We start from the raw sequence: 57,671 nt of genomic DNA on the forward strand, positions 1-57,671 counted from the left end.
TATCTCATCTCTTTTTGTTTGTCAAGTACTTTTTTCAAGTTTTTCAAACATTTTTGAGTTAAGATTTTGTTGTCGTTTTGTTGACGACTTGGATACTTTATCATATCTTCTGTCTTTTGTCAACTGTGAATTTCATTTTTCTGAAATTCTTTTTAATTGTTTGTTTTTCTAAAACAATTATTTGTGACAGCTCAATTATAATACCACTGGGAGTTATGCTTGTCAACCATAAAATTCAAATTTTTTTGGATTTTTTGGAAGTTTATCTTAAAGATGCAATTTTTCTTCTTCCATTCGCTGGTGGCGCTACGGCGGTCGCATTTTCAATGCGGTAAGTGCGAGGGAAGGCGATCTCAAAGTTCCGAAGCCCGAACGCCCTCCCTCGCGCTCCCACCCCGTTGGGCACGGAAAGGAGTGTTACATCTTTGATGTGTAACACGGTTGACTTTTGTCTGTATGCTGCGGTATTCAGAGTGGGACGCTGTGCCGATCTGGGTTCCTGGGTTCTTCGGCACTTATAGTGGAATGGTATACTGAGCTGGTTTCCGAATTCTTCAATATTTACAGTGGAACATTATACTAACCTGATTTCCGAATTCTTCAATATTTACAATGGAACGTTATACTGAGCTGGTTTCCAAATTCTTCAATATTTACAGTGGAACGTTATACTGAGCTGGTTTCCGAATTCTTCAATATTTACAGTGGAACGTTATACTAATCTGGTTTCCAAACTCTTCAATATTTATAATGAGTCGTTATTCCAATCCTTCTTCTGGTCTCTTCGGTATCTGCGCTGAGACGCTACGCCGATACAGCTGCCCTTTCACAATCCCAGGACAGGACGCCCCGCGTCCGCTTCCGTCCCCTCTCGGGTTTTATCTTTTTTCCTACCGGCTGGAAGTGTCAGCCAGAGGGAGAGGATATCGGTTCGGGCTGTTGCGGAGGAGGGGTGATACAACTTAGGTTGCGGGAGAGGGCGTTATTGCGGCAGGGTCAGCTGTTTGAGCCAGCGGCGAGTTCTGGCCCTGCCGCAATGCTTTTAGCCATCTCACGGAATCTTAGTTGTATCCCCCGACGGAGTCCTTGCCCGGGCCGATATCCTCTTCCTCTGGCGTCCGCCTTTCCATCCACCTCACGGAGCCATAGCTGTATCCCCCGACGGAGTCCCTGCCCAAGCCGATATCCTCTCCCTCCTGGCGTCCGCCTTTCCATCCACCTCACAAAGTCCCAGTACTCCTCCGACAAACCCCAAGCAAAAAAGCTCCAGGCCATGTCCCAAACAGCCTGAAGCTTCCATCAATCCCAATTTACTTTTTCTTAGCACTCGCCTTCCCAGTACCCGAATCCTTCGCAGAATCCTTCCCCGACTCCGCCGCTATCTTATCCACACTAGAAGAAGCATCCCCCTGCATAATCTTATTCAACTCCTGGATCATCTCCTCATCCTTCAAACGGAACTTCACCTCCACGCGCCTGGAAGCATCTTTGTCTACTTTTCCATCCGCATCCAGAACCGGATCCGACATGGAATGCCCATTAACCGTCAGACAATCCTGCAATTCCTGAACCTGTACATCCTTCAAAAACTCGCTTTTGATATCCAGAAGATATTGAGCTACTGCCAGAGACCTTTTCTGAGACAGTTCCAGATTATAACTGTAATCTCCGTCAGTATCCGTATATCCATCAATAATAATCTCACCCAGATACTTTTTATAAGAATCATTCAGCAGCACTTTACAGTATGTAGGAAGCACCATAGACAACGTCCGTTTACCGGAATCTGTCAGTTCCGCCTGATCATAATCAAACATAACACTGGCATTCAATGTCAGTGCACCTGTCTGAGAATCAATATCCACATTCAGATTCTTTTTTGCAAATTCCTTCTGTAAAGCCTCCACGACCTCAGCCTTCACACCAATAATTTTATCGATCTTTTCCTGCTGCGTATTCAGGAGTTCTGTTTTTTCATCCAACGCAGACTGCTGTTCTTCCAGAGTATCCTGCTGTTTTGCAAGTTTTTTCTTCTGGGAATCCAGCTTTTTCTCCTGTTCTGTAAGCTTCTTTTGCTGCTCCTCAAGTGTTTTCTGCTGCTCCTCAAGTTTCTCTGCCAGAGAAGTCAGCTCCTTATCCTGAGACTTGATCTGTTCATCTTTGGACTTGATCTGCTCATCCTGGCTCTTTAACGTCCCCGCCTGCTTATCCAGCGCACTCTGTTTTTCAAGAAGCTCCTCCGTATACTTTTCCTGAAGAGCAATTTTTTCATCCCGTTCCTTCAGACTGTCATTATAACTCTTCTGTGCCTGAAAAAGAGTCACACACATGATCAGTACAAAAAGCAGTAAAACCCCCGCCATCATGTCTGAATAAGAGCGCCAGATATTAAACCCGTGATCCTCCGGCCTTCTTTTTTTGTGCATCAACAATTCCTCTCTTCTTATTTAAACAAGCCAAAACGCCCTTTCTGGGCTACTTTCGTCATTTCACGGATACTTCTCTCGATCTCATCAAGAAGAGCCTCCTGTCTCGCTCCCTGGCCATCCAGAAGATCTTCAAGACTGGTAAGTTTATCTTTCAGTTCCTGCACGCCTGCACTGCCACCATATCCCCATGGCTGTCCCGCAACAAGATGAATATCCCGGTTGTTCTTTGCAGTCTTGATCTCAGAAAGAAGCCTGCGAACTTCATCCAGAGTACTGTTTACCATTTTCTGGCTCTCTGTAAACTCGTTCAGTTTCGTCTCAAAGCTCTCGATCAGCTTTTTATCTTCCCGCAAAAGTTCTGCACTGATCTTATTGGAATCTGCGGCAGTCTTCATTCCCTCTGCGGCACTGTCCACATACTGGCGCATGGACTCATTACAGGATTTCCATAAATCTGCAGAAGCTTTTTCATTCTCATGCATATGCTCTGCCAGTTTCTCATAATCCCTTTTCTGGAGCTGCTGAATCATCTGGTTATCACGGATGATCCGATCTGCAGTCTTCATATATTTACTCTGCATCTCGTCAATTTCCGCAATCGCGTCACGCATGGCACGTTCCTGTTTCGAAAAAGTCTCACTTAACTGGCTGCTCATCGTCTTATACAGCTCTGACGTGTATTCTGTATTATCTTTCTGAGCCTTCTTAAGTTCAACCAGCGCATCATTGAAATCCTCAAACTGAAGCTGAAACGATCCATGCATCTCACTCAAAAATGAATCCAGGATTTCCCTGATCGCATCCTGCTGACCCTTCGTAACAGACGCGGTAAGTACATCCAGAGAATCATTCATCTTCTGGAATGTAGGTGTGATAACTTTTTCGAAGCTGTCCGCCATCTGTACAGAAAACTGTTCTGCCATCTGTTTCATAGCTTCTGTCTGAGTCTTCTGGCTGGAAACCAGAAGATTCCAGGATTCATTCTCCGCAGTCGGCAATACCAGAGCATGAAAACGGTCCAGAAAATCCTGCATTGCCTGAGACATAGACGAATAACCACTCTTCATACCAAATGTATACACAACCGAAAGTGCGACACCATAGATAGAAGTAAGAAAGGCAACTTTTATACCATCTACAAGAGCAGATACAGAATTTGTCATTACCTCATAATCTGTAGGCTGAAAATTTTTCAGTCCCCAGACAAGACCAATGAATGTTCCAAGGATACCAAGACTTGTAAAAATATCAGGTGCCATTTCCAGAAGCCTTTTGTGAATATGAACATCCACATCATCAATATTTACAAAGTCCTCAACCTCAGCGATTCCTTCTTCTGTCCGGCTGATGCTGTCCACAAAATCATCCATTTTTTTATCCAGATACCGGTCACCGAAGATTCCTCGTAACTGCCCGATTTCTTCCTTCTTCGCCCTTCCCGGAAGCTGGAATACATCGGTAATCTCACTGGCTCCATGTTTCAGCGCAGTCGTCAGGTTATCCATTCTGTACAGTCCGGCAAAAAGACCGACAGCATAAATGATCACCATAATTCCCAGAAATGCAAAATTATAAAACAGTACATTTCCGGAACCCTTTCCCACATAAGCGGTCAGAGTCGCTGCTGCCACTGCAACAAGCAGAAACAGCACTGTATTCATAAACTTTTTTCCCATAATCTGCCTCCCCGTATTTATTTTTGAAAAAAAGTTTTCTTTTTTATCATACTATCATAACCGCATTCCCAAAACAACCAAAAAGGACAATTCCCGCAAAAAGAATTGTCCTTTCAACATTTTTCTTATTTATACTTTTATACGACAGGCTGCATCATCACTGATCAGAATCCGATGTCCCTGAACGCCTACGATTACTCCACCGAGAATCCTGCTTATAATCTGCACGGTCTTTCCTTCACTGACATCATACCGCCTGATCTGTTCCATAGTTTCCGGCATTCCGGTCATCCACTTGATCGTGTAGCTTTCCCCTGCTTTTGTTTCATTTAATGACTGCATATACTCACCCCATTCCATATGTCACATCACTGTCAGCACTTATTCTCTCTCCGTCAAGTGGATCAAAGCATTCGCTGCTTGCTCATAACCGAATAACTGCTTCGCAGTTTAACTTCCTTGATTCGGCCAAATAATTTCAACGCAATTCTGCATTTTTATACAATTAGGAGAGTTTAACTTTTATTTTTCTGAATCATTTATTTCTTTTGTATATTTTATCTCAATTTATTACGATTAGTCAATTGTAACCTGTATATTTTTACCAAAAAACGCAGAACAACCATTACAGTTATTCTGCGTTTTTCATTATTTTTTATGCATAAACTTTATCTTCTTCCAGAAGCGTTGTTTTTCCATTCTTCACTTCCACAAGATTGACACAGCAGTTTGGCGGGACACAACCGCGCCAGAAATTTTTCGGATCCGGATCCACATTCTGAAGAAGCGCCCGGACTGCACATCCATGGGAAGCAACCAGAATCGTTTTGTCCGCAAGCGCCGGATCTGATGTTTTTTCATCCCAGAAATCTTTTGTCCTGGCAATCACATCAAAAATATCCTCGCCGTTTTCCGGCCGTTTAAAATTTACCGGATCACGGAAAAAAGTCTCAATCTGCGGATCAATATAATTGCCAGCAGCATCTCTTACCTGGTCGCCTTCCAGCACGCCAAAGTTAATCTCCTGAATCCGCTTATCCGGTATGATCGGGACATCACGTTTTCCCAGAACACATTCTGCTGTCTGCCTTGCCCTTGAGAGCGGACTTGTAAAACAGATGTCAAATTTCACCCCCCGGAGAGCTTCTCCCGTTTTTTCAGCAAGGAGAATGCCTTCCTCTGCAAGAGGCACATCGGCAATACCCTGAAGTTTTTTTAATTTATTCCACTCTGTCAGGCCATGTCTTACAATGTAAATCAGCATCAGCTTCTCAGCTCGATTCCAAGTCCGTTGAGGCCATTCATGATCTTCTTCATTACTGCGGAGATCTCATTCTCACCAAGGGTCTTATCATGAGCACGGAATACCAGAGAATAAGCCATGGATTTGAAGCCTTTTTCGATCTGTGCACCCTCATAGATATCGAACAGCTGATAACTCTCCAGAATATTTCCGCCTCTCTGGTCAAAGATCTCCTCGATCTGACCGGCAAGAACTGCGTGAGGAACTACAAGGCTTAAGTCACGTGTTACAGCCGGATATTTTGCGATTCCGGTGTATTTGTGGTTGAAGCCTGCAAATTCCAGAATATCCAGGATATCGATCACTGCGATATATGCTTTCTCTCCGATGGAGTAATTGTCTGCAACAGATGGGTGAACCTCACCTAAGTATCCGACAACTTTACCCTCGTAGATCATGTTTGCCTGTCTTCCAGGATGAAGGAATGGCTTCTCGCTGTTCGGATCGTAGGTAACTTTTTTCTTCATTCCGATCTTCTCGAAGAACTCCTCGCATACACCCTTCATATCGAAGAAATCGCCGTTTCCATACATTCCAAGTGTAAACATAGTACGCTCATCCGGAAGCTCTGTGATCGGAAGGGACTTCGGAAGATAAATATTTCCAAGTTCGTAGAGACGAACATCTTTGTTACGTCTGTTGTAGTTTGTGGAAAGGGATGCCAGCATACCGTTCAGTGTGCTTGTACGCATGATGCTGTAGTCCTCTCCAAGAGGATTACTGATGGTGATGACTTTTCGAAGATCACTGTCCTCAGGAATGCAGAGCTTGTCAAATACCTTCGGACTTTCGAAAGAATAAGACATTCCCTCTGAGAATCCGCAGTACTCTGCAATATCTCTTGCGACTTCCTGGATACGAAGCTTGAATGGAAGCTTACCTGTGGTAGCCTCTCCGGTAGGAAGTGTCATCGGGATCTTATCATAGCCGTAGAATCTTGCAACCTCCTCTGCAACATCTGCATTGCAGTGGATATCCTGACGGAATGTCGGTGCAACGATCTCGTCTGTTTTCTCATCATAAGCCAGCTCTACACGTCCAAGATAACCGAGCATCTCTTCTTTTGTAAGGTTGGTTCCAAGAAGTTTGTTGATCTTCTCAGGCTCAAATTTTACTCTGGATGGCTCTCTTGTCTCGTTGCAGACATCAACCATACCACCTACAACCTCGCCGGCACCAAGCTCTTCCATCAGCTGGCATGCACGGTCGATGGCAGCCTGTGCGTTGTTCGGGTCAAGGCCTTTCTCAAATTTACCGGATGCATCTGTACGAAGGCCGATTCTCTTGGAAGAAAGACGGATGCTGGTTCCATCAAAGCATGCAGCCTCAAAAAGAACGGTTTTTACATCGTCTGTGATCATGGAGTTCTCGCCGCCCATGATACCAGCGATGCCGACCGCTTTTTCGCCGTCACAGATCATCAGAACGTTCTCATCCATGGTACGCTCCTGGCCATCCAGTGTGACGAACTTCTCATCTTTTCCTGCACGGCGCACAACGATCTCTCTGTTTGCGATGGTATCCAGATCATACGCATGCATTGGCTGACCAAACTCTTCCATTACATAGTTTGTGATATCAACCAGGTTGTTGATCGGACGGATTCCATTGGAAGCCAGACATCTCTGCATCCACTTCGGAGACGGACCGATCTTAACATTTTTTACAACTCTCGCACAGTAACGCGGGCAGAGTTCCGGATCCTGTACAGTAACTTTTACGTAATCGGAAGCTTTCTCATCATTTCCCTTAACTTCTACAACAGGCGGGCAGAATTTTTTCTGGAAGGTTGCTGCTGCCTCTCTTGCGATTCCAAGAACGCCGTAGCAGTCTACACGGTTGGAAGTGATCTCGTACTCAAATACCACATCGTCAAGACCAAGTGCCTTAATCGCGCTCTCACCAACTACTGCATCCTCCGGGAAAATATAGATGCCGTACTCCGGTGCCTCCGGGTACATCTCTCTTGTACTTCCAAGCTCCTCAATAGAGCACATCATACCACAGGACTCAACTCCACGGAGTTTACCTTTTTTGATCTTGATTCCACCAGGAGTCATTTTTCCATCATGACCGCCTGCAACACGTCCACCGTCAAGAACAACAGGAACTTTGTCTCCCTCTTTTACATTGGGAGCACCTGTTACGATCTGTACGCTCTCCGTTCCGATGTTTACCTGGCAGATGATCAGCTTATCTGCATCCGGATGTTTCTCGATCTTGTCGATCTGGCCGATCACGATCTTGTCAAGATCTGCATCCAGCTCTGTAAAGCCTTCTACCTTTGTGCCTGTTAAAGTCATGGCATCTGTATATTCCTGTGCCGTTACATTCAGATCCGGCACATATGTTTTAATCCAAGATAATGAAGTATTCATTTTGGTTGTCCCTTCTTTTTTTCTATATTTACTGTCAGGCGGACACTCATCATCCGCATTCGCTGTTTTAGAACTGTTTCAGGAATCTGCTGTCATTCTCATAGAGAAGGCGCATATCATCAATCTCATATTTCAGAAGCGCGATACGCTCCAGACCCACACCAAAAGCAAATCCTGTATATTCATCCGGATCGATTCCGCACATACGGAGAACATTCGGATGAACCATACCACAGCCAAGGATTTCAATCCAGCCGGAGCCTTTGCAGAAACGGCAGCCTTTTCCTCCACATTTGAAGCAGGAAACATCAACCTCAGCGCTTGGCTCTGTGAACGGGAAATGATGCGGACGGAATTTGGTTTTTGTCTCCGGTCCGAACAGCTCTTTTGCAAACTCCTGAAGCGTTCCCTTAAGGTCTGCAAAGGTAACGTTCTTATCAATAACGAGACCTTCAATCTGATGGAAGGAAGGAGAATGTGTTGCATCTACCTCATCAGAACGGAATACACGACCAGGTGCGATCATACGGATCGGGAGTTTGCCCTTTTCCATCTCACGTGCCTGAACCGGTGATGTCTGGGAACGAAGCAGAATGGAATCGTTGATAAAGAAAGTATCCTGCTCGTCTCTTGCCGGATGGTTCTCCGGAATGTTCAGTTTTGTAAAGTTGTAATCCGCATACTCAACTTCCGGACCTTCTACAACCTCATATCCCATTCCGATGAAAATACGCTCAACTTCTTCCAGAGCGATGGTGTTCGGATGACGATGACCAATTTTTGCTTTCTTTGCAGGAAGTGTTACATCGATCACTTCGGCCTTCATTTTTTCCTCGCAGACTTTCTCCTCGAAATCTTTCTTGGAAGCTTCCAGAAGTTCCTCGATCTTGGCTCTTGTCTCATTGACAAGCTGACCAACTTTCGGACGCTCTTCCGGAGCAACATCTTTCATACCTTTTAAGATTGCTGTAAGCTCACCTTTTTTTCCAAGATATGCAACACGCACATCATTCAGCTTGTCCAGGCCCTCGGATTCCTCGATCCGTTTTCTGGCATTCTCAGCCAGTTCCTGAAGTCTTTCTTTCATATCCATGGTCTATTTCTCCTTTAATTAAAATAATCAAATGATACGCCGCCTGCCCCGAAAATTCAGATACAGGCAATAAAAAAACCGTCCCTTATAAAAGGGACGGAATATCCGCGGTACCACCCAGTTTCCCATGAAAAGATCACGGGCACCTCTTATCTGCTTAACGCGCAGCGCACGTCATCTCCTACTGTTACTTCAGAGAGGAAGCTCCGGTGGGAAATTCAAGAATCATCTGAACCCGGGGAAGCTTACAGCCGGCGACCTCCCTTCTCTGTGAGAAAATGATCCTCTATAAACACCTTCACAGCTTTTCTGTCTTTTAATACTATGCCACAAGGTCTGCTTTCTGTCAAGCGCAAAGTCAGGATTCTTTGGAGCTGTTTTTTTCATTTTCTTTCTTGGTAAGGAGAGTTTTTACGGATTTCTGGGCTTTTCGGAACTCATTTTCGAAGTATGCATTAATCTCTGCCCCGTAAAGAATCAGGTTCATACACACATACAGCCACAGCATTACCATGATCAGTGCAGTCAGGCTTCCATACATATTTCCGAAATTCGGAAAAAATTCAAAATACAGAGAAAATCCATAGGAAAAGATCAGCCATGCCGTAGCAATGATAAACGCTCCGGGAAGCTGGCTTTTAAAGGTTGCCTTCCGGTTGGGCAGCACTTTATACAACACCAGAAATACCACAAACAGTACCGCAAACACCAGCAATGTCCTGGCTCCCATGATCCTGGCCATCAGTCTTCCCAGAATTGGAATCGTTTTTTGTACAGCCATCTGGATCCGGTTACCAAGGACCAGAACCAGAAGGGTAACAATGATCGCCAGAACAAACAGCAGCATATAAAAAACCGAATAGATCCGGTTCATCAGCCAGTTTCGTGTTTCCTTCACATGATAAATGGTATTCAGACCGTTAATAATAGCCTGCATTCCCTTTCCGGATGCCCAAAGCGCCATCAGCGCAGACAACGGGACGATCGCTGTGCTTCTTTTGTACACTTCCACTACAATGCTCAGCACAAAAGTCTGCAGATTTCCGGGCACAAAACCGACAATGGCGTCCCGGACTACATTATAGCTTAACGGTGTGTAACGGATCAGTGTTGTGAGAAAAAGGATAAACGGAATAAATGACATGATCAGAAAGTATGCTGCCTGCGCCGCATATGCACTGACATGATCTCCGTTTGCCCTTCGCACAAACCCCAGCATGAGCTGGATTATATTTTTCTTTTCCTCGTCCATGCTGACCCCCTCAAGTTTTTTTACCAGGAAAACCGTTCAAAGCCAATCTTATCCTGGATTTTCGGAAAAGCTTTTACTTCCGGCTGTACACTTTTATGTTCGCCAATCATCTTTTCCATCCATATCATATTATACCAGCGGTTAAACTTATATCCGCATCTGTGGAACTCTCCCACGCGTTTATATCCAAAATGTTTATGAAAGTCCACACTGGCATTAGTCAGATATTCATCTTCTTTCGGTGCCACCGCAATACACGCATTCAGGTTCAGCACTCCCATCTCCGCAAGAAGACTTTCCAGGGCACGGTAGAGTCTTCCGCCTGCACCGCTGCCTCTTCGATCATGTTTCACATAGATGGACATTTCGGCGCACCACCCATAAGCAGCTCTTGGATGAAAGGCAGAGCCATAGGCATAACCCAGGATTTCTCCGTTCTCTTCTGCCACAATATATGGATATTTTTCTTTTATGTTATGAATTCTTTCCGCAAATTCCTCTGTGGACGGTGTTTCATATTCAAATGTGATCGCCGTTTTTTCTACATAGTAGGAATAAATCTCTACCAGTGCTGCCGCATCTTTTTCTTCTGCCACACGTATCTGCATTGCTTTATTACACCTCTTTTATTTTTTGTTTCTTCCCTATTTCACCCAGAAACGGTAAACCGTCTCTGAACTGTATTCTTCACCGGGACGCAGGATCGGAGAGTGGAAATCGTCCACATTTACCGCATTTGGCTCCACCTGTGTTTCCAGGCAGAATCCATACCGTTCATGATAAACATGGTCGTTCTTACCCTTCTCATCCTTGACAAAATTACCTGCATAGAACTGTACACACGGGCAGTCAGAAGAAACTTCCATTCCAATCCCGGATTCCTTACAGTACGCACTGGCAATGGAACGGACATTACCCTTGGCATAATTGTCAGTTACATAGTTATGATCATAACCACCCGTAAACTTCAGCTGCTCAAAATCAGCCTCAATATCTCTGCCGATTGGTTTCGCAACATTAAAATCCATCGGCGTTCCTGCTACCGGCGCATATTCACCGGTAGGAATGGACTGACTGTCTTTCACAGGAGTAAAATATTTCGCATGAATGCATACTTCCTGGTCAAGTACATCTCCACTGCCCTCCCCTTTCAGATTAAAATAGGAATGGTTGGTCATATTGGCAACCGTTGCCGCATCGGAGCGTCCTCTGTAAAAGATCTTCAGTTCATTTTCCTCGGTGAATTCATATTTCACAACAATCGAAAATTCTCCCGGAAAACCATTTTCACCATCCGGACTGATGCGGAAGAAATCCACGCTGTTCTTATCCTGGGAAATTTCTTTTACCGCCCAGAGTTTTTTCTCGAAGCCATCAGGACCACTGTGCAGATTATTATGATTTTCATTCTCTGTAAGAATCACTTCTTTATCATCAATAAAAAATCTGGAATTTTCGATACGGTTTCCACTTCTTCCAATGATCGCACCAAAGAAGCAGCCATTCACTTCATAACTTTCCATATCGTCATATCCCAGAACCACATCCTTAAGTTCTCCATTCTTATCCGGCACGCATACTTTCACCAGGATAGCGCCATACTGAAGTACCTCGACATAGGCACCCTTTTTATTCTCAAGATGATAGATCTTTACTTCTTCCCCTGTAGGAAGTGTTCCAAATTTTCTCTCAGAAACACTCATGCTGTAATTCCTCCCATATATGAAAAAAGAGCCATCAACCGGCTCTATGTCTTTAACCGATTAATCCCGGGATGCCGTTCCCTTATTTTTGACGCCTAGCAGATGCTAGGTGGGTATCCTCAACAGTGTCTTCTGCCTACCACGACGTGAGGTCTGACATCCAACCTGCGATTTTGGATTCCCAAAATGTCAATGTAGGTTCAAAAAGAAAAGGGGGATCGAACATTCCAGGATTCGGTTTTCGTTGTTTTTATTATAAACCAGTATTTGTGCTTTTTCAACAGAAAATACACATTCTTACTGATTTTTATTATTTAATGTTAAGAATCTCTTTTACTGCTGCTGGCATATCCACTGCATCTACCACTTTATCATGAAGAACCGGTGCAGTACGGATCTCCTCAACAGCACGCGGAACCGGCACTTTTGAAAGCGCGGATAATGCATCTACCAGGCCAAAATCATCCAGATCTTTATGATCTTCCCCAAGCGCATCCATAACACTTCTTGTAAATTTATATGGACTGGCTGTAGAAGCAATAACAGTTGGAAGATGATCATCTGTCTCACTTACATATTTCTTATATACGCCTGCGGCAACTGCAGTATGTGTATCAATTACATAATTGCTGTCTTTATAGATTTCGCTGATGGTATTTGCAGTCTCTTCCTCACTGCAGAAATTACCATAGAAATCGCCGAGCTGTGCTTTCATCTCTTCTGTAATGGTATACTCTCCGCCCTCACTTAAAGATTTCATAAGCTCTGCACATTTCTCAGCATTCTCTCCTGTAAGGCGATAGATCAGACGCTCCAGGTTGCTGGAGATCAGGATATCCATGGAAGGAGAAGTCGTAAGAATGAAATCTCTCTTTCTGTCGTAGGTTCCTGTGCGGAAGAAATCATAGAGAACACGATTCTCATTGGATGCACAGATCAGTTTGTGGATCGGAAGTCCCATCTGTTTTGCATAGTATGCGGCAAGAATATTTCCAAAGTTTCCGGTAGGAACTACCACATTGATCTCCTGTCCGTCTTTGATCTTACCGTCACGTACCAGTGTTGCATAAGCGTATACATAATATACAATCTGCGGAACAAGTCGTCCGATATTGATAGAATTTGCGGATGAAAACTGGAAGCCTGCCTGATCCAGCTCTGCTGCCATCTCATGATCATTAAACATCTTCTTAACTGCAGTCTGGGCATCGTCAAAGTTTCCGGTAATACCTACCACATAAGTATTGGCTCCCTTCTGGGTTACCATCTGTTTCTCCTGAATCGGGCTGACGCCATGTTTCGGATAGAATACGATAATTTTGGTTCCCGGTACATCTGCAAAACCTGCCATGGCAGCTTTACCGGTATCTCCGGATGTTGCGGTAAGAATTACGATCTCATTTTTCACATGGTTCTTCTTCGCTGCTGTTGTCATCAGATGAGGAAGGATGGAAAGGGCCATATCCTTAAACGCAATAGTTGCGCCGTGGAACAGCTCCAGAAAATAAGCTCCACAGGCTTCATGAAGAGGAGCGATCTTTTCTGTATCAAATTTGCTGTCATATGCCTTGCTGATACAGTTCTTAAGCTCTTCCTCTGTAAAATCTGTGAGAAAACGGCTCATTACCTCATATGCTGTTTCCTGATAAGTCATCTGAGCCAGTTTGTCCATTGGTACATCCAACTGTGGAATGCGCTCAGGCACGAACAGTCCGCCGTCCTCAGAAAGGCCTTTCAGTATGGCCATTGACGCTGTAACTGCCTGCTCTTTTCCTCTGGTGCTTTTGTACAATACCTGCATTGGTGTTCCGCCTTTCTATTGTAAAATATTCGTTTTCTTTCTAACGTTATCACATTATAGCATGGAATTATGGAAAATGCCACCACTTTAAAAAAAACCTGAAATTGTTTTTCTCCAAAAAAACAAAACGCCGGCTCTTTTTCTCTACCGGCGTTCTGTCCAGTGCTGAATCAGCACTTTTTATTTGTATGTATAAAATTCATGGACTCCATACTTGAAAAGCTTTCTGAGATCTTTTTCAAACCATTTAATGTTATGAGCTTCCGCCGCGGATTTCTGGATAAAAAACAATGCCCCTTCTGAATAATCGGTGCCTTTTAGTGCCTGTTTCACAGCTTCCTTTGTTTCATCCGAGACCGTAACTTCATTGATTCTTCCATCATAGGTAGGTGAAAACTGTGGTACTCCATCGCTGTTATCCCATACAACTTCTGTCACTGTATTGGGAAAATCATCACTTTTCATGCGGTTCATGATCACATTTGCCACCAATACACGACCTTTGATGTCCTCACTGCCAGCTTCTGCCTCAACAATACGCAGAAGCGTATCATAATCCTCATCTGACATCAGCGTAGGATTCTCGGCAAGTGTAATCGACCTTGCATCCAGTTCATTCACTTTATTTTCCATGGAGGAGCTTACATTGAGATCTGCTGTGGTATTCTTTACAGTCTGTACTCTCTGACCTACGATCACCTGCTCACAGGAACTTCCAATCCTGGTTACTGTACTCCCCGACACAGGTGTGTCGGAAACTCCGGAAACGACTCCCGCAATTCCTGTAGGAACAGCTACCTCTTCATCCGAAGATCTCGTTCCACCATCCGAAGCAGCATAGACTTTACTGCCATTGCCGTTTTCTGCAAATCCTCTTGCTCCCAAAGAGATCACCATTGCAAAAACTGCACACACTGTCAGTACTGCAAAACTGCGCACGGAATTCCTTGCGGTTTTTCCATTTTTACGTTCATCCTGTATTTCTGCAGAATCCCGTAAATCTTTCTCAACTTTCATAATTTCATTCCCTGCGTTATATTTTCCTTTCTTTGTTTACATGTTTGTAACATTTCTGTAATGTATAAGAAAATTATATTTAATAAAGTGTGATATGTCAAGCTTTTTCAGCTATTTCTGTCCATAATAACAGCATTTATTTGTTATCCACATCCCTTCCACATTGATTCCACATACGAATCCGCAGTTATACACATAACTATCCACTTTTTGAAAACAAACAAGGACAGATAGTAAATACATTTTTTTGTAACAATTGTACTCTTGTACTGTAAAAAATGTATTTCTATCTGTCCTTGTTTCTGTCAGAACAGTTTTTTCTTTCCGGTTATTTATCATAGTGTTTCCAGAAACGCTATAATTGATTATAATATTGCGGCTTCATACAGTCAAGGATTTCCGTCCGATCATAATCGACAGATTCCTATAGCTGTTGCTGTTCACTTTATAATCAAAACAAGGTTAACCTGCTTATTTATACTGACAGAGAGCCTGTACAAAAAGTGTAGCATATACACACAGATCGATACTCCAGGCTCCCAGAAACAGTCCCCACGGAGTTCCATTCGTACCTTCCGTAAATCTCTTTGGCTTCAATGCAAGCACTACCGGCAAAAGCAGCGGCAGGAAATAACGTCCCTGAACCCCCAGAATCTTATCATACCCATAGGCCGTCCACTGACCATAAAGAGTAACAAAAATCAGGCCGAAAACCAGAATACTGATACCTGCCAGCATTATTTTTGCAAAAGGATCCATACGAATTCCTTCCATATCGTTATTTCGTGAAACCTGCAGTAACATCATAACAAGATAACCCACTGCCAGAAGACTGCAGACTGGAATATTCAGCCAGCCAAGGGTACTTCCCACCATTTCTGTAAGATAAGCCAGTCCAAACGCATCCAGGCTACGTACAAAGGTAAGTATAAAAGCAACCGGATTTTTCAGGATTCCGATAAGCTGGGCAGCCGTATCTACTCCCGGCTGCGACTCGCAGAGATATCCGGACGCAATTGCAAGCCAGCCAAAGCTCAAGAGCAGGATCATTGTCCCCGCACACGCCACATGAAGCCAGTAGTTCTTTTTATTCCGGAACCGCTCCTTCGGAATCAGAAATAAAAAGAGACAAAATGGCATATAAACAACTTTACACAAACACAAAAATCCCGTCACTGCATACATTAACACAAGCTGTCCTTTTTTCATTACCCGTTTTTCTTTATAGCGCATGTACAGTACAAACACGATCATGGCTACTGTCAATGCCAGTGCCAGCGCATCTGCAGACATGGAATTTGCGGACTGGATATTCATGGGCACGAGTCCCAGCAATGCAATAAAGTTTTTACCCACAGGTGTAAAACGGATCGCCAGAAAGAAAATCAGACCAAAACATAACATATTGGCGACTCTTCCTCCATAGGCAAGAACAATCGGACGATCTGTGAAAAGATCTGCGATCCGAATCCCTATAGCCTGTGGCAGATAAGATGTAGGCGCATACAGAGCTGTATTTCCAAATCCGTAGAACTGTGTTTTTCCGGTATCGATCCGCTGATTTATATTGCCTCCGATATCCCAGAGTGAAACATGGTCTTTGGAGGAAAAATCAGGGATAAGGCCGCTGTTAAAAGTTCTCCCATATGAAAACAGATCATTCCCCCCATTCCCCTCTGAAGTCATATGACCTCTGGAAACTTCATAACTTCTCAGAAAATGGCTGTATTCATCCGGTGAATTAAAAGCAGGAACTGCTGCCAGAGTAGTAAAACTCATAAAAAGATAAATTACTGCAAATAATACTTCGGTCTTTACTTTTCTCCTTCTGAGAAACGCAAACACCAGCAGCATAATCACTGACACCGCTGAAATAGCCATGAGCACAAGTCCCTTTGAAAATGGTCTGGAAATAGCACGGTAAGCAAGTGTCTGCGTGCCGTCTTTTTTATTTATCACACCGGCAGCCACACCTGTATCCCCTGTTGCTTCATCCAGGATGATCCGAAATTTCCGGCCTTTACAGTTTAGGATTCTCTGATCCAGTTGAAAATACGTAGTATCGCCTGCAGATATTGTCAGCCGATTTGTTTCCCAGTCCTGAATTTCTTTTTCTTCCTGATAAAGTGTTACATGAAAGCTTCCTGTGACAGACGCACTTTCCGTAGATAAAAAAAGTTCTACCCCGGAAAGCCGGTTTGTTTTGCAAAAGAAACTTGTTTCAAATTTTTCTCCGGATCCGATCATCACTGATGTTTCCGGTCTTTCCTGCTGTTTTACATTGCCAAGGACCTCTGCATCTGCCAGAAGATATACTCCAAAGACCAGGATCGTACCAAAAATCAGGATGTATTTTATTATATCCTTCAGATCAGATGACAGATGACAAGTTCTTCTGCTTTTTTTCTCATTTTTCATATTGTACCTCTTATGTTTCCTGTTATTCTCACATTCCGAACCATTATATCATCTGTACAATAAAAAAAGAAGCGGCTTTTTGCGGCAGCTTCTTTTTTTATATCTGTTCTTATCGGTTATTGATTGCAGTTACCAGCGCATCGATAGACGCACGGATGATATCCGGATCAACGCCAGCTCCCCATGCAAGAGTACCATCCGGTTTGCGGATTCCCACATACGCAATCGCTTTGGATGTGGAACTGCGCTCCAGCGCATGCTCCTGATAAGTTTCCAGTGTATATTTCAGCTCATAAGCTTTCTTCAATGCATTACTTACTGCATCAAGACGGCCATTGCCGGTAGCTTTTGTAACAATGGTTTTTCCACGGAATGTAGAAGTAACCTGAGTTACAATGCCACCGTCTTTCTGCTGGAAATGAACTTCGTTAATGCTGTATGGCTCAACCACATTTTCGAAGGCAGATTTGAACAGGCTGAAGATCTCGTCCGGATGAAGCTCTTTGTGTTTGTGATCGGACACTGCTTTCGCTGCATAACCCATAGCTTCGCGCATTTTCGGTGGAAGGTTCAGTCCGAATTTTGTTTCCAGGATATAACCTACGCCGCCTTTTCCGGACTGGCTGTTGATACGGATAACATCCGCATCGTAATTTCTTCCCACATCTGTCGGATCGATCGGCAGATACGGAACAGTCCAATGCTCCAGATCTCCATTCTCTCTCCAGTGCATACCTTTTGCGATAGCATCCTGATGAGATCCGGAAAATGCTGCAAATACAAGAGCTCCACTGTATGGGCTTCTCTCATAAATCTGCATTCCTGTACATTTCTCATAAACCTCACAGATATGTGGCATATCAGAAAAATCGATCTTCGGATCCACGCCCTGGGAATACATATTCATACCCAGTGTTACAATATCCACATTACCGGTACGCTCGCCATTTCCAAAGAGAGTACCCTCAATTCGGTCAGCGCCTGCCAGAAGGCCCATCTCGGAATCTGCAACACCGCATCCACGGTCATTGTGAGGATGAAGGGAAACGATTACGTTTTCACGGTATTTCAGATTGTCACACATGTATTCCACCTGGCTTGCATACACATGCGGCATGGAATGTTCAACAGTAACAGGTAGGTTGATGATTGCCTTGTTATCTTCCGTTGGCTGCCATACATCAAGAACTGCGTTGCAGACTTCCAGTGCATATTCCGGCTCTGTTCCTGTAAAACTCTCCGGGCTGTACTCAAACTGGAAGTTACCCTCTGTCTCATCTGCCAGTTTTTTCAGAAGAGCTGCGCCATCTACCGCAATCTTCAGGATCTCTTCTTTGGATTTCTTAAATACCTGCTCTCTCTGAGAAACAGATGTGGAATTGTATACATGAACGATCGCTTTCGGAGCACCCTTTACGGCCTCAAAAGTTTTGCGGATGATGTGCTCTCTTGCCTGAGTCAGTACCTGAATGGTAACATCCTCAGGAATCAGGTTCTGTTCGATCAGGGTACGAAGAAACTCATACTCTGTCTCTGAAGCTGCCGGAAAACCCACCTCAATCTCCTTAAAACCGATTTTTACAAGAAGCTTGAAAAATTCCACTTTCTGCTCCAGGCTCATAGGAATCACAAGTGCCTGGTTTCCGTCACGAAGGTCTACAGAGCACCAGATTGGAGCCTTATCCACATACTCTTTCTCCGCCCATTTCATACATTTCACCGGCGGCATGTAATACTGACGTTTGTACTTAGATGGTGTCATCATTTTCGTTTTCCTCCATTTTCTCTTCCATTAATTTTTTTTGGTTTCTGTAATTTCATTTTGTATTAAGACATAAAAAAATCTTCCGGCTCTGCAGATTCTGCAAGAGACGAAAGACAACTGCTGTCCTACGCGGTACCACTCTTATTTCATGAATAAAAAATCACACACTTGACAGATACGGAATGTAAAAACATCCTTATATCCTCTCCGGGTAACGGCGGACACCGTCTGCGCCTACTCTCTTATAGGATTTCGGGCAGATGCTCCGAGGCGAGTTCCACAAATCCCTTCCACTGCTTCTCACCGGCCAGCAGCTCTCTGTGCTCCGCTCAATGTGTACTATTCCTCATCTATGCATTTCTCTTTTTGAAACTGGTATTAGGTTAACACGTTACGATAAATTTGTCAATGGTGTTTTCTCTTTGACATGTAAGATCCAAACCAGTAAATCAGGCCTCCAACGCCTCCACCCAGAGTATTGTAAAACAGATCTGAAAACTGAAAAGTTCCAAGACGCAGGAACAGCTGCAGAAATTCAATGGACAGAGAAAACAGAAATGTGATCTTAAGTCCCTTCCATACAGTACCGCAAAATGTCATTTTTTCCGTAACTTTATCACGAACAGTCCAGAAAAAAAGAACCGTAAACGGAATGAACAGCATCAGATTCTCAATGCACTCTGTTGTAAGCTGCCTGCTCCCATCTTCCGCATACTTCCAGATCCACCAGTTTCCAAAAACATCAGAAAGAGGATTCATCCACATATCACGGTTCAGCAAAGTACGGAACAGTATCATAGTCGTATAAAACGTAAGAAAAAACAGTTTCCGAAAAAACAGATCCTCACGAAAATATTTCCACCAGACAGAAAAAGCCGCCTTTAATCCCCTTCCACCAGTCTCGTTATGATAAGCAAACAGATAAAAAAACAAAGCCAGTACTGAAAGGGCTACAGAAAACCAGAAGGGCTGATACAGTGCAGTCAGTACATTCGCTGTAATATTCGCTATAATATCTTTCATTTGTATATCCTTTCCGGATACCTATCGCAATTCTCCGATATATTTATCCGGTCTTTATACTACTATATTTTCTTCATAAAATCCAGGATGCTTATCATCTGCATCCCGGATTTTTGTTTTTTCAGCCTGGTATTACAGAAACATATCCGCTGGCACTGACCGCCCTGCAGCAGTCTTTATAAACTTCAATAAACTCATATCCGCCACGCATGGCAATGGTACGTGCCTTTTCGAGGCCATCTGGAAGTGTTTCTCCTGTTTTATAATGTTCAATGATGCCACCTGTAAGATCCAGTGTATGCACTTCATAAGGCTTTCCGAGATAACAGATGGAAACATATCCAAGCAGGACGCCTCCAAGCTGAACTTCCGGAAACTCCTCCTGTATCGTGCGGATGATATCATTTACTTTATTCTGATTATGAACGTGTCCGCCCGCATCCAGTTTATGCAATGCTTCCATATATTCTTTTGATCTTTTTTTTCTCAGCAGCTGATCTAGTTTCATCTTATCCATTTGCTGTTGTTGCTGCTCATGCTCCTGATTTCTGGTTGCACTTAAGATATTATTATTTACAGTTTGTGACTGTGTCTGATTCTGTGGTGTTCTTAACATCGGTCTTGGCATGATCCACACTCCTTATACAAGAACTTTTCGCGTCTTTGGTCCACTTTTCTTCTGGATAAGTTCCTCTCCACCAATCGGCTTTCCGGAAGCCGGTACTGCTCTTTCCTTCCCCCAATCCCTGATCGCTTCGATTTTTTCCGGGCTTGTCTGAGAAAGTGGAACTACATTGTTAAATGCAGTTACTATATTCTCCTCACTTAAAATAAAGTTTGCATTTGCGATAGACCGGTACGCCAGATCTCTGACTGTAGACTCCAGATCTGCTCCTGTAAATCCATCACTGATCTCAACTACTTTATCTGCAAATTCACCGGAAAATTCCAGATTTAAATATTTTCTCATATATAAAGACAAAATATCTCTTCTTTCATCTGCGGTAGGAAGATCAACAAAAAACAACTCATCAAATCTTCCGCGGCGGAGCAGTTCTGACGGCAGCATGGACACATCATTGGCTGTTGCTACAACAAACACCTGTTTTTTGCATTCCTGCATCCAGAACAGAAACTGTCCAACCATTCTGGTGGACACTCCTCCGTCTCCGGCGCCTCCGGTAGCTCCGGATAATCCTTTTTCAATCTCATCGATCCATAAGATGCAGGGAGATACATTTTCAGCTGTTGTCAGTGCATCTTTCAGCTGCTGTTCTGACTGTCCTACATAACTTCCCTGCACTGTGGCAAAATCCAGCCTGTAAAGAGGCAGTTTCCAGTTTGCGGATATGGATTTCGCAGATAAAGACTTTCCACATCCCGGAACTCCTACAAGCAAAATCCCTCTCGGTGGCTGCAGACCTTTGGAACGCAGCTCATCTTTCTTTTCCGGTGTGAGAAGTTCTTTTTTTTCATCCAGCCACTTCCGGAGTCCTTCCAGTCCACCTACATCCTTTACACTGTCGTCCACTTCGATCTTCTCAAGTCCGGAAATATCCGAAAAAAGACGGTCTTTCGCAAAACGTACTTCATCCATATCTGATTTCCGAATACGTTTGTTGGCGATCAGTGCGGCGATCACATTCTCCGCTTCAATTCGTGTAACTCCATTTAAGGTTGCAGCGGCCTCCCGTATATCTGTATTATCCCATTCAATAGGAATTTCATTTCGATAATCATCAATATATTCTTTGATTATGGAATACATTTCTTCTTCATTTGGGAGATCGATCTTGATCGTCATTCCCTGGCGCTGAAGCTGATTCCAGACTGGCGCGTTGGTAAATACAATGACAACTCCACCAGACTCATTAGCCAGATTTACCAGTGCCAGTATCTGTTTGGAATCGCTGTTTTCTGTGCTCAGGTCCGGAACTTCTGTCAGAATGATCGTTTCATACTGCTTGCGTTTCATCTGCTCCGTCATATAATCAATCGCACCATAAACGGATTTGTCATCACTGAGATTCTTATCCGTTGCCAGATCATAAACTCCCTTTGTCAGCGTATGTACATGAAACGGAAGCTGCAGATCCTCGGATATCTCTTTCAACATCTCCAGTGTTCTGCCAGGTTCTATGGTATTAATTGCAATAAAAGGAATTCTTGCTATAGAATACCGTGTCAAAAGTTCCTTGCTTTTAGCTGTATCACTCATCTGTCTTCTCTCCTAAAATGAATTCACCCTGTGATTTCTGACAATGCTGGACATTCTTCCGCTTCTGTCATTTTTCGCAGAATCTTCCAGCGATTTCTGCATATTATCCGCCTGTTCAATAACCAAAGCCAGATAATGCTTTCTTTCATCATCCGGTAAAGCAGGCAGATCGATTGCATTTGCAAGGAATGCCATTTCTTTTCTTAAGGATAATATTGCCTGAACAATGGCGCCTTCCTGTCCATGGGATCTGGACAGATCCTTCTGAAACTTATCCGAAGCAGCATTCATACGAAAATTCACTGCTTCGATCAGTTTCCGTGAAAACCTTTCTGCCACACCTGACTGCCACTGTATGGACCCTGCCTTCATTGCTCTTAAGACATCTTCATCATTTTTTTTATTTTTGAAATCGGTTAATACTGTAACCCATTCTGAGTATGTATTTGGTACTGCTGTCATTTTTTCTTCTTCCTCCTGACCATGATCTGCGGCGGAACTACATCCCAGGAAGGAAGTCCCTGTGCAAATACACTTACCGGCTCCTTATATTCTTCCACCTCCGGCTCCGCAAAGTTAAATGCCATTTTTTTCCGGACAGGCTTACTCTGGATCGGTGGATCTTTTCGGATTGGGGCAGCTGCCGTTTTTTTTGCCGGTTCAAATGCCGGAGCAACCTGGGATGCATTTTTGCCCATATTTCTCTGTACGTCCTGAGCCGGAGCTGCCGGCTGCTGTCCTGCTGCCTTTGACTGTGCCGGAGCTGCTGCCGGCTGTGGTGTAACCGGGTCACTGCTCTTTGTGCTTTCTGCCTCGTCTAATTTATTTCCACAGACCGTGCAAAAGCGAAATCCCTTTTTATTCGCATTCTGGCAAACCGGGCAGATTACCGTACCAGAATTTTCATCTTTTTTCTCTTCTTTCTTTAAAGAATGACCACAGGCAATACAGAAACTCCCATCTGGATCATTCAATGTATTGCAGACCGGGCAGGGAACTTTCTGTCCACTGGCCACGGAATTCACAAAATCAGCTCTCATTTTTGCGTCCATGTCTCTTCTCCTTTACATCTTGACTCTTCGATTGGAAGTTGCCAGTTTTCTTACATACTGATCCGGAGACAACTGTTCCAGAAAGTCAATGACCTGCTCGCTTTCGCTATCTTTATCCGCAAATTCAATACGGAAATCAACAACTTCTGCCAGTGTAGCACGAATGATCTCAGAACCACTGCTGCGTTTTTTCTCATAACGCTCTGCAATATTCTGTCGCTTGTTTTCTATATCTTTTTTCTTTGAAAAATGGTTAAGGACCATGCCTACACCTGCAATTACAGCAATAAGGCCCAGGAACTTATTTCCGAACAGAAGCATCACAAGTCCGATCACTCCGACTGCAATTCCGCCATACAGACAGAACTGCTCAAAACTGCTCATTACGCATGTTGCAAGTTCCGCATCTCTTTCTGAACTGACAAGTGTACTGAATCTTTCAAGAAGCTCATTCTCATTCTGACCATCGACAGTTGTATCATTAAATGTATCAACATTTATTTCTATTTCATTTGGAATCTTCATACGGTTCTGGGCAACAACATCATTATACGCATTCATCACCCAATCTCTTGACAAAGCAAATGCAAATTTCTGTGTTGACACACTGGAGTGGGCTGTTTCCGGCTTCATGGCAGCGTCTGTCAAAAGCTGCGTGAAATCCTTATGTGTCTCAAAAGCCGTCTGCTCTACATTCATATTCTGGCGGGCACGACTTTCATCGCCTCTGAAATCTACGATAAACTGTTCAAATTTTTCTTCTTTTCGAAGAGGCAGTTCTTCATCATCAAAATCCGTTACCAGACTGTCCAGAATATCATCCAGCTGTTCTCTCACAGTTGCTGTAGAGACTTTCTGTTCAAAAATCCCGATCAGATATTCAAGCATCTCCGCATGAAGATGTGCACCCTCCAGAATGTCCTCCAGTACCGGCCATGTTTTGCTGTATTTTCTCAGGTAGGTATAAGAAGAAGTATCTATCGGTTTTCTCTTAAGGTTGATCGCCTCTGACCACTGCTGTGTCTGTTTTTCTGTGAATCCCGGCTTCTCTTCCAGATGCTGCAGCCATTCATTCATCTGGCGGGAAATAACGCCCTCTGTATCTGCGCCAAACAGACCGCTGGCAAACGCATCCAGAACAATGATCGTCTTTCGGTCAAGGTTTTCCTCATCCTGGTTTGCAAGATATCTCTGCGTCCATTTCAGACACGCTTCTTTTCGATCCGCACGGCGACAGATCAGTGCAAAAAACAGTGATGTCTTTTCATCGTTGCGTTTGATGCCTTCTTTAATGGCTTTCTCTGCAAGTTCCGGCTGATCGTTGATCCATGCTGCAAGTGCAACAAGACAAGGTGCAAGCCAGTAACCTGGAGTGGAAATCATCAGTTCCTCTGTTGCATTACTGATCGTATCTTTCTTTACAATTCCAATATCATCTGCCTGCAGGATTCCGGTTGTTGTACGACGTACAATATCATAATGTCCATATTTCTTCTCCAGTTCCTGCCTGATCTTTACAAGTCTCGTTTCTGCCTGATTAAGCCGGTTTGCTCTTTGCTGAACACTGACAAAATCATGAAATTCCTTTGCCAGACTCCCAATCTCATCATAGACAACCTTTATGTTGCTGTTGACTGCCCCTACATTGGAATCCAGTGTCTGAAGATCATTGTGGATCGCTCCAAGATTGTGTTCAATGGTTCTAAGATCCGCCTGTTCAATTACTCTATCCGACATCTTTTCTCCTCCTGTTTTCAGTTACATCACTTCTTGCAGGAAATAAATTATAAATATTTATGCTTTCCCGATCTGTTTTTGTAACTTATTCATACGCGATGTCTTAATTTAAGCACGCTATTGTTATATTATATCTAATTTTTCTCCAAAAAACAACTATCCCCGACAAATCCTCCATTTTCCCCAATGTCTGAGGATACTCCCAAAGACTATCTTTCATCTGCAAAAAGCAGTTGCATTTGCATTGAATTTCTGTTATAATTTTCTTCGTTACGGGGTATGGCGTAGCTTGGTAGCGCGCACGGCTGGGGGCCGTGAGGTCGCAGGTTCAAATCCTGTTGCCCCGATTGAACATTATAAAATGCTGTAAAACCAGGGATTTCCGATGAATCGGAAATCTTTTTTATTATCCGGAAATGATTATTGTTGATTACTATTGTGATTACTATCTACCCCTTTTTGGAAAGGAAGGCTTCGTATGCAGGATAACCTGTCTCTCTATCATATTTTTTATACGGTTGCCCGTACCGGCAGCATCTCCCACAGCTCCAGAGAACTTTATATCAGCCAGCCGGCCATCAGTAAGGCAATCCAGAAACTGGAACAGAATCTGGACACCCTACTTTTTAAACGGAGTTCCCGGGGTGTAACTCTGACCCCTGACGGCGAACTTCTTTTTGAGAAGGTAAAAGAGGCTCTTTTCCTTCTGGATGAAGGCGAAAATTCCATCCGTCATAATCGATCCCGCGATATCCCAAAGCTGCGTCTGGGAGCCAGTTCCACTCTGACCAGATATGTGCTGCTCTCCCACCTTGAAAATTATATTGCACATTTTCCCCATGTACGCATCACCATTTCCTGCCAGTCCACCTATCAGACACTACATCTTCTGGATGAGGAAAAAATCGATCTGGGGCTCATCGGACGGCCACAGAAGCTTCGCGGATATTATTTTCATCCCCTCTTAAAAATCCGGGATACTTTTGTCTGTACGCGGCAATATCTGGAAAATCAGAAAAAACTCTATCCCGACGAACCACTGATCCAGGCGGCGACTTTTATGATGCTGGATGAGGATAATATCACCCGACAGACTGTGAACGCGCAGCTGAAAGAACATCATGTGGAGCTGAGTCATATCCTGGAAGTAACAACTATGGATCTTCTGATTCAGTTTGCGGAAATTGGTCTTGGAATTGCCTGCGTGATCCGGGATTTTGTAAAAAAAGAACTGGAAGAAGGGACACTGGTAGAAGTACCGGTAGGATTTTCTTTTCCTCCACGTGAGATCGGGTTTGTATGCAGACAGAAAGATGCGAATTTGGATTTGATTGTGCCGTTTTTTGGGGATGGACAAGGGAATTAAGTAAAAAATTCAAATAAATACTATAAAAAACCATCTGATCATAATGACCAGATGGTTTTCTTCATAGTAGCCAGTAACAAAAAAGTTTCATGCCACTTTATTCATGCGCCTATTTTTTGACTCAAACTCCGCTTCGCTTCGTTCGAGTAGCGCAAAATTTATTGCTTTGCAATAAATTTTGCTTAGTTGTTGATAAGCTTATCTTCGCCGTTCCAGCTGTAGAGTTTACGGATCTCCTCGCCGACTTTCTCGGACTGATGCTCAGCAGCTAATTTTCTCATCGCTTTGAAGTGAACCTGTGCACCTGCATCGGACATGTCGAGTAAGAACTCTTTTGCGAATGTACCATCCTGGATATCGGAAAGAATCTTCTTCATCGCTTTCTTTGTATCCTCTGTGATGATCTTCGGTCCTGTGATGTAATCGCCATACTCAGCTGTGTTGGAGATAGAATATCTCATTCCAGCGAATCCAGACTGATAGATCAGGTCAACGATCAGTTTCATCTCATGGATACACTCAAAGTATGCGTTTCTTGGGTCATAACCAGCCTCAACAAGTGTCTCGAAACCAGCCTGCATAAGTGCACAAACACCACCGCAAAGTACAGCCTGCTCACCGAAGAGGTCTGTCTCTGTCTCTACACGGAATGTTGTCTCAAGAAGACCAGCTCTTGCTCCGCCGATACCGAGACCATATGCAAGTGCAAGATCCTGAGCTTTTCCTGTGTAATCCTGCTCTACTGCGATAAGACAAGGTGTTCCTTTTCCAGCCTGATACTCACTTCTTACTGTATGGCCAGGTGCTTTAGGAGCGATCATTGTTACATCAACGTTCTTCGGTGGCTTGATGCATCCGAAATGGATATTGAAACCATGAGCAAACATAAGCATATTGCCTTCTTCAAGATTCGGCTCGATAGACTCTTTGTAAAGTTTAGCCTGTAACTCATCATTGATAAGAATCATGATGATATCTGCCTGTTTGGCAGCCTCTGCTGCTGTATATACCTTAAAGCCCTGCTCCTCGGCTCTTTTCCAAGATTTGCTGCCTTCGTACAGACCAATAATGACGTCACATCCGGAATCTTTTAAGTTCAGAGCATGTGCATGTCCCTGGCTTCCGTATCCAATAATTGCAATTTTTTTACCATCCAGTAAACTTAAATTACAATCTTCCTGATAAAAAATCTTATTAGCCATTTTGCTTTCCTCCTCTGATGTTCATCACATCTTCTTCATAAAAATTATTTATCGTTAAGAGAGTGGCTGCTCTCCTAGCAAACATATGTAAAAAATTTACAGGTAACGGACATCGTCGCTGCCTCGTGACAGACCTGTGATTCCTGTTCTTGCAAGCTCAAGGATCTCATAGTCAGCCATCAGCTCCACAAATGCCTTCAGCTTGTTCTGGCTTCCTGTCATCTCCATGATAAGAGAATCCTTACTCACATCCACTACCTTGGCACGGAAGATATCCGCAATGGAAAGTGCTCCCTGTCTCTGTTCCGGCTTCACAGCGACCTTGACGAGCATCAGCTCACGGGCAACGCTGTCATCCTGCTCAAGGATCTTGACATCCTGCACATCCTCCTGCTTCGCCAGCTGCTTGGTGATCTGCTGGAGCATCTGATCATCTCCCTCACAAACAACTGTCATGCGGGAATATCTCTGATCCGCAGTCACACCTGCGGTAATGCTGTCGATATTATATCCACGGCGGCTGAAAAGACCAGCCACACGGCTAAGGACTCCGGAAGTATTATCCACAAGGATGGATAGTATTCTCTTTTCCATAATACACCTGCTTTCAACACTTTTATGTATAGAAAACCGACTTCGTCAGTTAACGCTTTAATCTAATAAACATTTGCTTTGTTATCATTATAACAACTTCGAAAATTTTGTCAATCAAAATTTCCCGTAAAATTCCTTCAAATTAACAAGAAGTGTTTTTATCCTCAGATCAGATATTTTTTCTTAAGCTCTTCGGATGCTTTTGGTGTCAGATAAAGTTTTCTCCGCAGAAATCTCTCGATTCCTCCGTTTTCTTTTTCAATGACATCAAAAACCGTATTGATGTAAGATTCCTTCACCTGATAAAAAGCTTTCAGATCTGCAAGTTTCCGGCTGTTTTCCGGCCTGTCTGCACGGTAAAGCCTCCGCATGTATTTCAGTTCTTCCTCAAGACATGGATTCGACCGCATGTAATCCCTTCGTATTGTTTCCTTTGGCACTCCCAGTGCGAAGAGCAAAAGTGCCGTCCCGACTCCTGTCCTGTCTTCTCCCGTAGTACTGTGAAAAACAACGGCTCCATTTTTTACGTGAAGCAGTACATCCAGAAAGCGCGCATACTGTTTCAGGGAATATTCATCGGTAATAAGACTTCGATACCGTTCCTGTATATATCGTTCTCCTTCCCCGTAACAGGACATCACACGTTCAAAAAAACTGTTTCCGTTACTCTCCTCATCACGGATTGGAATATGGTAATACTCTACTCCTGCCATAATATCATCCGGTTTTTTCTTTACTTCCGCCGCAGACCGGAAATCGATCACTGTTTTGACATTATATTCTTCTGAAAGAATCCTGGTATCTGCTACGGAAGCATGATAAATCTCACCACTACGCAGAAGTTTTCTGGGAAGAATGTGCAAACCATCTTCGGTCATCAAAGCACCCAGATCTCTCGTATTTGGAAGATTCTGAAGCGGAAGTCTACTTCCTTTTGGAAAACCAACTGCAAGATCCGGATTCAGTACTTTCAGAAGCCGGAGACAGTCCTGTACTTCCTGTTCTGTCATATCAAATTTATAACGCTTCTGACGCCTGGTTATAATTACCAGATAGTTGATGATCAGCTGTTTTTCGCTGGTTTTATCTGCTCCTTCCCGGCGCATATACGCCCAGAGGATATCCTTACACGGAAGACTGTTAAGCATCATATGTCTGGTAAATACAAAAAAGCCGTCTTCGATCCGTATTTTTCCGTATCTCATTTTTTCTTCTCCTTCTCAACCCCTGTGCTGCTTTTTCGCAACACTTTTTATCATATCAGAATTTTACAGTCCCGTATACCTCGTTTGACAATTTTCGAGGATTCGATATAATAAATGAAGATATTTTACCTCAGGGAGGCTTTCTTTTATGGACAATCTTATTTTCTGTCTGAACGTTACCGTGCCTATCTTTCTTACTCTGCTCCTTGGATATTTTTTCCGAAGAATCGGACTTTTTGATGAGGCATTTGTCAACCGTATGAACAAATTCGTATTCGTCATCCCGCTGCCAGTTCTTCTGTTTCAGGATATCGCCAAGATCGATATTTACGAAGCATGGGATTCCAAAATGGTGATCTTCTGTTTTCTGATCACCTCAGTCAGTATCATAATTTCCGTACTCCTGTCCCGCCTCCTCCATCCATCCGATATCCGGGGCGAGTTTATCCAGGCATCCTACCGCAGCAGTGCCGCAATCCTTGGCATCGCTGTTATCCAGAATCTTTACGGAAACGCAGGCATGGCACCGCTGATGATCATTGCAAGTGTACCTCTTTATAATGTGATGGCCGTTGTAGTTCTCTCTGTCTTTAAACCGGATCAGGGAAAGCTGGATGGAACTGTTCTGAAGCGTACTTTAAAAGGCATTGTCACCAATCCCATCATTCTCGGTATTGTTGCCGGTACACTCTGGTCTCTTCTTCGCCTTCCCTTTCCGAAGATCCTGGACTCTACCGTAGGCAATCTTGCCAAAACTGCTACTCCTCTTGGTCTCATGGCCATGGGTGGATCTCTTCATTTTGGGAAAGCTTTTTCCAGGCTCAAAGCATCCGTCGCCTGTACCTTTATGAAACTGATCGGTTATGAAGCTCTTTTTCTGCCCCTTGCCATCCGATGCGGTTTTACAAAGGACAAGCTGGTTTCCATTATCATTATGCTGGGATCTGCCAGCACAGTTACCTGTTTTGTCATGGCGAAAAATATGGGACATGAAGGCTCTTTTTCTTCGGGAGTCGTGCTTCTCACTACATTGTTCAGTGCTTTTACCCTGACATTCTGGCTGTTTCTCTGTAAAAGCCTGGGTCTGATCTGAACACCATCATAATACAAAAATGCTGTGGAAAATGTTTTATGTACATCTCCACAGCATTTTTTATTTTCAGATCAGTTTCAGATATCTCAGCCCATCCCGGATTCCATAATGGAACATATCGGACGTAACATAATCTGCCAGTTCTTTGATCTTCGGGGAAGCATTTCCCATGGCAACTTTTGTTGCAGCGTATTCAAACATGGCAAGGTCATTGTTGCTGTCTCCAAAAACAATGGTATCTTCCCACGGAATATCAAACAGGCGGATCACTGCCGCGATTCCCACCGCCTTATTAAATCCTTTTGGCACAAGTTCAATGGTATTTCCCACAAATGAACTGCTGCCCTCATGACGGATGATATCATAATATTCTGACAAAACGGACAATGCAGCCTCTGCATCACACCCTGCAGTCATTTTTGCGCTGATCTTATTGATCCGCATGCAATCCTCATTTCCACGGATCGGTCTCCATTTATCACCCAGAGATTCCGTGATCAGGCTGGCATACCAGTTCACTTCATCGGTATATTCCTCTTTGTCATAGTACATGAAATCCGCACCTTCCATTACCGGAATCAGGCCGTATTTTCTTAAAACCTCCACGGAAAGTTTTGCAATTTCCGGTGTCATCTCTTTGTTAAAAAGTCTCTTCCCGTCTTTTTCAATGGTGGACCCGCAGGCACTGATCATTCCGGTAAAAGGAATCTGCTCCAGATACCAGGAAACAAAGGCGCGGCTTCTTCCTGTACAGAGCCATGCTTCGTGTCCATTATTTACCAGCGCACGGATGGCTTCAATGGCACTGTCCGGCACACCTTTTTTCATATCGCAGACAGTTCCGTCCGCATCAAAAAATACTGCTTTTCTGCTCATTTTCCTGTCCTCCGATGTCATCTGTAAAATACCTTTGCCGCGCGGATCAGGCTTTCCGTATCTTTCACTCCTGCCGTCTCATAAGCGGAATGCATTGCCAGCTGAGGAAGGCCGATATCTACCGTATTCATGGCTGCCTGGGTGTTTGAAATATTTCCCAAAGTAGATCCACCGGCAATATCAGAGCGGTTTACAAATGTCTGATACGGCACATCCGCTTCTCTGCAGAGCTCCTTGAAAATCGCTGTGGAGATCCCATCCGTACAGTATTTCTGGTTCGCATTATATTTGATCACGATTCCACCATTCATCACCGGACGGTTTACAGGATCTGCCTTGTCTGTATAATTCGGATGAAGCGCATGTGCATTATCCGCAGAGATCATAAAGCTCTCCGCAAGGGCCATCAGATAACTTTCCTGATCTCCGCCAAGGGCCAGATTGATCCGGAACAGCACATCCTTAAGAAATGTGGATGCTGCTCCCTGTTTTGTGGTACTCCCCACCTCTTCGTTATCCAGTACACAGTGGACTGCAATATTTTTCTTTTTATCTGCCTGAAGAAAACCTTCCAGCGAAGCGAAAGCACACTGCAGATCATCCAGCCTTGGACTGGAAACAAACTCATTCCGGGAACCCCAGATCGTTCCGGGCATCCGGTTATAAAGAAACAGATCATGTCCCAGAATATCCTCCGGCCGAACCTCCGCCTCTTCTGCCATCATCCGCATGAAATTTCCTTTTTCACCACTGCCACTGTACAGTGGAAGCATATCTTTCTGAACATTGTAATGATAGCCTCCGTTGATATCCCGGTTCATATGGATGGCAAGGCTTGGGATCATGACCAGATCTCTGTCAATATTCACAAGTTTTTCCAGGATTTTTCCGTTCTTGCGGACGATCATCCTGCCTGCAACAGAAAGGGGACGGTCAAACCAGGTAGACAGGATCATTCCTCCGTACCGCTCCACATTCAGTTTCACGTAAGCTCCGTTTACGGACATCTCAGGATTTTCTTTTATTTTAAAAGACGGAGAATCGCTGTGGCTTGCAATGATATGATATCTTCTGCAGTCATTGACAGGAATGGAAAATCCAATGATGGCGGAATGATTTCTCATGACAAAATATTTTCCGCCTTTTTCCAGGTTCCAGCTTTCCTCCTCTTTCAGTTCTGTAAAGCCCTCCTCCAGAAAACGTTTTCTTGCCTCTTCTGCCGCCTGAAAGGCTGTGGGGCTTTTGCTGATAAATTCCAGCAGTTTCTCTGTTGTCTCTTCGTACATAGTATTTCTCCTCTGTCCGGCCCGTATCACCGGTCCGTTTTGCTATTGCCCATTATACGGCAAATTTTTTTTCAGAGCAATACTTTTACCCAAGCGCCTGAAATATCCAGGATACCACAGGAAGTGTCAGGACTGAACATAACGTAGTAACCACAATTCCTCCCATTGCATAATCTCCATCTGATCCGGAGGCATTTGCCATCATTACCACCGACGACATCACAGGCATGGCAGAAGTCAGCGCCATAGTCATCCGGATATCTGCCGGAATAGGGACAAGCCTCAGCAGGATATAAAAAAGCACTGGAAATCCAATCATTTTTATCAATGTGATCCCATAATAATCCGGCTTCTTAACAAAGCTTAACACATCAATGCAGGCAAAAACACCTCCCAGATACATCATTGCCAGTGGTGTTGCTGTCGCTCCCATCTTCTGAAGTGCCGTATTTAAAACCAGTGGGATCCTGATTCCTGTCAGTACACAGATCATTGCCAGAATAATGGCCACCGTTACAGGATTGATCAGTTTTTTCGGATTAAAAGTTCCGCTTTCTTTTTCTGAGGAAGTCAGTTTTACCCCCAGAGTCCACAACATCAGCTGATCAATAATCGTAAAAACAGCCATATACAGCATTCCTTTTTCCGGATATATGCTGACAACAATAGGAATTCCCATAAATCCCACGTTTCCGAATACAGTCATTGCACGATATAATTGCAGATGTTCTCCATGAAGATGAAATACTTTTCCGGATAAGGTGCCCAGGATCAGCAGACACACATACATCACTACCGCAATTCCGAGGATGGACAATGAGGAAAAAAATGACTTCCGATCCACCCCGTTTACCGTATTGATAAAGATCATCACCGGCAGTGACAGTTTGATCACAACTTTTGAAATGATCTCCAGATTTTCCCGTGTCAGTACTTTTGTGCGGATCAGGATCACGCCTGTGATAATGTAGATCACGAACATTCCGATCTGTTGCAGTAAAACTGTTAATGTGTTCATTTTTTTAGAACCCCTCTCTTAAAAATATGTAGTGTAATCCCTGTTAAAGCAGACATTCACATTCATTTTTGCAATTTACATTCAAAAAAATAATGCACCCGGTTATCATAACCCTGCGATGCATTATTTCCTGTAAGATGTTTTCAAAAACACCCTGCGACTATTTCCTTCATATTATCATATCTGGCATATATTTACAATGCGGTTTCTCCTGATCTGCCATCAGATTTCCGCTTTTTTCCGTACCCACATATACTGTGCGAATTTATCTCCAAGCTTATTCAGGATCATGGTATAGGCTGCCCCGAACACATTGGCCCCGATACGCAACAGCACAGCTGCCGGCATTCCAAACAGTCCTGATGCGATGGACAGCGCTCCAAATGTATTAAATGCCGTCTGCCACGCATAGCCTGCGGAATATCCCACACCGATTCCTCCGATCATTCCGATGTAAGGGTACATGGACTTTGGAAGCACCAGATAAAGCACCACAAACAGCAGGCATCCCACAATGTTGAACATGCCTCTTTTTCCGGCTCTGACTTTACAGTCCTCAGTGAATGGCAGGCACACCGACATGCAGGCAATTCCGGCCCACATTGCTCTTGGAAGTCCAAGAAGTGACATGATCAGCATGGCGCTGGAAACGATCAGTGTCAGCCGCAGGTACCATCTGCCTCTTGCGGAATGCAGGTCAAATTCCCGGAACAGATCCAGAAATGTTCTGCGATACGGACGATTTTTCTGATTCTTATAAAAGATCACCATGCAAAGGAACATTCCCACAAGAAGGCCCTCCACGCGAAGCAGATACGCTTTTCCAGTTACGTCATATCCCATCAGAAGCAGATAACCGAGGACAAATGTGGAATGATTATACATAATTACATTGTGGCATCCCAGGATCATCAGCAAAAGGATACTTACAGCGTTTACAAAAAATGCCGGCACCGGTGAAACCATATTGGACAGTCGCGGTCCTATGATCAAAATACCAAAGATTCCGGCAATGGACAGCAAGCCATGTGTGGTCCGGATCCCGAAATCCGCCTGTCTCAAAACCAGCACTGCCAGAAGTACGGTTACTCCTACAACACTGTTATCATTGCCGGTTATCTTACTGTACAATGTCACAACCGCCACACAAAATGCCATGACAAGATATACTTTAAAATTATAGATCAGAATGTGCCTTCGTTTTTCTTTTTTGTCTGTGGTATTTCGAATCAGCTGTTTTGATCCGGTTGAGCTTAACTGTAGTTCCTGATAAAATGTCATTCTCATCGCTCCTTTTGTAAAACGGACATTCTCATTCCGCTTTATCATATGTTCATAAACGCAATTGTTTTACAACGCATTTAAAGATACAAACAGCCATTATACTTGGTTTATTCAGAAACGTCAAACACTTTTTTCAAATTAACGCAGTTCCGCGATCCTGGTCACTGCCACATAAATTTCCTGAATCTTATACCAGGTTGGATAATCCACCACTCCGGACGTGGGAAGTCCAAATACATTCTGAAATTTTTTCACAGATGCCGCAGTAGCCGGGCCATAAATACCGTCCACAGTTACTGTCGGAATGGCTGGATAGGCCTTTGCTATGGCATTGAGCTGTTCCTGGATCTGCTGTACTTTTTCTCCGGTGACTCCAATAGTCAGGTCATATCCAGGCCAGGATGCGGGAATCCCGGAAACTGCTTCCGCCACATTGATATACATATCGTTTCCATAGAAACTCCGCAGGATCTCAATCGCAGAATATCCCTGGTCTCCCAGCGCCTTGCTTCCCCACTGAGTCATCCATCCCCTATCCCTGCACTGCACCTGACGCCCGTCACAGTACTGGGTCAGGATTGGCTGACGCACATCCGGCCTTGAAAGATAATTTTCAAAAAGTTCGTCTACGATCCGGTCAATACTCTCAAAAATATTCCGGCCATTGATCCATTTGTGGTCGTATGCGGTAGAGGATGTGATGGTATAATCATAGCCTTTGTTCCGGTACCATTCCGTATACACCCGGTTTAATGTAAACGACATGATCGCCAGGACATTTGCGCGTATTGTATCATCCGGCCAGGTAGCGTAGATCTCGCTGCTGGCCACATTTTTGATATAATCTTTGTAACGTACATAATAGTTCTGCGCATTAGTATCTCCTACCGGTCCATCATGGACTACGATATACTCCGGGATCACCACCCGGCTTAAAACAATCTCTCCAGATTCATTTACCGGCTTGATCTCAGCCTCAGGATTTTTGGGCGGATACTCACCAAACAAGGTGTGAGGGCCGATCACAATGCGTTGATAATCCTCTCCTGCGCCTCTCTGTCTCATAAGAGATGCCGGCTGCTGTGCGATCACCTGGGGAAGAACTTCCGTTCCTGCCACTTCTTTTGGTTCAAAACCATCTGCACTGATCTGAACGGTATATTCCGCATAAGGCTGCTCTTCCACCGGCTTCATGCTGTATTCCAGCGGAGGCGCTGCCAGATCCAGCATGGGCGTTTTTCCGGAAGAATCCGTACGGACTTCCTCGATCACATTATCCGGTACTCCCGTATAAGAAATCCGCACTCTGGCATTTTCCACAGGGCGGTTATTAGCTCCGTCCTGCACCGTCACCTGCAGCCGTCCCTGATCCGGGGTATCCTGCTGCATGGAAAGATAAGAATGATTTTTCATAAACAGAGACTCCTTTTTGTGCCTGAAAACACACTGACTCTCTGCCAGTATATGCACAAAATCGAAAAAATGCCATATATCTTACTGTGCTTCCTCCCAGTAATCTTCCGCATCCTGAATATCATCAAATTCATCTGCATGATCATAGTAAAAATCTTCCGGATCATCGTAGTCCTGCACATCATACATATCTTTTCTGGTATTATTCCTGCTGGTATTTCCACTGTAACTATTTTTTCTGGATGCTGTGGACGGAACAAACTCAACTACACTGCTGACCCGTCCGTTTCTGCAGACTGCCATGAATTTTTTTGTTCCGTTGCTGTTATACCACATATATCTGTATTGAATATCCTGTGTCCTTTTTCCCGGTGTATCCCGCCAGTAATGTTCTGTTCTTTTCTCTTTCGCCCTTCCCAGAAGCGTAATATTTATATATTTTTCTTTCATTCCTTTATATGGCTCATCTTTCTTCCTCATTTTTTCCTCTTCTTCTTTTTCTTTCTGTGCCATATATTTTTCATACTGTACTTCTGTATCTTCTTTAACCCTTTTCATTTCTTCTGCATATTTACCACTGTACTTATCCTCTTTCGGAAAATTCCATATGAGTTTATGTAGCTCCTCAATTCCTTCTTCGTTCTGAACAGCTTTGCAAAACTTTGCATACCGGATAATATATTCTGCATCCTCATAATTTCCCGGAAGTTTTTCAAGTAATTCTATCGCTTCATCATATTCACCTGCATCCATGCATTCTCCCGCTTTTTCATAACATACATTATTCTGTTTTTCCTTAAATTCTGCATTTTTTATCTGGATTGCCTCATCCGCTTTTATGATCAGAAAAGGTACCGCCAGAACAACTGCTATCAAAGCCGCCAGTATTAAAATATTCTTTTTCAAATTCCCATATCTCCTTCTCTTTTGCTCTGATATCTTCATTATATAATAAATATCTGCACAGAAAAAGTGCTGTATCATCTTCTCATAGATCATACAGCACTAAATATTTGCCTTATTTTGTCAGATATCAGAAAATCTTCAAAATATCATTATACATAACCACAACCATCAACGCCATCAGAAGCATCAGTCCCGCAAAATGGATCATGCCTTCTACCTGGCGATTTACCGGTTTTCTCCGAACTGCTTCTACCACCAGAAATACCAGCCTTCCCCCATCCAGTGCCGGAAGAGGAAGCAGGTTCATCACTCCCAGGTTGGCCGAAAGCAGAACTGCCATATTCAGCATGTTCATCCAGATCATCAGTGTTCCTTCGCTCTTGGACTGTTCGTAAGTATCACCGATGGCATCCACAACACCAACCGGGCCGCTTAAGTCTTTCATTCCAAGATGACCGGTCACAAGCTCTTTCAGACTTAAGATCGTAGTGCGGATCATGTATTTTACTTCCACCGCACCGTATTTCAGAACATTGAAACCGGAAGTCTTTTCGCTGTATGTGTTATATCCGAAACCGGAAACCGGTGTCCTGTATTCTCTTGGTGTAATCTCCGCCTCATATTCCAGCCCATTTCGTTCATAAGTGATCGTCACAGGTTCATCAGACAGTGGATGCTCCTCGATATATTTTTCATATGCATTTCCATCCGGGACTTCCACACCGTTGATCTTCGTGATCACATCGCCCGCTTCCAGACCTGCTTCTTCCAGTGGCATTCCCTTGATCAGAGATTCCACTGTCATGGAATTTACATCAGAACGGTTGAAACCAAGGAGATACCGTACATTCACATCCGGCTTATAAGAGATCTCCTGTTCTTTTCCATCACGTTTTACCTTCAGATGGATGGTCTCTCCCTCTTTCAGTTCATTGAGATACGAATACACATAGAGATCTTTTCCCAGGTCAATGTGATATCCCTGGTATTCTGTGATCACATCGCCTTCTTTCAGGCCTGCCTTTTCTGCTGCGGAACCTTCTGTTACCTGCAATACAGTTGCAGGATCATAGCCAATACAGCCCACAATGATCACAGACAGGACAAAGGCCAGCAGAAAATTAAATACCGGACCAGCGGCAACCACCGCAATTCTGCCCCACACAGGAGCAGAATTAAAGGTTCCCGGACTGTCATCTTCCGCATCTTCTCCTGCCATGGCACAGGAACCGCCAAGAGGAAGCAGTTTCACAGAATAGCGGGTGCCACCTTTTACCGTACTTATGATCCTCGGACCCATGCCAAGAGAAAATTCCACCACCTCAATGTGGTTCTTTTTTGCCAGGAGAAAATGTCCCAGTTCATGGATCAGTATCACAACGCTGAAAATAATTACAGCAATCACAAATCTCAATTTACCACCTGCTTTCGATCCACTGGTAAGTATCCTGCTCTACAGAAAGGATCTCATCCAGATCCGGATGCGCGATTTTTTTATGTCTTTCCATAGACTGTGCAATAATCTCATAAATATCCAGAAAGCCAATCTTTTCTTCCAGGAATTTCTTTACTGCAAGCTCATTGGCCGCATTAAAGACAGTCGGCATACTTCCCCCTTCCCGGGATGCCTGGATTGCCATAGGAAGTCCGCGGAATGTGTCCATATCCGGAACCTCAAATGTGATCTCACGGAGTTTCGTGAAATCAAGACGGTCTCCATCCAGATAACGTCTGTGTGGATAGTACAGAGCGTACTGGATCGGGAGTCTCATATCCGGAGTTCCAAGCTGTGCCATGATCGCGCCGTCTTTAAATTCCACCATGGAATGAATGATGCTCTGCGGCTGCACCACCACCTGGATATGATCCAGATCCATATCAAACAGCCATCTGGCTTCCATAACTTCCAGGCCCTTGTTTACCAGGGTCGCGGAATCTACGGTGATCTTCCGTCCCATTACCCAGTTTGGATGTTTCAGAGTATCTGCAACCGTGACATTTCGAAGCTCTTCTGTAGTACGTCCGCGGAACGGGCCGCCGGATGCCGTGATCAGAAGTTTATGGATCTCTTTGTTTTCTTCTCCGTGGATAGCCTGGAAAATGGCGCTGTGTTCACTATCTACCGGAAGGATGGATACACCATATTCTCTTGCCATTGGCATGATCAGATGACCTGCCGTGACAAGAGTCTCTTTATTGGCCAGGGCAATATCCTTTCCGGCACGGATTCCCTCCATGGTAGGACGGATCCCGATCATTCCCACGATCGCAGTGACCAGGATATCGGATTCCGGCATGGACGCAAGTTCCAGAAGCCCTTCCATTCCGCTGACTACCTTTGTGTCAGTATCCGCAATACGTGTTTTCAGGTCCCGGGCTGCCTTTTCATCCCAGACCGCTGCCAAAATCGGGTGAAATTCCCGGATCTGCTCTTCCAGTTTCTCCACACTTTTTCCCGCACTGACTGCAACAACACGAAGGTCTTCGTTTTTTCTTGCCACATCCAGTGTCTGGGTTCCTATGGAGCCGGTAGAACCTAAGATTGCAATATTTTTCATTTCAATATCTCCTAAATTCCAAGAATGGTTTTTGCAAGATAGTAAATAACAGGAGCTGTGATGATCACGCTGTCAAAACGGTCCAGGATTCCTCCATGGCCCGGGATCAGCTTACCATAGTCCTTGATGTTCTGATTTCTCTTGATGGCAGATGCTGCCAGATCACCTACCATGGAGATCAGCGCTCCAACTGCACAGATCAGGGCATACTCTGCCATTTTTCCCTGTGTGGCCGCTGCATAGATCACTCCAAGAAGCGCCGCTCCCACAACACCGCCTACTGCTCCCTCGATAGATTTCTTAGGGCTTAAAACCGGAGCCATCTTATGTTTGCCAATGAGCATTCCCACACAGTAGGCACAGGTATCACAACCCCAGGAGCATAAAAATATCAGCCATACCAGGAATTTTCCATCCGGAAGGTTTCTGGTAAGATAGATAAAGGAAAGCATCACCGCAACATACACCATTCCGAAAAATGCTGCCATCACCTGTTCCGCACGGTATTTCGGATAACCGAATACATAAACAAACAGGATCAGGATCATACTGATGATGATCGCCATTGTTCCATAACTTCCAAAATCAAATCTCATGGCAATATAATAAAGCACTGCTCCAAGATATCCCACAAGTTCCAACACGGTAACGTGCTCATCACTTACCTTCATTACCTTGTAAAGCTCTCTCATTCCAATCAGTGAAACAGCCAGAAGTGTAAAAAACAGGATCCAGCTGCCGGAAATAATAGTTGCCAGGGCAATGATGACAAGGATGATACCGCTTATCAGTCTTGTCTTAAACATGATCTACTCCTCCTTGACACCGCCGTAGCGTCTGTCCCTCTGATTATATTTCTCGATGGCCTTGATCAGCTCTTTTTTATTAAAATCCGGCCATGCAACCGGTGTAAAATAAAACTCCGAATAAGCCAGCTGCCAGAGCAGGAAATTGGAAAGGCGCTGCTCTCCGCTCGTACGGATCATCAGATCCGGATCCGGTACACCGGCAGTGTCCAGATAGCTCTCAATAGTCTCTTCTGTAATGCTGTCCGGCTCGACTTTTCCGTCTTTTACATCCTGTGCCATCTTCTGCATACCACGACGGATCTCATCCCGGCTTCCGTAATTTAATGCCAGCTGAAAATAAATTCCGTCAAAATCTTTGGAATATTCCTCAAGTTCCCGGACACTCTGCTGGATATCCGGTGCAAAAGCAGTAATATCTCCGATAACTTTCATCCGCATATTATTTTTCTTGGAAATCTTGATACATTTCTTAAGGTAACTGCGGAACAGTTTCATCAGTGCCTCCACTTCCTCCCTGGAACGTTTCCAGTTTTCTGTGGAAAAAGCGTAAACGGTAAGGTATTTCACTCCCAGGTCTTTAATATCGTAACAGATATTTTCAAGATTGGCACATCCCTTTACATGTCCATAAGTTCTGGGCATTCCACGTTCTTTTGCCCACCGTCCGTTTCCATCCAGAATGATCGCAATATGATTTGGTACGTTCATAAATCTCCTCCATACAGAAAGAGAGCTTCTTCAAAGAAGCCCTCTTTATCCTCGTATCTCTTACAATTATACAGTCAGAATCTCTTTAGACTTGTTCTCAATCGCCTTGTCAACTTCCTTGATGTACTTATCTGTAAGTTTCTGGATCTGATCCTCAAGCTCTTTGATCTCGTCCTCAGAAACATCCTGTTTTGCAAGTTTTTTAAATGCATCGTTGGCATCACGACGGATATTTCTTACCGCAACCTTGGCACCTTCGCCTTTTTTCTTAACGTCTTTTACCAGCTCTTTACGACGCTCCTCGGTAAGCTCCGGGAAAACAAGACGGATCATTTTTCCATCGTTGTTCGGATTTAATCCCAGATCAGAGCAGAGAATTGCTTTCTCGATAGCTTTGATCATGCTGGATTCCCATGGCTGGATCTGGATCATACGTGCCTCCGGCACAGAAATGTTTGCAACCTGCTGGATCGGAGTCGGTGCTCCATAATAATCTACGGTAAGTTTGTCAAGAATATGCGGGTTTGCACGACCGGCTCTGATCGTTGTCAGCTCACTCTCCAAAGCATTCAGTGTTTTTCCCATTTTTGTTTCGTATACCTGAATTCTCTCATCCATTTCACATATCTCCCTGTATGGTTATTTTTTATTATTCCCTTCCGATTACACAGTTACCTTTGTTCCGGAGAACTTACCGTGTACGGTGTTGACGATGCTGTCTTTTTCATCAAGACCGAATACCAGCATCGGCATCTTCTGCTCCATGCACATGATGGAAGCGGTAAGATCCATAGCTGCCAGTTTCTTGGCAACCACTTCATCAATGGAAATCTCATCATACTTCTTGGCATCCGGATTTACCTTCGGATCGCTGTCATAAATTCCATCAACAGCCTTTGCAAGAAGAATGGCATCTGCACCGATCTCAACGGCACGAAGTACTGTAGCTGTATCTGTAGAAAAATACGGATGACCGGTACCACCTGCAAAGAATACAACTTTCCCTTCTGCGAAGCTTTCTTCTACAGCATCTTTGGAATAAAGAGTGGTAAATGCACCACATACAAACGGGGTAAACACCTCTGTCTTAAGTCCCACATATCTGCAAATGTCAGACACATAGATACAGTTCATGATAGTAGCAAGCATACCGATCTGATCCGCCTTGCTTCTGTCCATGGCTCCGCTGGTACGTCCTCTCCAGAAGTTTCCACCTCCGATCACGATACCAACCTGAAGTCCTTCATCCACGATCGTCTTGATCTGTTTGGCAACCTCTGTAACAGTTGCTTCATCAAAACCTCTCTTCTGCTCTCCTGCAAGAGCCTCTCCGCTTAATTTCAGTAACACTCTTTTCATATGTTTATTCTCCTTTACCATACGCCGGATACAACTTCATTGCCGTCATCGTCAAAAGTTGTGGATACCGTAAACGTATCATAATAATAATAACCTGTCTTACCGGACTCCGGCTCGTCCTCATAATCACTGCCATTTGGGCTGCCGCATGCATTCTCAAGTTCAGACATGGACCGACCGATATAGCCAGCAGCTACCGAAGCCGGATCATCATCACTGGATGGAGTTTCTGTTGGATTCGGAGTTTCTGAAGATGAATCCGATCCTGAATCCGATGAAGATGAAGAATCACTGCCGTTACCGGAATCACTGCTGTCTGAATTATCTCCACTGTTATCCGTAGAAGAAGATGTGGAATCTGTACTGCTGGAATCTGTACTATCCGTGCTGTCAGTACTGTCTGTAGAATCCGTGCTGTCGCTGGAATCGCTCTCTTCACTGTCATCTTCAATACCAAGTCTTGCCTTTACATCTTTCAACGTAGAAACCTCCTTGGTGCTTCCACTTGTCAGATATGTAGCATATGGGATTCCATCTTCGCCTTCACCATCCATGCACAGATTCAGCTGTGAAATTGTCAGAAGCGGCAGCTGACGGAAAAAGCAATCATTCTGATCTTCGTCCGAAAATGTCACACGCACATCAAAGCTTGTAACTGCATTACCATCGTCATCTTTCTGGCTCTTTTCCATATAATAAACAGCCTTGTCATTGGAAGCCAGTGTAAACTTACCATTTACAAGATCACTGCCCCATGTCTCATCACTGTCATCTCCGTCATCTCTCGTAGGGCGGACATAAATCGCAGAGATTGTAGAATCTATTTTATTTGTGAACACAATACTTGTGGTTGTCTCGCTCTTGGTTCCCATCACATTCTTGATATTTGCTGTATCGTCTGTAGATGTCTGCATTTCTACCACATCAGACTTCGCTGCTTCTGTCACAGTCGGTGTCACCGTTGCTTCCACTTTCTGCTCAGGTGCCACAGAACTCTTCTTACCGCATCCGGCCGCAAGCATACTTGCCGCAAGAATTCCTGCAAGAATCAAATAACGTTTTTTCATTATATCTCCTCCATATAAAATGGTTCTATTTGCTGTCAGCTTACCTCTTTCTATTATTACAGAGTATCACTTTCTTGTCAACCTGACCGGTTTGAATTTCACAGAATCTTTAGATTTTTCAGACTATGTCAAAAATTAAAACATCTGCGGTCAGAAGCCGTTTTCTCTTCTTTTTTTCCGCATGTCGCGGCGCATTTTTGCAGCTTCATTCCGGGCTTTTTCTGCTTCTGTGGTAATGATCAGTTCAGGTACCTGGATCGGCTTCTGATTTTCATCTACAGCTACCATTACAAAGAATGCCCGGTTTACAGTACGGCGCATACCATCCGGCTGCTCCACATACGTATCGATCTCGACTTCCATGGAGGTTCTTCCAACATCCGTCACATATCCCTTAAGTACTACGATCTCACCCTCATAGATCGCATGCTTGAACTGAAGATTGTCCACCGCGGCAGTTACCACACGATAGGTTTCCGCATGCCGCATGGCCACCACACCGGCAACCTCATCCAGCCACTGCATCAGCGCTCCGCCAAAAAGCCTTCCGCCTCCGTTCAGATGCTGCTGCATGATCAGATGAACCTGTTCTGTCATGGATGCTTCCACCGTTTTTTTACGTCTTTCCTGTACCTCTGCCATTTTTCATTCCCCACTTTTTATCATATTTTTTTCCAGCAGAAACCGGTCGGTTAATAAAGATTTTTCACTTTAAAGTCTCTCTCTGCTTCTCTTCTCTGATCTTTCTTGGCAATATCCTGGCGCTTATCATAAAGCTTTTTACCACGTGCCATGCCGATCTCTATTTTTACCAGACTGTCCTTGAAATAAACCTTCAGAGGTACCAGGGTCAGTCCTTTTTCCTTTAATTTGGCTTCGATCTTATTGATCTCGTAACGGTGCAGAAGCAGTTTCCGCACACGAAGGGGATCTTTGTTAAAAATATTTCCTTTTTCATAAGGAGTGATATGCATTCCATATACATAAACCTCCCCGTTTTCCACCCGGACAAAAGCCTCCTTGATGCTGCATTTGCCGGAACGTAAAGATTTTACCTCGGTTCCCGCCAGTGCGATCCCGGCCTCATAGGTGTCCTCGATAAAATAGTCATGAAAAGCCTTTTTATTATTTGCGATCAGTTTCATTCCTGTTTTTTTTGCCATTTCGCGCTCCTTCAGTCTTCTTCGGCCAGAACAAAATCCACGGTTTTCAGCATTTTATCCGCATCTGCCACACGGACACGGACTTTCTGCCCAAGGCGGAAAATCTTTCCTGTCATGTCTCCCCGCAGTTCATATGCATCCTGGTCAAATACATAATAATCATCCCGTAATGTGTTGATATGGATCAGTCCTTCCACAGTATTTGGAAGTTCCACATAAAGGCCCCATCCTGTAACACCGGAGATAATTCCCTCATACTCCTCGCCCAGATGATAGGACATATACTCTGCTTTCTTCAGCTTGTCAGATTCTCTTTCCGCCTCATCTGCCCGCCGTTCACACACACTGGACTGGCGTGCCACTTCATCCAGGATCTCCTTGTAATGCTCGGTACGTCCTTCTCTTACCAGTCTGCCTCTCAGGCGGTCATGAATGATCCTGTGGATCTGAAGATCCGGATATCTTCGGATCGGAGAAGTAAAATGGCAGTAATATTTCGCCGCAAGGCCAAAATGTCCGCTGCATTCGGTGGTATATTTCGCCTGTTTCATGGTACGCAGTGTCAGACGGCTGATCTGTGCCTCATTTGGCATTCCCTCGATGCTTTCCAGGATCTCCTGGATCTCACCTGGTGTGATCTCCTGCCCGGATTTCTGTATATTAACTCCTTCATTATGAAGAAGCATCAGAAGACTTTCGATCTTTTCCGGATCCGGGTTCTCATGAGTTCTGTATACAAACGGATAATCTCCGGTACAGTATTCCTGCGCCACGGTTTCATTGGCAAGAAGCATAAAATCCTCAATGATCCTGGTTGCCACATTGGCTTCATATGGCTGTACGTCAATAGCTTTCCCTGCAGCATTGAGAATGATCTTGCTTTCCGGAAAGTCAAAATCAATGGAACCTCTTGTATGACGGCGGCTGCGTAAGATCCCGGAAAGTTCCTTCATCAGAAAGAACATGGGAATCAGGGATTCATAACGTTTCTTCGCCACATCGTCAGTATCTTCCAGAATATTTTTCACATCGGTGTAGCACATACGCTCATCTACGCGGATCACCGTTTCCGCGATCTTATGTGAAATTACCTTACCTTTTTCATTGACATCCATCAGGCAGCTTAAAGTAAGACGATCCTGTCCCTGGTTCAGAGAACAGATTCCATTGGAAAGTCTCTCTGGCAGCATAGGGATCACACGGTCTGCAAGGTAGACAGACGTTCCACGTTTCAGTGCTTCCCGATCAAGGGCACTGCCACCCTGAACATAATTACTGACATCGGCAATGTGTACGCCAAGATGATAAATCCCGTCTTCTTTTGTAAGTGAAATGGCATCGTCCAGATCCTTTGCATCCTCGCCGTCAATGGTAACCGTAACAAGATCCCGAAGATCCAGCCTTCCGTCCATATCTGCTTCCTGCACATGATCCGGGACACGGTCTGCCTGACGGAGTACCTTATCCGGAAATACACTTGGAATGTTAAAACTCTTCACAATAGCAAGGATATCTGTTCCCGGTGAACGTAAATTTCCCAGCACTTCTGTGATCTTTCCTTCCGGCTTCCGGTTTCTGGAACCATAGTCCACGATTTCCGCAACTACCTTATCGCCATCTTTTGCCCCCATGGAATTTTTCCTGGTAATAAAGATATCTTTGGAAAATTTGGGGTTATCACTGATCACAAAGCCGTAATCACGGCTGCTCTGGTATGTTCCAACAATCGAAGGCATTCCCCTCTCCAGAACCTTCAGAACAACGCCTTCCGGACGCTTGCCCTCTTTATGGTCATTCCGTACAAGGATCTGTACCTTATCCTGATGCATGGCACTTCCCGTGTCATTTTCCGGAATAAAAATATCCTGTTCCTGGTCTTCCACTTCCACGAATCCAAAACCCTTGTAATGGCCGATGAACGTTCCTTCCATGATAGTTCCGTCCTTCTCGGAAAAATGACGTTCCTCATTCTCATGTTCCTTACGTTCTCTTCCCTTACGGCCACGCTCCTGCTTCTCTGCCTTCAGATCATCTTTTTTCTTCCGTCTGTCTCGGCGCTTGCCGGAAACCTTGCTGTATCTTCCTTTATTATCCACTTCCGCCTTTCCCTGGGCACAAAGCTCGTCCAGCACATCAAAAAGCTCTTTTTTCTCACTCTTATCCAGCTGGAGGAGAGATGCTATCTCCCGCAGCCGCATAGGTTTATACAGCGGATCTCCCAGAAGCTCCATTATAAACTTTTTTCTTTTTTCAAAATTTTTCGATCTTTTCACATTTTCTCCTGTTTCTATTTCATTTTTACCCTGTTATCATTCCAGAGGAAGTCTCACCCGTGACCCTGTATCAACGCAAAAACACTCCTGCTGATTAACAAAAGAAGTCTCCATCCGAGGTTCTTCTGCATGCTAACGCAGCAAGAGTGTTCCCAACTTCTGTTCTGCTCCTGGCAGATCAGATAATGTTCAGTACGATTGACAGTACAAAGAAAATAACTCCCATGATAATGGTACCTCTTACGAGACCACCTTCCATGGAACGGCCCTTATTCTTACCCCAGTAAGTATCAGCTACTCCGGCGATAGAGCCAAGACCCTGCTGCTTGCCCTCCTGCATCAGTACGACAACAGTCAGAGCGATACAATCTATTGCATAAATTACAGTCAGAATAATCTTCAAAATGTTCACGCGGTTACACCTCCTAATCAACTAGAGGTTATTTTACCATAGCTAAACCGGGATTTCAACCATTTTCCGTTTATTTTATGCAGGGCTTTTTCTGAGATCTTTTTGCAAAAGGATCGGCATATCTTCCAAGGGTCCCAAGCTGTTCATGGATCCGCAGAAGCTGATTATACTTGGCATTCCGGTCCGAACGGCAGGGCGCACCTGTTTTGATCTGTCCGGCTCCGCAAGCTACCGCCAGATCTGCGATAAAGGAATCCTCGGTCTCGCCGGATCTGTGGGAGATCACCGCGCGATATCCCGCGTGCTGGGCCATCTCCACTGCATCCAGGGTTTCCGTGAGGGTTCCGATCTGATTTACCTTGATGAGGATGGCATTGGCGACTTCAAGCTGAATACCGCAGCGCAGACGTTTGATATTGGTGACAAACAGATCATCTCCCACAAGCTGGACCTTTTTTCCCAGATGTTCCGTCAGGTATTTCCAGCCTTCCCAGTCATCCTCCCAGAGCCCATCCTCAATGGAAACAATGGGAAATTTTCCCACCAGTTTCTCGTAGTACTCTGTCATCTCCCTGGCATCCCGGTAGATCTTTTCCCCTTTCATGCGGCTCTCCCCTGGGAAAAAGTACACGCCTTTTTCCTCATCATAAAGTTCACTGGAGGCTGCATCGATGGCAATAGTGATCTCTTCACCAGGTTTGTATCCTGCTTTTTCCACTGCATGGACGATCAGGGTCAGCACTTCCTCTGAATCCGGAAGATCCGGGGCAAAGCCTCCTTCATCACCAACTGCTGTGGAAAGTCCTTTTTCCCGGAGAAGGAGCTTTAAGTGCTGGTAAACTTCCGCACACATACGGATACCTTTTTCCAGACACCCTGCCCCGGTTGGCATGATCATAAATTCCTGAAGATCTACGGTGTTGTCCGCATGCTTTCCCCCATTTAAAATATTCATCATCGGCACCGGAAGCTGCATGGTATGACAACCTCCAAGGTACTGATAAAGAGGAAGCCGGAGTGCACCGGCTGCAGCACGGGCCGTTGCCAGGGATACTGCCAGTGTGGCATTGGCTCCTGCACTGCTTTTGTTTTCCGTTCCGTCCGTTTCGATCAGAAGATGATCGATCCATGCCTGGTTCAGGGCATTTTCTCCGATGATGGCATCCGCCAGACGGGTATTGATGTTCTCCACCGCTTTTTTCACACTCTGGCCCAGATATTCCTCACGGTTTCCGTCCCGCAGCTCCACAGCCTCAAATTTCCCCGTGGATGCTCCGGACGGCACCATGGCTCTTCCCGTAAATCCGTTGATTCCTATGATTCCTTCTCCTACTGTTACTTCCGCTTCCACCGTAGGATTTCCCCTGGAATCCAGGACCTGTCTTGCGTGAACTTTTCGAACAGGCAGATAACGTAGCATAAGTTTTCCCTCCTTGAAAATAATAATACTGTTTATGATCTCCTGCGCTTTTTTGTTCTCTTCTTATGTTCATAAGGGTAGCTTGTCCGAAAAGGTTTTGGTCTATACGTATTCTCCGGCGTCAATATTATCTGAATATTTTAGATATTTTATTTTAGTTATTCTTCTCTTTTAATTTATTTTTATTATTTTTCAAATTTAGTGTTGACAATATCGTTTTTATCTGTTATAGTATAACCATCAAATAAAACAAACGGAAAACAAAAAAACAAATCAAAAAGGAGCGTGAACCCACCGAAAACATAACTTACTTCCCATAATCTAAGAAAGAGAGGTACAGTCCACCAGAAGATTTAAAGATTTCCCATCATAATTAAAACAAGGAGGTACGGACCACCGAGAACGTAAATTTTAATTCCGTATAAGTTTTAAATCTAAGAAATGAGAGGTATATTCCATTGGATAATGAAAATTGAAAGAGTCATCGGCAGAAGAAATGAATCGCTGATGACTCTTATTTTTTGCCTATTTTTGTCCTGTCTCTCCTGAATATCCTACTTTTTTACAGTCTGCATGACTACATATTTTTCTCTGGTTGACCATCCCATTTTTATAAAGATCATTCCATCACAAAACTTTTCCGCTAAATGTACATTTATGTACTCATCCATCATATTTTGCTGAACATAGTCTCATTATCATCTATATTCATATCTTCCTCTGTACGTTCATAAGCATATTAATAACTCCATTTTCTCCGAGGTTACCATGAAACGAAAACATATCTACCGTCTTATCTTTTGCTTTGTCATGGCTTTTGCTTTTGGCAGTCTTGTGGGAAAGATCTCTTCCCATTTTTCTTCCGGATCACGATCCGACCAGAATTTTATGAAAAAAAGCCAGCCCTCTTCTGCCTCTTTGTCCTCTCAGAGTGAAAACTGGGGGCTTGGTTTTCAGGAGAAGGGCACACGGCCTACAGGAAATGCTTCCATAGAGGAACTGAAAAAATACAATGCCTGGTACGCAGATGATACTGATGAGAAAAAAATATATCTCACTTTCGACGCAGGCTATGATAATGGAAACACACCTGCCATTCTGGATGCCTTACATAAACATCACGTACATGCCACATTTTTTGTTGTGGGAACTCTGATCCGGGAAAAACCGGAACTGATCCGGGAAATTGTGGATGCAGGCCATACCGTTGGCAATCACACCATGACCCACCCGGATATGTCCGGCATCTCCACAAAAGAGGCTTTTCAGAAACAGCTGGAAGATGTGGAGGCTCTTTATAAAGAAGCAACTGGAAAAGAAATGACAAAATTTTACCGTCCGCCACAGGGGATCTACAGTACAGAAAACCTCCAGATGGCAAAAGATCTGGGATATCACACGTTTTTCTGGAGCCTGGCTTATGTGGACTGGTATCAGGATAAACAGCCCTCAAAAGAAGAAGCCTTTGAAAAACTTCTGGGGCGGATCCATCCGGGCGCTATTGTACTGCTGCACAGCACTTCCTCTACAAACGCTTCCATCCTGGATGAACTGCTGACGAAATGGGAAGAGATGGGATACACTTTCGGAACGTTGGAAGAACTTGTAGAAGCCGCCTGAAAAAAATCGCACATACCCTGTGCATCCTCAGTACCACAAGCACTGATCTTCCAGCTTCTGGATCTTCCAGATAAACGTATAAAAAATCTGCCCCGGAACTATATTCTCATACGTCCCGGAGCAGATTTTTCTGTGCTATTGATTTAGAAGGTGTTCTTCTTATTCAATTGTCTTATTTACTGAACTGCTTTGAATGCCTCATCAAGATCCTGGATAATATCATCGATATTCTCAGTTCCGATAGAAAGACGGATTGTGTTTGGTTTGATTCCCTGATCAAGAAGCTCTTCCTCTGTGCACTGGCTGTGTGTTGTAGTAGCCGGATGGATAACCAGAGATTTTACATCTGCAACGTTTGCAAGAAGTGAGATCAGCTCAAGGTTGTCGATGAAATCTTTTGCCTTCTGTGCGTCTCCCTTGATCTCGAATGTAAAGATGGAACCACCGCCGTTCGGGAAGTATTTCTTGTAAAGTTCCTGCTGGCTTGGATCTGTGGATACAGACGGATGATGAACTTTCTCTACCTGCGGATGGTTGTTCAGGTACTGTACAACTTTCAGTGCATTCTCAACATGACGCTCTACACGGAGAGACAGTGTCTCAAGTCCCTGAAGGAAGATGAAGGAGCTTACTGGAGAAATGGTTGCTCCTGTGTCACGGAGAAGGATTGCACGGATCTTTGTAACAAATGCAGCCGGTCCGCATGCTTTTGTGAAGCTTACGCCATGATAGCTTGGATTTGGCTCTGTAAGAGATGCAAATTTACCGGATGCCTCCCAGTCGAACTTACCACTCTCTACAATCACACCACCAATAGTAGTTCCGTGGCCACCGATGAATTTTGTTGCGGAATGAACAACGATATCTGCGCCGTACTCAATCGGTCTTACGAGGTATGGTGTTGCAAATGTATTATCTACAACAAGCGGAATTTTATGTTTGTGAGCGATTTTTGCAAGAGCCTCAATATCTACAACATCAGAATTTGGGTTTCCAAGAGTCTCAATATAAACAGCTTTTGTGTTCTCCTGGATCGCATTCTCCACTTCCTCGAGATTAAATACATCAACAAATGTTGTTGTGATTCCGTATGCCGGAAGCGTATGCTCCAGAAGGTTTGTTGTACCGCCGTAAATATTTTTGGCTGCTACAATGTGATCTCCCTGCTGTGCAAGGTTCTCGATCGTGTATGTGATAGCTGCTGCACCGGATGCTACTGCAAGTGCTGCCGAACCACCCTCAAGTGCTGCGATCCTCTTCTCGAATACGTCCTCTGTCGGGTTTGTAAGACGTCCGTAAATGTTACCGGCATCTGCAAGTCCGAAACGTGCTGCTGCATGATCGCAGTTGCGGAATACATAGGAAGATGTCTGGTAGATTGGTACTGCTCTTGCATCTGTAACCGGATCCGGCTGTTCCTGTCCTACGTGAAGCTGTAATGTCTCAAATTTGAATTTTCTCTGATCTCTTGTAATTTTGCTCATGTGTTTGTCCTCTTTTCTTTTATTTTTATATTCGGTAAAATAGTAATTTCTTATCTTATGATCATCTGCTTATCAGCGACAACAACACATTCGCTTTTCTTCGATAAACACCCTTGTTGACTTCTGTAAAACCTTCATGATTTCCTCCTGATCATCACGTTGCTCACCTTGTTTTGTGTGCTCCGTTTTTTGATGATGCAATCATATCACCCTTTTCCTAGTATGTCAATGGGGTTTATCTATTTAGGTTCTCACCTTTATTTATGACTGGCTATAGATTTTATTTATAGCGCCACCGCCTACAACTTCGTCTCCGTCATACATTACCACAGCCTGGCCTTTTGTGATCGCTCTCTGCGGTTCATCAAACTTCACATGAAGGATGCCGTCCGGTGTCTGCCATGCAGTGGCTGGCTGCTCTTTATGACGGTAACGGATCTTGGCAGTCACTCTCTTCGGCTCACTTAAATTATCCACGGAGATCAGGTTTACACTATCTGCCTCAAGCTCACTGCTGAAAAGATCTGCGTTGTCACCGAGAACAACTGTATTGGTCTTCGGGGAGATCTCGCAGACATAAAGACGGCTGGCTGCCGGAATACCAAGGCCACGGCGCTGACCGATGGTATAATGGATGATTCCTTTATGGCGTCCGATATAGTTTCCTTCTTTATCTACAAAATCACCTTCCGGTGTTTTTTTGCCTGTATATTTCTCGATAAATTTCGCATAATCGCCATCCGGCACAAAGCAGATATCCTGGCTGTCATGTTTTCTGGCATTGATAAAGCCATGTTTTTCGGCAATGACACGAACCTGGTCCTTCCGGAGACCTCCAAGCGGAAGCTTTACATGTGCCAGCTGTTCCTGGGTCAGCATATAGAGAACGTATGACTGATCCTTTGTATCGTCCACTGCTTTTTTCAGAAGGTAGCGGTCCCGTTTCTCATCGTACTCCACTCTTGCATAATGTCCGGTTACAATATAATCGTAGCCGATCTCCTGCATACGGTGGAACATTTTGTCAAATTTCAGATAACGGTTACAGTCGATACATGGATTGGGTGTGCATCCGTTTTCGTAGGCCTCCACAAAACGATCCATAACTTCTGTATGGAAATCTGCGGTAAAATTAAATACGTAGTAAGGCATATCCATCTGATAAGCCACGCTTCTGGCATCCTCCACATCGTCCAGGGAACAACAGGTCTTTTCCCTGTGGACACCGATATCTTCGTTGTTGTAAAGTTTCATGGTAGCGCCGATGCACTCGTCACCGGATTCCTTTGTTAAAAGAGCTGCCACGGAGCTGTCTACACCGCCGCTCATTGCTATGATCGCTTTTTTCATTTATATCTTAACCTTTCATTGATGATCTTTTTCACACAGCAAAAGTACAGGATTTCGCATCCCCACAGCTGTAATTTCGCATTTATTATAATATGACAGATATCCTTTGTCCACGATTTTTCACCCGGAACCTTTGCTTTGCTTCTTTCCCGCAGGCTCTCTTTGGTATATAATAGAAAATATTTTTCAGAAAAGGATGTGACTATATGAAGCTTTCCCTGTTTTCCACGCTGCGGGGATACCGGAAAGAATACCTTCTCAAAGATATTTTTTCCGGTATCATCATCGCCGCAGTTTCCATTCCTATCTCCATGGGATATGCCCAGATTTCCGGAATTCCGGCGATATACGGACTGTATGGTTCTGTTCTGCCAATCCTGCTGTTTGCGCTCTTTTCCACTTCAAGGCAGTTTATCTTCGGCGTTGACGCGGCACCTGCTGCCATTGTAGGCGGCGCGCTGTCTACCCTTGGCATTGCCGCGGAATCGGAAGCTGCCATGGATTATGTCCCTGCCATTGCACTTTTTGCAGGCCTGTGGCTGTTTGTGTTCTTCCTGCTCCATGCGGATAAGATCGTAGATTTCATCTCCACACCGGTAATGGGTGGTTTTATCAGCGGTATCGCAGTCACCATCATCCTGATGCAGATCCCGAAACTGATGGGAAGCCCGGCAGGTTCCGGTGAACTTCTGGAGCTGGCAGAGCATATCTTCGCTGCCGCAAAAAATATAAGCTGGCTTTCCCTCTGCATGGGACTTGGTGCGCTGATACTGATCCGCATATTCAAAAAACTGGCGCCGAAATTCCCCATGGCCATCGCGATCATGGCCCTGGGTGTTCTCTCCACCGTTGTTTTTCATGTGGATGAAAAGGGCGTTGTGCTTTTGCAGTCTGTAGAACGTGGCCTTCCTTCCCTGGTGATCCCGGATTTCGGAAATGTTGATCTGACCCAGGCAGCAGGCCGCGGCCTTATGGTTGCCGTTGTCATTATGGCGGAAACCCTTCTTGCAGAAAACACTTTCGCCTTTCGCAATGACTACAAGCTGAACGACCGTCAGGAGATCCTGTCCTGTGCAGCGGGAAACATTGCGGCTTCCGCTGTTGGATGCTGCCCGGTAAACGGCAGTATTTCCCGTACCTCTCTCAATGAACAGTACGGAGGAAAATCTCAGGCAGTTTCCATCACTGCCGGGATCACCATGGCTCTGATCCTTCTTTTTGGCACCGGATTTATCGGATATCTTCCGGTTCCTGTGTTGACAGCCATTGTGATCTCTGCTCTGATGGATGTGGTGGAAACCCATCTGGCTGTACGTCTTTTCAAGGTGAGCCGCACAGAATTTTACATTTTTATGGCTGCCGGTTTCAGCGTGCTCTGCCTTGGAACCATCTATGGCGTTATCATCGGCATCCTGCTCTCTTTCGTAGCTGTGATCCTGAAAGCTACCAACCCGCCACGCTCTTTCCGTGGTATGATCCCGGGCAGAGATGTTTATTTTGATCTTTCCAGAAACCGTTACGCCTATCCCATCAAAGACGTTGTCATCTACCGTTTCAGTGAGAACCTGTTTTTCGCAAATGTAAAGATCTTTCAGGAAGATATTGAAAACAGCATCCAGAAAGATACAAAAGTGGTGATCGTAGATGCCAGTGCCATCAACAGCATTGACGTTACTGCTGCCGACCGGCTGGATGCCATCTCTGCAAGCCTGAAAAAACGAGGGATCCGTTTTTACCTCACCGAACATTCCACTCAGATCAATGACCAGCTGCGTCAGTTCGGCATCGGCCATATGATCAAGGACGGTATGGTCCGCCGTACCATTCTTGCCGCCTTACATGACGCAGGGATCGAAGCTCCTTATGAACTGGATGTTCCAAAGGAGGACGAGGCAAAACTTCTCCGCCGCAGCATCGCCTTTCTCCCGGCAGAGGAAGAAGATACCCTGGAAGAGTTTGCCTGGGCTTTCGGAGATGATGCGGTAAAAGAGATCGAGAAATCTGTCCATCACATTATCGAACAGTTACATCAGATCCCGGATATTGAACGTCTCTCCGAAGAAGGTCTGGAAGAACTTCTGGATAACTGGCATGGCCTGGGGCTTCTGGATGAAGATGAACTTCTCCGAAGGATCGAGTTACATATGGACGAACTGCCGGAAGAGCTGACTTCCGACCGGAGACTGATCCTTCAGCTTCTGGAAAAACGCCGTGGCAAACTGAAAGAAAAGATCCTGGCCGAACACCCGGAAGTTCTGGAACGGCTGGAACAGCGCAGAAAGAAACTGGAAGAACGGCTGGAGAAACAGAATCCGGAAGCCGTTCAGAAGTGGAAACACTGGAAAGAGGAACATCTCAAAGACTGATTTCTTTATATTCCTCACAGATATTGATAAACTCCTGCATTACAGCGGAAGGCCTGCGGTCTTTTTTCCAGGCAAGAAGGATCCTAGTCGTAAGCTTCTCTTCTTCGATGATCCGGATCGGAAGATCTGTACAGAGGTCTTCCATGGATCTTGGAAAAACGGCAGTGGCAAGGCCTTCCTGCACCCAGAGCATAGCATCTCTGGGATCGTCGCAGACACAGAAAATATCCGGCTGGAGATTTTTTTCTCCAAAGGCTTTCATCAGAAATTCTTCGTATCGCCGGTAAATAATAAGAGGGCGTCCAGTCAGTTTCTTAAGGCTGATGCCCTCTTTTTTTGTCCTGTTTTCCGGGAATGCCGGGGGAAGGACTGCGATCATGGGTTCTTCCGAAAGCTCCAGATAATTTAATCCCTCCAGCTTGATAGGTGTCCGCACCACAGAGACATCAATGATCCCATCCATAAGATAGTTCAGAAGTGTGAAGGTAATGGCATCCCGCACCTCAAAGTTTACATCGGAATTTTCCCTGGAAAATCTGGAAATATAAGGCATAATGGTGGTTACTGTGGTGGGCGTGATCCCGATACGTAAGACCTGCTTTTTCCCTGTCTTGGATACTTCCAGCTCTGTGGAACGGACATAATTTAAAATATTCTCCGTCCTGTCATAAAGAAGCTTTCCCGCTTCTGTCAGTGTCACCCCTGCCCTGGTCCGCTCAAAAAGCTTCACATTCAGCTCTGCTTCCAGCTGTTTGATCTGGTAGCTTAAGGGCGGCTGGGACATATTCAGTCTTCTTGCAGCTTCATGGATACTTCCCGTTGCCGCAATCTCATGAAAATATTCCAACTGTCTGATCTCCATATCCTTCTCCTTTTAATTGCATATAATAATTTCTGTAATTTCCGCATTCCGTTCCCGGATGATCCGCATCAAACACTCTCTGTCTTTGTGTCAAGCGGATATTCGCAATCTATATTCTTCTGTACTGCATACTAATGATTTTTTCATTTTTGCAGATACTATGATCATCTTCCCATAAACTCACGTTTTCTTCAATATAATTTTTATATTATAATACATTAAAAACAATATTATACGTATCATCCCGAAGGGAGTATAATAACAGAGGTTTATTGTAATAAAAAGGAAATGGAGGAAAGAAAAAGAAATGCGAACACTCGCAAAATATCTTCGAAACTACAAAAAAGAAAGCATTCTGGCTCCTTTTTTCAAGTTTCTGGAAGTTGTGTTTGACCTGCTGGTGCCTATCGTCATTGCCCAGATCATTGATGTGGGTATTGCCCATAACGACCACGGCTACATCGTACAGAAATTCTTTATCCTGATATTGATGGCTGCCGCAGGACTGGCAGTCAGCATCACGGCCCAGTTTTTTGCGGCAAAAGCCAGCGTAGGTTTTGCCACAGAAGTACGGCAGGCAGTTTTTGACCACATCCAGAAGCTTTCCTATACGGAACTGGATACCCTTGGAACCGATACCCTGATCACCCGTCTGACCGACGACGTAAACCAGGTACAGAACGGTGTAAACATGGGCCTTCGTCTTCTTCTTCGAAGCCCGTTTATTGTTTTCGGTGCCATGGTGATGGCCTTTACCATCAACGTGCGCTGTGCACTGATCTTCGTAGTTGCCATCCCGGTACTGTTCCTGGTTGTCTTTGTGATCATGTTCTTAAGTATCCCTCTTTTTAAAAAAGTACAGGGACGCCTGGATACTGTCACACGCCTTACCAGAGAAAATCTGACCGGTGTCCGTGTGATCCGTGCATTCTGCCGGGAAGATCACGCAGTTGCAGAGTTTGACGAAAGCAACCTTGCTCTCACAAAACTGAATGAATTTGTGGGAAAAATCTCCGCACTTTTAAATCCGGCCACCTATGTACTAATCAATATCGCAACCGTAATCCTGATTCAGACTGCAGGTGTACAGGTCAATCTGGGAAACATGCAGC

General features: G+C 44.4%; 48 protein-coding genes, 1 tRNA gene, 1 other RNA gene and 2 other annotated features (1 of these 52 running past the window's edge). Of the genes, 6 read left to right on the forward strand and 44 right to left on the reverse strand.

Annotated features, from left to right (window positions below):
• Positions 1-1,310: 1,310 nt before the first annotated feature.
• From G5B12_RS10050 to G5B12_RS10145, 20 genes are all read right to left on the reverse strand, one after another.
• Positions 1,311-2,426: an OmpA family protein gene (locus G5B12_RS10050; protein ID WP_174088138.1), complete on the reverse strand. Its 1,116-nt coding sequence runs from the start codon at positions 2,424-2,426 to the stop codon at positions 1,311-1,313.
• Between the two features lie 17 nt (positions 2,427-2,443).
• Positions 2,444-4,105 (reverse strand): MotA/TolQ/ExbB proton channel family protein, encoded by a 1,662-nt coding sequence (locus G5B12_RS10055; protein ID WP_021976317.1) that lies wholly within the window; start codon positions 4,103-4,105, stop codon positions 2,444-2,446.
• A 129-nt stretch (positions 4,106-4,234) separates the two neighbouring features.
• Positions 4,235-4,447, reverse strand: coding sequence for a FeoA domain-containing protein (locus tag G5B12_RS10060; RefSeq protein ID WP_174088139.1), 213 nt, complete (start codon positions 4,445-4,447; stop codon positions 4,235-4,237).
• A 313-nt stretch (positions 4,448-4,760) separates the two neighbouring features.
• Positions 4,761-5,369 (reverse strand): histidine phosphatase family protein, encoded by a 609-nt coding sequence (locus tag G5B12_RS10065; RefSeq protein ID WP_118071837.1) that lies wholly within the window; start codon positions 5,367-5,369, stop codon positions 4,761-4,763.
• On the reverse strand, positions 5,369-7,786 hold the full coding sequence (gene pheT, locus G5B12_RS10070) for a phenylalanine--tRNA ligase subunit beta (RefSeq protein WP_174088140.1): 2,418 nt from the start codon (positions 7,784-7,786) through the stop codon (positions 5,369-5,371). Before pheT ends, G5B12_RS10065 begins: the two co-directional genes overlap by 1 nt.
• A gap of 67 nt (positions 7,787-7,853) precedes the next feature.
• Positions 7,854-8,873 carry a phenylalanine--tRNA ligase subunit alpha gene (pheS, locus tag G5B12_RS10075; protein ID WP_174088166.1) on the reverse strand — a complete coding sequence of 340 codons (1,020 nt, stop codon included), beginning with the start codon at positions 8,871-8,873 and terminating at the stop codon, positions 7,854-7,856.
• Positions 8,874-8,968: 95 nt separating this feature from the next.
• Positions 8,969-9,190 (reverse strand) — a binding site (T-box leader).
• Positions 9,191-9,237: 47 nt separating this feature from the next.
• Positions 9,238-10,131: a YihY/virulence factor BrkB family protein gene (locus tag G5B12_RS10080; RefSeq protein ID WP_021976312.1), complete on the reverse strand. Its 894-nt coding sequence runs from the start codon at positions 10,129-10,131 to the stop codon at positions 9,238-9,240.
• A gap of 20 nt (positions 10,132-10,151) precedes the next feature.
• Positions 10,152-10,739, reverse strand: a complete 588-nt coding sequence (locus tag G5B12_RS10085; protein ID WP_021976311.1) for a GNAT family N-acetyltransferase — start codon at positions 10,737-10,739, stop codon at positions 10,152-10,154.
• A 36-nt stretch (positions 10,740-10,775) separates the two neighbouring features.
• On the reverse strand, positions 10,776-11,834 hold the full coding sequence (locus G5B12_RS10090; protein ID WP_021976310.1) for an aldose epimerase family protein: 1,059 nt from the start codon (positions 11,832-11,834) through the stop codon (positions 10,776-10,778).
• Between the two features lie 59 nt (positions 11,835-11,893).
• Positions 11,894-12,071: non-coding RNA, 6S RNA (ssrS, locus tag G5B12_RS10095), on the reverse strand.
• A gap of 73 nt (positions 12,072-12,144) precedes the next feature.
• Complete coding sequence (gene thrC / locus G5B12_RS10100) at positions 12,145-13,635, reverse strand: threonine synthase (RefSeq protein ID WP_118064177.1); 1,491 nt, start codon at positions 13,633-13,635, stop codon at positions 12,145-12,147.
• 180 nt (positions 13,636-13,815) lie between these two features.
• Positions 13,816-14,652, reverse strand: coding sequence for a cell wall hydrolase (locus G5B12_RS10105; protein ID WP_174088141.1), 837 nt, complete (start codon positions 14,650-14,652; stop codon positions 13,816-13,818).
• Positions 14,653-15,123: 471 nt separating this feature from the next.
• Positions 15,124-17,070, reverse strand: coding sequence for a DUF2142 domain-containing protein (locus tag G5B12_RS10110; RefSeq protein ID WP_174088142.1), 1,947 nt, complete (start codon positions 17,068-17,070; stop codon positions 15,124-15,126).
• A 109-nt stretch (positions 17,071-17,179) separates the two neighbouring features.
• Positions 17,180-18,835: a 2-isopropylmalate synthase gene (locus G5B12_RS10115; protein ID WP_174088143.1), complete on the reverse strand. Its 1,656-nt coding sequence runs from the start codon at positions 18,833-18,835 to the stop codon at positions 17,180-17,182.
• 99 nt (positions 18,836-18,934) lie between these two features.
• Positions 18,935-19,197, reverse strand: a binding site (T-box leader).
• A gap of 43 nt (positions 19,198-19,240) precedes the next feature.
• Entirely contained in the window at positions 19,241-19,858 is a 618-nt protein-coding gene (locus tag G5B12_RS10120; RefSeq protein WP_118064181.1) for a VanZ family protein, read from the reverse strand.
• Between the two features lie 121 nt (positions 19,859-19,979).
• The gene (locus G5B12_RS10125; RefSeq protein ID WP_118064183.1) at positions 19,980-20,486 is read right to left on the reverse strand and encodes a hypothetical protein; all 507 of its coding nucleotides are present in this window, start codon (positions 20,484-20,486) and stop codon (positions 19,980-19,982) included.
• A gap of 12 nt (positions 20,487-20,498) precedes the next feature.
• Entirely contained in the window at positions 20,499-22,076 is a 1,578-nt protein-coding gene (locus G5B12_RS10130) for an AAA family ATPase (protein WP_118064185.1), read from the reverse strand.
• 12 nt (positions 22,077-22,088) lie between these two features.
• A complete protein-coding gene (locus G5B12_RS10135) occupies positions 22,089-22,538 on the reverse strand; it encodes a hypothetical protein (RefSeq protein WP_021976302.1) in 450 nt (149 codons plus the stop codon).
• Positions 22,535-23,128, reverse strand: coding sequence for a zinc ribbon domain-containing protein (locus tag G5B12_RS10140; protein ID WP_118064187.1), 594 nt, complete (start codon positions 23,126-23,128; stop codon positions 22,535-22,537). Before G5B12_RS10140 ends, G5B12_RS10135 begins: the two co-directional genes overlap by 4 nt.
• A gap of 12 nt (positions 23,129-23,140) precedes the next feature.
• Entirely contained in the window at positions 23,141-24,865 is a 1,725-nt protein-coding gene (locus G5B12_RS10145; RefSeq protein ID WP_021976300.1) for a hypothetical protein, read from the reverse strand.
• 273 nt (positions 24,866-25,138) lie between these two features.
• Here G5B12_RS10145 and G5B12_RS10150 point away from each other — a divergent pair.
• A tRNA-Pro gene (locus G5B12_RS10150) sits at positions 25,139-25,212 on the forward strand.
• 131 nt (positions 25,213-25,343) lie between these two features.
• Positions 25,344-26,231, forward strand: coding sequence for a LysR family transcriptional regulator (locus G5B12_RS10155; RefSeq protein ID WP_118071830.1), 888 nt, complete (start codon positions 25,344-25,346; stop codon positions 26,229-26,231).
• A gap of 182 nt (positions 26,232-26,413) precedes the next feature.
• Here G5B12_RS10155 and ilvC read toward each other — a convergent pair whose 3' ends face one another.
• The 3 genes from ilvC to G5B12_RS10170 form a co-directional block, all read right to left on the reverse strand.
• Positions 26,414-27,433 (reverse strand): ketol-acid reductoisomerase, encoded by a 1,020-nt coding sequence (gene ilvC, locus G5B12_RS10160; protein WP_021976298.1) that lies wholly within the window; start codon positions 27,431-27,433, stop codon positions 26,414-26,416.
• A 96-nt stretch (positions 27,434-27,529) separates the two neighbouring features.
• Positions 27,530-28,027 (reverse strand): acetolactate synthase small subunit, encoded by a 498-nt coding sequence (gene ilvN, locus G5B12_RS10165; protein WP_021976297.1) that lies wholly within the window; start codon positions 28,025-28,027, stop codon positions 27,530-27,532.
• Between the two features lie 164 nt (positions 28,028-28,191).
• Positions 28,192-29,232, reverse strand: a complete 1,041-nt coding sequence (locus tag G5B12_RS10170; protein ID WP_174088145.1) for a tyrosine-protein phosphatase — start codon at positions 29,230-29,232, stop codon at positions 28,192-28,194.
• Between the two features lie 148 nt (positions 29,233-29,380).
• Between G5B12_RS10170 and G5B12_RS10175 the strand changes: the two genes are divergently transcribed.
• A complete protein-coding gene (locus G5B12_RS10175) occupies positions 29,381-30,325 on the forward strand; it encodes an AEC family transporter (protein WP_021976295.1) in 945 nt (314 codons plus the stop codon).
• A 66-nt stretch (positions 30,326-30,391) separates the two neighbouring features.
• Here G5B12_RS10175 and G5B12_RS10180 read toward each other — a convergent pair whose 3' ends face one another.
• The 18 genes from G5B12_RS10180 to eno all read right to left on the reverse strand — a co-directional run bounded on the left by G5B12_RS10180 (position 30,392) and on the right by eno (position 48,877).
• Positions 30,392-31,201: a Cof-type HAD-IIB family hydrolase gene (locus tag G5B12_RS10180; RefSeq protein ID WP_021976294.1), complete on the reverse strand. Its 810-nt coding sequence runs from the start codon at positions 31,199-31,201 to the stop codon at positions 30,392-30,394.
• 17 nt (positions 31,202-31,218) lie between these two features.
• Positions 31,219-32,487: a M18 family aminopeptidase gene (locus G5B12_RS10185; RefSeq protein ID WP_021976293.1), complete on the reverse strand. Its 1,269-nt coding sequence runs from the start codon at positions 32,485-32,487 to the stop codon at positions 31,219-31,221.
• Positions 32,488-32,572: 85 nt separating this feature from the next.
• Positions 32,573-33,505: an AEC family transporter gene (locus G5B12_RS10190; protein ID WP_174088147.1), complete on the reverse strand. Its 933-nt coding sequence runs from the start codon at positions 33,503-33,505 to the stop codon at positions 32,573-32,575.
• A gap of 222 nt (positions 33,506-33,727) precedes the next feature.
• Entirely contained in the window at positions 33,728-34,786 is a 1,059-nt protein-coding gene (locus tag G5B12_RS10195; protein WP_021976291.1) for an FUSC family protein, read from the reverse strand.
• Positions 34,787-34,927: 141 nt separating this feature from the next.
• A complete protein-coding gene (locus G5B12_RS10200; RefSeq protein ID WP_021976290.1) occupies positions 34,928-36,202 on the reverse strand; it encodes a peptidoglycan-binding protein in 1,275 nt (424 codons plus the stop codon).
• Between the two features lie 81 nt (positions 36,203-36,283).
• Entirely contained in the window at positions 36,284-37,108 is an 825-nt protein-coding gene (locus G5B12_RS10205; protein WP_021976289.1) for a hypothetical protein, read from the reverse strand.
• Between the two features lie 127 nt (positions 37,109-37,235).
• Entirely contained in the window at positions 37,236-38,513 is a 1,278-nt protein-coding gene (gene rseP, locus G5B12_RS10210; RefSeq protein ID WP_330384698.1) for an RIP metalloprotease RseP, read from the reverse strand.
• Positions 38,514-38,523: 10 nt separating this feature from the next.
• Positions 38,524-39,666, reverse strand: a complete 1,143-nt coding sequence (gene dxr / locus G5B12_RS10215; RefSeq protein ID WP_021976287.1) for a 1-deoxy-D-xylulose-5-phosphate reductoisomerase — start codon at positions 39,664-39,666, stop codon at positions 38,524-38,526.
• Between the two features lie 11 nt (positions 39,667-39,677).
• Positions 39,678-40,472 (reverse strand): phosphatidate cytidylyltransferase, encoded by a 795-nt coding sequence (locus G5B12_RS10220; protein WP_118064215.1) that lies wholly within the window; start codon positions 40,470-40,472, stop codon positions 39,678-39,680.
• Between the two features lie 3 nt (positions 40,473-40,475).
• Positions 40,476-41,183 (reverse strand): isoprenyl transferase, encoded by a 708-nt coding sequence (locus G5B12_RS10225; RefSeq protein WP_021976285.1) that lies wholly within the window; start codon positions 41,181-41,183, stop codon positions 40,476-40,478.
• 66 nt (positions 41,184-41,249) lie between these two features.
• On the reverse strand, positions 41,250-41,801 hold the full coding sequence (frr, locus tag G5B12_RS10230) for a ribosome recycling factor (RefSeq protein ID WP_021976284.1): 552 nt from the start codon (positions 41,799-41,801) through the stop codon (positions 41,250-41,252).
• A 45-nt stretch (positions 41,802-41,846) separates the two neighbouring features.
• Entirely contained in the window at positions 41,847-42,542 is a 696-nt protein-coding gene (pyrH, locus tag G5B12_RS10235) for a UMP kinase (protein ID WP_021976283.1), read from the reverse strand.
• A 14-nt stretch (positions 42,543-42,556) separates the two neighbouring features.
• Positions 42,557-43,609: a hypothetical protein gene (locus tag G5B12_RS10240; RefSeq protein WP_174088149.1), complete on the reverse strand. Its 1,053-nt coding sequence runs from the start codon at positions 43,607-43,609 to the stop codon at positions 42,557-42,559.
• Positions 43,610-43,759: 150 nt separating this feature from the next.
• Complete coding sequence (locus tag G5B12_RS10245; RefSeq protein ID WP_021976281.1) at positions 43,760-44,251, reverse strand: acyl-CoA thioesterase; 492 nt, start codon at positions 44,249-44,251, stop codon at positions 43,760-43,762.
• Positions 44,252-44,301: 50 nt separating this feature from the next.
• The gene (smpB, locus tag G5B12_RS10250) at positions 44,302-44,772 is read right to left on the reverse strand and encodes an SsrA-binding protein SmpB (protein WP_021652954.1); all 471 of its coding nucleotides are present in this window, start codon (positions 44,770-44,772) and stop codon (positions 44,302-44,304) included.
• A gap of 11 nt (positions 44,773-44,783) precedes the next feature.
• The gene (gene rnr, locus G5B12_RS10255) at positions 44,784-47,045 is read right to left on the reverse strand and encodes a ribonuclease R (RefSeq protein ID WP_174088151.1); all 2,262 of its coding nucleotides are present in this window, start codon (positions 47,043-47,045) and stop codon (positions 44,784-44,786) included.
• 178 nt (positions 47,046-47,223) lie between these two features.
• Entirely contained in the window at positions 47,224-47,457 is a 234-nt protein-coding gene (gene secG, locus G5B12_RS10260) for a preprotein translocase subunit SecG (protein WP_021652956.1), read from the reverse strand.
• Between the two features lie 70 nt (positions 47,458-47,527).
• Positions 47,528-48,877, reverse strand: a complete 1,350-nt coding sequence (eno, locus tag G5B12_RS10265) for a phosphopyruvate hydratase (protein ID WP_021976278.1) — start codon at positions 48,875-48,877, stop codon at positions 47,528-47,530.
• A gap of 768 nt (positions 48,878-49,645) precedes the next feature.
• Here eno and G5B12_RS10270 point away from each other — a divergent pair.
• Positions 49,646-50,497, forward strand: a complete 852-nt coding sequence (locus G5B12_RS10270; protein ID WP_021976277.1) for a polysaccharide deacetylase family protein — start codon at positions 49,646-49,648, stop codon at positions 50,495-50,497.
• 176 nt (positions 50,498-50,673) lie between these two features.
• On the opposite strand, the gene G5B12_RS10275 is transcribed toward G5B12_RS10270, so the two are convergent.
• Complete coding sequence (locus G5B12_RS10275; RefSeq protein ID WP_174088153.1) at positions 50,674-51,981, reverse strand: O-acetylhomoserine aminocarboxypropyltransferase/cysteine synthase family protein; 1,308 nt, start codon at positions 51,979-51,981, stop codon at positions 50,674-50,676.
• A 261-nt stretch (positions 51,982-52,242) separates the two neighbouring features.
• Positions 52,243-53,331: a tRNA 2-thiouridine(34) synthase MnmA gene (mnmA, locus tag G5B12_RS10280; RefSeq protein WP_174088155.1), complete on the reverse strand. Its 1,089-nt coding sequence runs from the start codon at positions 53,329-53,331 to the stop codon at positions 52,243-52,245.
• Between the two features lie 206 nt (positions 53,332-53,537).
• Here mnmA and G5B12_RS10285 point away from each other — a divergent pair, with 206 nt between their 5' ends.
• Positions 53,538-55,697 carry a SulP family inorganic anion transporter gene (locus G5B12_RS10285; RefSeq protein ID WP_174088157.1) on the forward strand — a complete coding sequence of 720 codons (2,160 nt, stop codon included), beginning with the start codon at positions 53,538-53,540 and terminating at the stop codon, positions 55,695-55,697.
• Here G5B12_RS10285 and G5B12_RS10290 read toward each other — a convergent pair.
• On the reverse strand, positions 55,687-56,559 hold the full coding sequence (locus G5B12_RS10290) for a LysR family transcriptional regulator (RefSeq protein ID WP_174088159.1): 873 nt from the start codon (positions 56,557-56,559) through the stop codon (positions 55,687-55,689). The two genes, G5B12_RS10285 and G5B12_RS10290, sit on opposite strands and share 11 nt — an antisense overlap.
• Positions 56,560-56,866: 307 nt before the next feature.
• Here G5B12_RS10290 and G5B12_RS10295 point away from each other — a divergent pair, with 307 nt between their 5' ends.
• Positions 56,867-57,671, forward strand: the 5' portion of a protein-coding gene (locus G5B12_RS10295) for an ABC transporter ATP-binding protein (RefSeq protein WP_174088161.1). It continues 962 nt past the right edge of the window; the window shows 805 of its 1,767 coding nt (coding positions 1-805); it begins with the start codon at positions 56,867-56,869; the stop codon falls past the right edge of the window.

It is taken from the genome of Blautia sp. MSK.20.85 (genome assembly GCF_013317245.1).
GTDB lineage: Bacteria > Bacillota > Clostridia > Lachnospirales > Lachnospiraceae > Blautia_A.

What these genes read in the sequence shown, in the direction of transcription:
- G5B12_RS10175 (WP_021976295.1), top strand. Translation starts at nt 29,381, where the DNA reads ATGGACAATCTTATTTTCTGTCTGAACGTTACCGTGCCTATCTTTCTT.
- G5B12_RS10050 (WP_174088138.1), bottom strand. Translation starts at nt 2,426, where the DNA reads ATGCACAAAAAAAGAAGGCCGGAGGATCACGGGTTTAATATCTGGCGC.
- G5B12_RS10115 (WP_174088143.1), bottom strand. Translation starts at nt 18,835, where the DNA reads ATGATGACACCATCTAAGTACAAACGTCAGTATTACATGCCGCCGGTG.
- thrC (WP_118064177.1), bottom strand. Translation starts at nt 13,635, where the DNA reads ATGCAGGTATTGTACAAAAGCACCAGAGGAAAAGAGCAGGCAGTTACA.
- G5B12_RS10155 (WP_118071830.1), top strand. Translation starts at nt 25,344, where the DNA reads ATGCAGGATAACCTGTCTCTCTATCATATTTTTTATACGGTTGCCCGT.
- pheS (WP_174088166.1), bottom strand. Translation starts at nt 8,873, where the DNA reads ATGAAAGAAAGACTTCAGGAACTGGCTGAGAATGCCAGAAAACGGATC.
- G5B12_RS10180 (WP_021976294.1), bottom strand. Translation starts at nt 31,201, where the DNA reads ATGAGCAGAAAAGCAGTATTTTTTGATGCGGACGGAACTGTCTGCGAT.
- G5B12_RS10055 (WP_021976317.1), bottom strand. Translation starts at nt 4,105, where the DNA reads ATGGGAAAAAAGTTTATGAATACAGTGCTGTTTCTGCTTGTTGCAGTG.
- eno (WP_021976278.1), bottom strand. Translation starts at nt 48,877, where the DNA reads ATGCTACGTTATCTGCCTGTTCGAAAAGTTCACGCAAGACAGGTCCTG.
- G5B12_RS10130 (WP_118064185.1), bottom strand. Translation starts at nt 22,076, where the DNA reads ATGAGTGATACAGCTAAAAGCAAGGAACTTTTGACACGGTATTCTATA.
- G5B12_RS10120 (WP_118064181.1), bottom strand. Translation starts at nt 19,858, where the DNA reads ATGAAAGATATTATAGCGAATATTACAGCGAATGTACTGACTGCACTG.
- frr (WP_021976284.1), bottom strand. Translation starts at nt 41,801, where the DNA reads ATGGATGAGAGAATTCAGGTATACGAAACAAAAATGGGAAAAACACTG.
- smpB (WP_021652954.1), bottom strand. Translation starts at nt 44,772, where the DNA reads ATGGCAAAAAAAACAGGAATGAAACTGATCGCAAATAATAAAAAGGCT.
- G5B12_RS10285 (WP_174088157.1), top strand. Translation starts at nt 53,538, where the DNA reads ATGAAGCTTTCCCTGTTTTCCACGCTGCGGGGATACCGGAAAGAATAC.
- mnmA (WP_174088155.1), bottom strand. Translation starts at nt 53,331, where the DNA reads ATGAAAAAAGCGATCATAGCAATGAGCGGCGGTGTAGACAGCTCCGTG.
- G5B12_RS10275 (WP_174088153.1), bottom strand. Translation starts at nt 51,981, where the DNA reads ATGAGCAAAATTACAAGAGATCAGAGAAAATTCAAATTTGAGACATTA.
- G5B12_RS10060 (WP_174088139.1), bottom strand. Translation starts at nt 4,447, where the DNA reads ATGCAGTCATTAAATGAAACAAAAGCAGGGGAAAGCTACACGATCAAG.
- G5B12_RS10145 (WP_021976300.1), bottom strand. Translation starts at nt 24,865, where the DNA reads ATGTCGGATAGAGTAATTGAACAGGCGGATCTTAGAACCATTGAACAC.
- G5B12_RS10290 (WP_174088159.1), bottom strand. Translation starts at nt 56,559, where the DNA reads ATGGAGATCAGACAGTTGGAATATTTTCATGAGATTGCGGCAACGGGA.
- pyrH (WP_021976283.1), bottom strand. Translation starts at nt 42,542, where the DNA reads ATGAAAAGAGTGTTACTGAAATTAAGCGGAGAGGCTCTTGCAGGAGAG.
- ilvC (WP_021976298.1), bottom strand. Translation starts at nt 27,433, where the DNA reads ATGGCTAATAAGATTTTTTATCAGGAAGATTGTAATTTAAGTTTACTG.
- G5B12_RS10195 (WP_021976291.1), bottom strand. Translation starts at nt 34,786, where the DNA reads ATGACATTTTATCAGGAACTACAGTTAAGCTCAACCGGATCAAAACAG.
- G5B12_RS10190 (WP_174088147.1), bottom strand. Translation starts at nt 33,505, where the DNA reads ATGAACACATTAACAGTTTTACTGCAACAGATCGGAATGTTCGTGATC.
- G5B12_RS10220 (WP_118064215.1), bottom strand. Translation starts at nt 40,472, where the DNA reads ATGTTTAAGACAAGACTGATAAGCGGTATCATCCTTGTCATCATTGCC.
- G5B12_RS10110 (WP_174088142.1), bottom strand. Translation starts at nt 17,070, where the DNA reads ATGAAAAATGAGAAAAAAAGCAGAAGAACTTGTCATCTGTCATCTGAT.
- G5B12_RS10200 (WP_021976290.1), bottom strand. Translation starts at nt 36,202, where the DNA reads ATGAAAAATCATTCTTATCTTTCCATGCAGCAGGATACCCCGGATCAG.
- pheT (WP_174088140.1), bottom strand. Translation starts at nt 7,786, where the DNA reads ATGAATACTTCATTATCTTGGATTAAAACATATGTGCCGGATCTGAAT.
- G5B12_RS10270 (WP_021976277.1), top strand. Translation starts at nt 49,646, where the DNA reads ATGAAACGAAAACATATCTACCGTCTTATCTTTTGCTTTGTCATGGCT.
- G5B12_RS10080 (WP_021976312.1), bottom strand. Translation starts at nt 10,131, where the DNA reads ATGGACGAGGAAAAGAAAAATATAATCCAGCTCATGCTGGGGTTTGTG.
- G5B12_RS10140 (WP_118064187.1), bottom strand. Translation starts at nt 23,128, where the DNA reads ATGGACGCAAAAATGAGAGCTGATTTTGTGAATTCCGTGGCCAGTGGA.
- G5B12_RS10170 (WP_174088145.1), bottom strand. Translation starts at nt 29,232, where the DNA reads ATGAGATACGGAAAAATACGGATCGAAGACGGCTTTTTTGTATTTACC.
- ilvN (WP_021976297.1), bottom strand. Translation starts at nt 28,027, where the DNA reads ATGGAAAAGAGAATACTATCCATCCTTGTGGATAATACTTCCGGAGTC.
- G5B12_RS10225 (WP_021976285.1), bottom strand. Translation starts at nt 41,183, where the DNA reads ATGAACGTACCAAATCATATTGCGATCATTCTGGATGGAAACGGACGG.
- G5B12_RS10085 (WP_021976311.1), bottom strand. Translation starts at nt 10,739, where the DNA reads ATGCAGATACGTGTGGCAGAAGAAAAAGATGCGGCAGCACTGGTAGAG.
- G5B12_RS10245 (WP_021976281.1), bottom strand. Translation starts at nt 44,251, where the DNA reads ATGGCAGAGGTACAGGAAAGACGTAAAAAAACGGTGGAAGCATCCATG.
- G5B12_RS10240 (WP_174088149.1), bottom strand. Translation starts at nt 43,609, where the DNA reads ATGAAAAAACGTTATTTGATTCTTGCAGGAATTCTTGCGGCAAGTATG.
- G5B12_RS10065 (WP_118071837.1), bottom strand. Translation starts at nt 5,369, where the DNA reads ATGCTGATTTACATTGTAAGACATGGCCTGACAGAGTGGAATAAATTA.
- dxr (WP_021976287.1), bottom strand. Translation starts at nt 39,666, where the DNA reads ATGAAAAATATTGCAATCTTAGGTTCTACCGGCTCCATAGGAACCCAG.
- G5B12_RS10135 (WP_021976302.1), bottom strand. Translation starts at nt 22,538, where the DNA reads ATGACAGCAGTACCAAATACATACTCAGAATGGGTTACAGTATTAACC.
- G5B12_RS10185 (WP_021976293.1), bottom strand. Translation starts at nt 32,487, where the DNA reads ATGTACGAAGAGACAACAGAGAAACTGCTGGAATTTATCAGCAAAAGC.
- G5B12_RS10125 (WP_118064183.1), bottom strand. Translation starts at nt 20,486, where the DNA reads ATGCCAAGACCGATGTTAAGAACACCACAGAATCAGACACAGTCACAA.
- G5B12_RS10105 (WP_174088141.1), bottom strand. Translation starts at nt 14,652, where the DNA reads ATGAAAGTTGAGAAAGATTTACGGGATTCTGCAGAAATACAGGATGAA.
- G5B12_RS10090 (WP_021976310.1), bottom strand. Translation starts at nt 11,834, where the DNA reads ATGAGTGTTTCTGAGAGAAAATTTGGAACACTTCCTACAGGGGAAGAA.